Origin of the sequence: Aeromonas sp. sif2433 (assembly GCF_019218705.1) — a bacterium.
Lineage (GTDB): Bacteria > Pseudomonadota > Gammaproteobacteria > Enterobacterales > Aeromonadaceae > Aeromonas > Aeromonas encheleia.
Genome location: NZ_JAHUXD010000001.1, coordinates 1 through 57,671 on the forward strand (window position 1 = coordinate 1; position 57,671 = coordinate 57,671).

Consider the following 57,671-nt stretch of genomic DNA (forward strand, 5'->3'; position numbering starts at 1 on the left):
CACTATCTGAGGAATTATCTGGGCTGGCGACGGATGCTGGAGCGTTATGGGCGGGAAGTGGATGTTCCACGTTGCTTGCATGAGGCGCTTGGGCGCCCCATGCAACACGTAATTGGGACATAGCCTTACCAATAGGGCCAGACGCCTTGGCTACACTCATAGCTGCACAGATTCTTTCCTCCCCGCAAAACTGTTGACCCCGTCCGTGCGAGCCGTGAAAGAGCACATCGTCTCTGGAGCCTGAAGATGGCACCCAGTCATTGCGAAACGGAGGGCCAAACATGGCAACGTCAAAAACGGATCAGTATCTGGTGAACAACAAAAGGTATGCACTGGGCGAGGCCGTGCACCAGCCTCTCTATCCGGGTAAACAGCCGATCCAGCCGGCCAGGCGAGTGGTGGTCGTGACCTGCATGGATGCGCGGATCGACGTGGAGGACCTGCTCGGATTGCAGACAGGGGACGCCCACATCATCCGCAACGCCGGCGGGGTGGTCAGTGATGACACCCTTCGCTGCCTGATCATCTCGCATCACCTGCTCAACACCGACGAAATCATCCTGATCCATCACACTCGCTGCGGCATGCTCGCCTTCACCGACGACCTGTTCAAAGCCGGTCTGGAAGGGGATCCAAGGGCGGAGGCACTACTCGGCCAAGCCACCGGCCGCGCGTTCACGAGCTGCAAGACGTCTTCTGCCACGCCATCGGCATTCCACGCGTTTCGTGGGCAAATAGAGCCGCTTGATTCTCCTCGCGATGAGCGAAACATGGAGCGCCTCACCTGGGACGTGCGGCGCGGCATGTCGGCCGTTCTGAACCACCCCTGGATACCGACGAACGGCGCGGATGCGGTCAGCGTGCGCGGCTTCATCTACGATGTCGATACCGGGATGCTCGAAGAGGTGGCCTACCCCGGGCCAATGGGCTCGTTCGACTGAATTGGGCTAAGCAGATACGACAGCTACATAAACAAGACACCGGCCTCAGGCCGGTGTCTTGTTCTCGATGAAGTCACTATCGGTCAGCACCATGTGTGCCTACTAGGTCGATCTGGAAGTCGGCTGCATCATTGCTGTTGACGTTACCCTCCACCTAAGTGTGCGCGATACCCTTGGCGTCAGTCACGAAATGGTACTTCAACTGGCCCTGGCCGCTGAATTATCGGTAACGGCTCAGGCATTGCGCGGCAATACAGTCAGCACCCGCACGATGAATGCATGCAGCTCATTCATGTAGTTGCGCAGGAAGTCAGCTGTCGAATCGTCCGTGACCTGTCCGCCCTCGGTGATCAGACCGGGTTTAAATTGAATGTAGGCTTCCAGCGTATTCATCAGTGGCGAATTGCAAAAGCACAGCACTCCACGCAAGCTCTGTTGCGCGACCGCGGTGCCAATGGCGCCGGGCGACGTACCTATTACTGCCGAAGGCATACGTGTGAACGAGTTTTGGCCCCACGGCCGGCTGGCCCAGTCGATCGCATTTTTCAGGCCACCAGGGATGGATCGGTTGAACTCCGGCGTCACGAACAACACCGCATCGACTTCGCTAATGGACTGCTTGAATTTTCGTGCCACCGGGGGGAAGTCCGCATCATAGTCTTGACTGTACAGGGGCAAGTCCCGAATGGGGATCTCAATCAACTCCAACTCGGGCGGTGCCAAACGCACCAGCGCCTCGGCCAGCAATCGATTGATTGATGTACTGGAGAGACTACCGACGAAATAACCAACCTTGTATTTAACCATGAAGATCTCCTTTGTAGAGTTAACCCATCCGAATCCAAGCCATCATGCTTAGCCTATAGCCGAGTCTTGATGCTGTTGAACAGACCGGAGATGCTCTAGGATAGTCGATAAACCAAGGAAGGCGCGGACAAGTCCCTGACGTGAGATCATCGCCACATCACCTTGAGTCGCTACCCTGTAATTTGTTGAATTAAAATAACTAAACCTCCCAGTCTCCTCACAGAGGATGCGTGTTCACAGCCTCCCTAGTCATCGCGAAATGGAGGATTATTTTCAGCAGCCCCTACCCACCCCCATCAGTAATAAAAAGACGCTCACCCACAAGGCGCGCACTCAATGCGGCCCTCTTAAGGGGTGTTTTTAGGGCTAAATTGAAATGGCGGGAGAGGTTGAATCATACCACTCGGATATCTGCCAAATACGGTACAGATATCTGACGCAGGATGAGCCAGCTGCAGGAGGTGTTTAAGATGAACGATGCGATTGAAACCTTGATTGAGCTAGCTGAACAGGGCGATGTGACTGCTGCTATCTGTTTGGCACATGCGTATGACACTGGCCTGGGATTGGATGGGCCGCAAGACAGGCAGAAGGCCTGTTTCTGGTTTCAGAAAGGGGCCGAACTGGGCAATGCAGACTGCCAATTAAACGTCGGCATGATGTGTGAGAAGGGGGAGACGGTGCCACAGGACTACCGACAGGCGGCTGTCTGGTATCGCAAGGCCGCCGAGCAGGGGGGCAAAGAGGCACAACGCCACCTTGGATACCTCTATAAAAATGGCTTTGGAGTAGAACAGGACTACAGGCAGGCTTATGCGTGGTTTTCTCTCGCAGCAACCAAGGGTGATCACGCAGCCATAGTATCGCGTGACAAGATGGTTAAGAAACTAGCCCCTGCCGCACTGGTAGAGGCGCAAAAACTGGCGTTTGGCTATTTCGAACTGTATCGGAAAAGCTGACCAGACTGCAGAAGTGATATCATAATTGCTATGCGCAATAACGAGATTTGCTCTTTTGAAAAGCATTGGAGCCTTCATCAAAAAAACTCAATTGGCGGGGGATGCTGCCCCAAAATTATCCCGTAGGAAATCCATAAATAGTCTGACGCGCGCTGGCGTAAATTTTCGGGAAAGTCTGACGGCATTCAGGCTATAGGAGGGAAGCGTAAACTGGAGATTGTAAATAATTCTGTGTAACTGCCCACTCCATTACAGGTGACCGTTCAGGCGATCACCGAATTCGATAATAAAGCGATTTAGGGCAAGCTTCCAATTCTGGATCGGCATGGTCCATTTCTTGGAGGCCTGCTGTATCGCGAGGAACGTCATTTTTAGCGCCGAGTCATCGGTCGGGAAGAGCTTCCTTTGCTTGGTCGCTTTACGCAGCACGCTGCTCAGTGACTCGATCGCATTGGTGGTGTAAATCACCTTCCGGATGGCGGGGGGATAATCGAACAGCGTGATCAGATTGGCCCAGTTACCCTGCCAGGAGCGCGCTATCTGCGGGTACTGGCTATCCCAGCGCTCGCCGAAGGCCGCCAGCGCCTGCTGATCTTCACGTTCCGTCGCAGACTGGTAGATTCCGCCGTCACCGCCTTGTAGTCCTTCCAGGAGACATAGCGCAGCGAGTTGCGGACCATGTGGACGATACACAGTTGCACCTTGGTCTGGGGATACTTCACGGCAATGGCATCAGGGAAGCCCTTGAGGCCATCCACACACGCAATCAGGATGTCTTCCAGACCACGGTTCTTCAGCTCAGTCAGGACCGACAGCCAGAACTTTGCCCCTTCGGTCTCGGCCAGCCACAGGCCTAACAGCTCCTTGTGACCCTCCATATTGATACCCAGCGCCAGATCGAGCGACTTGTTGATCACCCGCTGGTTCTCGCGGATTTTCAGCACAAGACAGTCCAGATAGACGATGGGATAGAGCGGCTCCAGCGGCCGGTTTTGCCATTCGTGGACCTGCTCGATGACACGTTCGGTCACCTTCGATGCCAGCCCCGCCGAGATGTCTGCGTCATACATCTCTTTGAATGCGTCAACGATATCCCGCGTGCTCAAGCCCTTTGCGTAGAGGGCGAGGATCTGGTCGTCCATCTGGGTCAGGCGGGACTGGCCCTTGCGGACAAACTGAGGCTCGAAGGAGCTGTTGCGATCACGAGGAGCCTGGATGATGACTTCTCCGTGCTGCCCTTTTAGGCGCTTGGTGGAATAGCCATTGCGATTGTTGCCGGTCCCGCGGCCTTGTGGGGCGTGTTTCTCGTAGCCCAGATGCTCGTCCATTTCGGCATTGAGCGCGGTTTCGACGGTGAGCTTGATCAGCTGTTGGGTGAGGGTGCCGAGATCTTTTTCAGACTTGATGTCTTTGGCCAGCTCAGCAGCCAGTGCTTTGAGTTTGTCTTGGTCCATTTGCTTGCCCACTAAGGTATCCTTTTGAAAAAGTTACTTATTCGTGGGCGGTTACACAATTGGATTTACAGGCTCTAACTAGCAGGAAACGATAGAGGACTTCTGCACCTCAGTACACGGCAGAGCCAACGTCACTTCAAATTTCACATGGCTAGTCTCTTGTCGTGCATCTGATTCTGTTGCTTTCCCACCCAGAGTCAGGAACGAGGCAACCGTAACCTTTCCACCAACTTCACCTGAGCTGGTTCCCGTTACTGTCAGGGCTACATCGAAAGCTACGGGAGTTTCCCTTGGATGACCATAACCGCCATTTGGTCGAGGATTAACGACAGCACCGTACTCTGCTGCTTCTTCCTGCGCATCCTTCACCCCTTTGACAACCTGCATGATTGTGGCCTTGACGAACTCGTCTAACTGCATTACTTACCTCCTTTACTGTTTGGGTATACAGTACACCAGATCAATAACAATCCCAATAATGATGAATTTACCAGCGATGATTCATTAGGTAACATCTTGGTTATTTTGGAAATTTTTTGGGGAAATGGATTAGGATGAAACGCAATTGGGATACCGTAAGAGATGTACTGACAAAATTAGAAGGCTTACCCAGTACAGACCATTACTTGTCGCTTGGGGATTTCGAGCTTGCTGATGTAAGTGCCGCTTATGAAATTTCTTACCACATGGAGTTGCTAATTGAAGCGGGGCTAGTTGAAGGAAAAATGAGCCGAGTTCTTGGCGGTGGCCCCATAAATTTCATGGCAACTCGACTTACATGGACTGGTCACGAATTTCTAGATGCAATCTGTAGCGATACTGTCTGGAACAAGACCAAAGAAACTTTTGCAACCAAGGGGCTCGACATGACCTTTGACCTGATTAAGACAGTTGCAGGTAGTGTGGCGACCTCGCTCCTGTTCTGAGTGTGCGAGCGGCAGAAATTAGCACAATCCTCTTAGGCCCGGCGTGTGCGATACCAAACCATAACACCAGTGGGAGATAGTCGTTTGTCTACTTCGAAGAGCTGGGAACGATGAATAACCTCCCGCCAACTGCTACACCCGTATAGCTTGGGGGATAACCCTGGGCGTCTTTGGCCGATACTGCAGATGGCTTCGTTTAACTGTGTCCAACCGCCCTTGCCTATTAAACGCTCCTCACATTTCAGTTGTTGGATGATGGTGGTGTTTTCCCAATTGTTGACAGGTTCACCAGGCAGGATTCCTGAGATTAAAAAATGCTCCCCCTGAGGGGAGTTCATAAATTCGAACAGTTCGCTCTTGGCTTGTTCGGCGGTAGTCAGGAGGGAATGTAACGCCTCTATGTTGTCCTTGATGGTGTTGGCTGCCGTCACCAGATAGCTGATTGCGTCTTGGCAACTAGCCTCCGAGTTCAATGCAAAACGTGACAGAAAATGATGAACCAGCTCATTTCGCAATTCGACCAATTGTTTGAGCTTTTCGTTCATCCATTCCCCGTTTTCCAGGCCAAAACTGAAACGGAAGTAAGCTCGGCCGTTCAGAGCGTCATCATCAATTTCTTGTTCATCCTCCAACGTCGTTCTTTGGCTCCACTGGCCAACCAAATGCCCCAGCGTCTTTCCGCCTAGAAGCTGGCGGTCGCGTTCTATGTTACCAGCCAACTCATCGGAAAATCCGCTTACCTTCAGAGTGGGCAGGGTTGCTTTAAGCATCAATTCAAACTGCTGCAACTGGAGGAGACATCGCCCGTACTCTAACGCAATTTGCTCTTTTAGCTTATTCAAATCAGGTAGTACCTTATCAGGCCTCTGGTGTTCCACTGGAGCTCTTCCTTGTGCTCATCAGCATCTAGCTAAATAGTGACTTTTTCTTGGGTTGAAGTGCCTACGAGATGACCTCCAAGGTAGTACGTTCATAGTGCCGCTTCGATAGCTGTTTGTAGCTTCTCGACTGCTACCCCACCACCGTACCGATCATAGCTGATAGCACTATTGGTATGACCCAAAATTGCTGCTGCGTACTGTAACGGCACCCCATGATCCTTCAACGCTGTTGCCACGGTATGCCGCAGGCTGTGGGAGTCTTTGTCTACAGGACGATGACGACTGAACCACTGCCCCCAAAGATGGCTGTAACCGTCTTGTCGAAGAGGTAACTCAGGGAACAGCCGTCCCCCAGCCCTTTCCTGCACGAAGTCGATAAAGCCACCAGCGATCAACGAGGAATGGATCGGCACAAATCGAGCACTGTTAGCCGTCTTGAGCTTCTGGTCTGGGCGGTTGTCCCTGATGTTCAGGCACCATGAATCCCCCAGCGCCTTAATGAAGTAGCCGATGTAGTTCTTCTGGTTGCTGAGCTCTTTTGGTGCCCAGGACAACGCCTTTTCTTTCAGGTAACGCTCACTGAGCTCTGAGAGCACAGGGGATGCAATGGCAGAAGGCGCCACTGGGACTGATTCAGGGGCAGGATTGGCTGCAGATTGTGTCTGTTGCGGTAGCTGCTGAGGCTCCGGCGAGGAGCTTGATTGAAGTTCTGGCTGGGCAGCCACAGGCTTTACCCGAGAGCGCGCGCAGGCAAGCAACTGGGCCACCTTGCTTCGTGCGACCAGCTTGTCCCGAGCACGGAGAGATTTATTGATGTCCTTGCGGCGCCCACAGGGGAGCATGGTGACCTTGCGGTAGTACCAGATACCTTGCGGAGAGAGCCAGAGATTCACTATGAAGACTCCTGATCCATCCACACAAAGTGGATTACCAAGATGTCTGAAGGGGGCTATTAGTCGTAACTTATTGTGTCGCTTAACCCATAAGTTGACATGACACACCATTATTAATCAGCAACTTACATCCATGACTTTACCTATAAGCAGACATAAAATTTACCCATAAGCTGACATAACGTGGCGTCGACCTCTGTTTCTTACTTTTTTGCGTTGTCATTTTACTACGCCAGCGGACATGATCCCTGTCCCTCCCCGACCGTGAGCACTGTGCTCCCTCAGCAGGAAAAACGGTTGGCGGCGCGCCGCGCCACCAACCGTCTGTCATCTCCCGACGCCATTGCTGATTGCCCTTGTCAGACGTCGAGCTTGCGCTGGGTCAACCATTCCACCATGGCGGGGTCGCGGTGAGAGAAGAAGGCACTGGTTGCGGTATCCAGCGCGGCTATCTGCACCATCTCATCCTGACTGAGCTCGAAGTCGAGGATATCGAGGTTCTCCTTCATCCTCTCCTTGCGCACCGATTTGGCCAGCGACGCTATGCCTCGCTGGAAGATCCAGCGCAACACGACTTGCCCCACGCTCTTTCCCCGCTTCGCGCCGATGGCGGTCAGCACCGGGTGCTGGAACAGACCATTTCTGCCCTCTGCGAAGGGAGCCCACGCCTGTGGCTGTATGTGTCGACTCTGCATCCAGGGCGCGGCATGCAACTGCTGATTGAAGGGGTTCACCTCTATCTGGTTGACGGCAGGCACCAGCTTGTTGAACGCCATGAGATCCGCCAGCCGGTCCGGCTGGAAATTGCTGACACCAATTGCCCGGATCTTGCCGGCTTGCAGCAACTCTTCCATCGCCCGCCATGCACCGTGGACATCCCCGTAGGGCTGATGGATGAGATAGAGATCCACATAATCGAGCTGCAGGCGATTCAAGGAGCGCTCGAACTGCGCCTTGGCTCCCTCGTAACTGGCGTCTTGCAACCAGAGCTTGGTGGTGACAAAGAGCTCGCGGCGCACGATGCCGCTCTGCCTGATCCCGTTCCCGACCTGGGTCTCATTCTGATAGGAGGCGGCGGTATCGATCAGCCGATAGCCGCTGTCGATGGCCTCGATGACGGCACGCTCGCACTCTGCCGCGTCTGTCATCTGAAAGACCCCAAAGCCCAGCAGGGGCATCTCTATACCGTTATTGAGTCTGACTGTGTGCATGACTATATCCTTCCAATAATGTGTGCCCAGCATAACGCAAGGGGATTGACTAGATTAGACCCGGGATCTTGCTAGGGTTTATTAGCAATATTCATGAATCGCGTCATCACCCTTGCTGTCTCCCGTGGTTATTGCAGACCTTTCTCTTTCAGGAACTCGCTCACCAGATCGGCGATCTGCACATTGTTCAGATCGGAGAAGGGGAAGTGGGTGTTGCCCTTGATGCCGATCTCGGGCAGATGGACGACGGTGACATCCCCTCCATGCTGGTTCACCAGATCCCGCCATTCACGGGCCATCGCCAACCGGACTCGCCAGCTGTCCTGGGCGGGCATGGCGGTCGGTTGGCTTGGGATGTTGTCGCCATACAGGATCAGCACCGGGATCCTGGTCAGGCTCATGAACTGCGCCATCGCCACCGGCTCCCCCTTCAGGGTATCGAACGCGCTCGGCATGGGGGCTGGCAACGCCTGCTCAGGGAAGACGAAGCCACTGCCTGGTTCGAACGCGACTATGGCCTTCACCTTGTTGCTTTTTATGGCAGTATGCCAGCCAGGTCCGCCCCCCTGAGAGTGGGTGAACAGGATGGCCGGACCACTCTTGTCCACCACAGCCGCCATGGCATCGGCAATGACATTGACATCAAAGGGCCCGGTGTTGGGCGTCATCTGGCGGAAATACTGGTTCAGCACCGCTTGATCCTGAGAAAACTGGACGTCTTTGAAATAATCCGGCCAGACGCCAAGACGGAACTGATTGAACCACAACTGCTCATCCGGATTGGGGGCCACCGCCCCCTCCACCATGCTGCGACCCGCGCTGCCTCTGCGGGGTTGATCGACCAGATAGGTCGCAAACCCCCGCCGCAGAAACAGGCTCTGGAAACCTTCCCGGCCATCCGGCGTGGTCTGCCAGGTACGGGAAGACTGGCCGGCACCGTGGAGCATGACGATCGGGTACTTGTGCGGGTTGGGCGGAATTTGATAGAAGACGCTGGCGTGATCCCCATGGTACGTCTGACCAGCAGGCTCCAGTGGCTGCTTGGGGTCAAACTTGCCGGGGGCGGTGACGACGGCGCCGCCCGCGGCAAAGCTGCCTTGCTCCTGAATGACCAGGGGATCGGCATGAGCGGGCGCCACTAGCACCCCTGCCAGCATGCAAAAAAGCAATGATTTACTGAGTCTCTTCATGGTTGTGTTCCCTTGTTTGGCATCAAGCATCAATCCTGTTCACGTAATGAACGTCACCTGTCGCCATCACGACGATGACCTGTCTGCCTCGCCCAAAGATGAGATCAAGTCCCTATGGCCTCCAGCCACCGGGCTACTGTCTCGGTCGTTCGCCTCTCCTGATCGCACTCCATGATCAGTGGTGCATCTCGCCGGGCACCTGATGCCAGTCTGGCGAGTACCGCCTCGCTATCCCCGATGCCATAGCCACCGTGGGTGATGAAAGGAACCAGCCGCTTACCCGCCAGATCATGGGTGCTCAAGAAGCGCTTGATCACGCTAAGGGGCGGTATCAAGGTGCACTGATTGGGGATCGGGCTGACTATTATTCCCCTGCATGCTCAATTCCGGTCCCCGGCGACGGAGGCGCGATAATCACGCTCGCTCACCTGCGCAAGCCAGGTCACGACCTGGCCATCCTGCCGTTCGGCCAGCGCCAGGTGGGTCATGGGAGTATCTGGTGCCGCACCATGCCAGTGCTTCACGCCAGCCGGGATCCAGACCAGATCCCCTGGCCGGATCCCCTGGACAGGACCTTCTGCCATCTGCACCCGCCCTACCCCGCTGACCACGTAGAGGGTCTGGCCCAAAGGATGGGTATGCCAGGCGGTGCGCGCCCCCGGCGTGAAGCTGACCAGACCACCAGAGATAGCGGCGGGCGCCGTGCCCTGGTAGCGCTGATCCACATAGACATCCCCGACGAAGAACTCGCTGGCACCCTGGGTTGCAGGCACCAGCCCCGGGGAAAATACCTGTATCGTCTGATCCTTTGCCTCAGCCTGGGCAAGCGTGGTTGCGGATATTGGGTTCATTGTCGACTCCTGTGCGTTAAAAATGTGTCAATCGCGCCACCAGGCGCTGCCCTCATGGGGGGTCAGCACGTTCAGGGGCTCCCCCATCACCGGGGTGGTCAATGGGATCTGCTGCTCGGCGGCCAGACGGACAATCTGCTCGAGCGGGTCATCCCACGAATGCATGGCCAGATCGAAGGTGCCGTTGTGCACTGGATAGAGCCACTGCCCGCGCAAATCGTGAAACGCCTGCGCCGTCTGCGCCGGCAACATGTGCACGTACTCCCAGCGCTTGTCGTAGGCCCCGGTCTCGAGGAAGGTCACGTCGAACGGGCCGAAACGCTTGCCGATCTCCTTGAAACCATCGAAGTAACCGCTGTCACCGCTGAAGAAGAGAGTGGCTCCCTCCCCGCGAATGACCCAGGAGGCCCACAGGGTCTGATTGCCATCGCCAAGGCCACGGCCGGAGAAGTGCTGGGCTGGGGTGGCGATGAACTCAATGCCGCCGACCCGGGCCTTCTGCCACCAATCCAGCTCCCTGACCTTGTGCCGGGGGACACCCCAGGCAACCAGGCGCGCCCCCACGCCGAGCGGCGTGATGAAGTGGCTGACCTTCTCTTGCAGCGCAAGGATGGCGTCATGGTCGAGATGGTCGTAGTGATCATGGGAGAGGATCACCGCCTCTATGGGGGGCAGCGCATCCAGGGTGATGGGCGGTGCGTGCCAGCGCTTGGGGCCAAACCATTGCACCGGCGAGGCGCGCTCGCTGAACACGGGATCCGTCAGCCAGAACTTGCCCTGCAATTTGAACAGCAGACTGGAGTGGCCGAGGCGCCACACACTGTTATCCGAGGCGGCCATCAGCCCCTCACGGCTCATGGCCTGCACCGGGATGGCGCGATCCGGCACTGTGCCATCAGGCTTGGCGAACAGAAAATCCCACCAGAGCCGTACCCCTTCCCAGGTGCTGCGCTGCGGCAGTGTCACGGTATTGCTGAACTGACCCGCCTGATACTGGGAAGAGTCAGGGTGCGCGGGCAGACCCGGTTTCAATACATAGGAAAAGATGCCTGCCATCACTGCTCCTGTTAGCAACCAGAGAGAACGCCGGCACCTTGGGACGGCGCGAGAGAGCACAGAGGGGTTCTGCATTCATGAGACTCCTGTTGTGGATCCGACCTTAGCGACCCACGTTGTGCTGCAGGTGTGACGGATAGCGATCCCCCTCCACCTTGATCCCGGCCAGGGCACGCTGAATGTCTCCCAGATCGGTGGCGCTCAGAACCACCCGAGCTGCGCCCAGGTTCTCCTCGAGCCGATGCAGCTTGGTGGTGCCGGGAATGGGGGCAATCCAGGGCTTTTGTGCCAGTAGCCAGGCGAGCGCAATCTGGGCAGACGTCACTCCCTTGCTGGCAGCAAGGTCGCCCAAGACCTCGACCAGATGCTGGTTCGCCTGGCGCGCCGCCTCGGCAAAACGTGGGACTATGTTGCGAAAATCCGTGTCATCGAATCGGGTATCGGGCTTGATGGCCCCGGTCAGGAAGCCCTTGCCGAGGGGGCTGAAAGGGACGAAGCCGATGCCCAGTTCCTCCAGCAACGGCAGGATGGCCAGCTCCGGCTCGCGCCACCAGAGGGAGTATTCGCTCTGCAGCGCCGCTACCGACTGCACGGCGTGGGCGCGACGAATGGAGTCGACACCGGCCTCGGACAGACCGAAGTGGCGCACCTTGCCCTCCTGGATAAGGTCTCGCACTGTGCCAGCCACCTCTTCCATGGGGACATCGGGATCGACGCGGTGCTGGTAGAAGAGATCGATCACATCGGTGTTGAGGCGGCGCAGCGATGCCTCCGCCACGGCGCGGATGGTGGCCGGGCGGCTGTCCAGCCCCTCCGAGACCTTGCCGTGCTTGAAACCAAACTTGGTGGCGATCACCACCTTGTCCCGGAACGGGGCGAGAGCCTCCCCCAGCAACAGTTCGTTATCGCCAGGGCCATAGGCCTCGGCGGTATCGAAGAAGGTCACCCCCAGTTCATGGGCGCGGCGGATCAGGGCGATGGCCTGCCCCTTGTCCGTGGCCGGGCCATAGCCAAAGCTCAGCCCCATGCAGCCCAGACCGATGGCCGACACTGCCAGCCCGCTGTTACCCAAAGTACGTGTTTGCATGATGGATCCCTTTTCTTGAAAGGCGCTCTCCTTGGAGAGCGCCATGGTGTGATGGCTGGCGACTCGCGGCTCAGTCCTGACGCAGGACCTGGAGGCACCGCCACTCACATGGCATTGCGAAGGATGGTGGCCAGCACGTCCTGGGTGTAGGTTTCAGCCAGGCCAAACCAGCGGGCGTTGCCCTTGAGGTTCTCCAGGATGGCAGGCAGGTCCGCCTCCGTGATGCCGAGCTGGGAGAGGCGGGTCGGCGTGCCTATCTTGTCGAACCATTTTTCAAGGGCGGCAATGCCTTCTTCGGCGGTATTCAAGCCAAACAGCTGCTGAGCAAAGCGTTCGAATTGAGCCGGATTCTGACCATGGAACCACTTCATCCAAGCGGGCATCACCACCGACAGGCCGGCGCCATGGGGCACATTGAACAGGGCGGAGAGCGCGTGTTCGATCATGTGGTTGGGGTAGCCAAAACCCGAAGTCCCCGCATAGGTCAGACCGTTCAATGCCAGGGTCGCCGCCCAGGCGAACTCGGCGCGGGCGTTGTAATCGGCGGGATCCGCCAGCAACTGCTCGGTGGTCTCCAGCACGGTGGCGATGACGGACTCCACCAGGCGGGACTGAATTTTCGGCTGCACCTTGGCGGTGAAGTAGCCCTCGATGGAGTGGGCTATGATGTCCGCCGCCGAGTAGACCAGATAGTCGCGGGAGACCGTCTGCATCAGCGCCGGATTGACGATGGAGACTTTCGGGAAGGTGTGCACCGAGTTGATGGCGAACTTCTCTTTGGTGTCATCGTTGGTCACCACGGCGCCGCTGTTCATCTCGCTGCCGGTGGCAGCCAGGGTCAGGATGGCAAACACCGGCAGCGCCGCCTCGATCTGCCCCTTGCCGACAAACAGATCCCAGACATCCCCCTGATAGAGGGCCCCTGCGGCAATGGCCTTGGCGCTGTCGAGCACGGAGCCGCCGCCGACGCTGAGAATGGCGTCGACCTCCTGTTCCCGCGCCAAGGCGATGGCGTCACGCACCTTGGAGATGAGCGGGTTGCTGACGATGCCGCCGCACGCCACGAACGGGATCCCCTGCTCGTTCAGACTGGCGCTCACGCTGGCGAAGAGGCCATCGCCCTTGATGCGATCGCTGCCATAGGCCAGCAGCACCTTCTTGATGCCGTGCTGGGCCAGGATCTCGCCGATTAGCCGCTCCTTGCCGGTGCCGAACTCGATCCGGGTCGGGTTGTAAAAGCTGAAATTGTCCATCTTGCTCGTCTCTCTGTCTGGGTTCATGCCGGGAGGCTTGTCGATGAGCTGAACTATAGATGGGCAATAAACATCGAACTAGACGGCAAATGGATGAATCAGTTACAACTAAATGATGTAAATCGACGAGAAAGACCATGATCAGCGAATTGAGATCCATCACCACCTTCGTGCGCACGGTGGAACTGGGCAGCCTCAGCAAGGCCGCCGAGGCCCAGCAGATCTCCCCTCAGGCCGCCAGCAAGGCACTGAGGCAACTGGAGACCTATCTCGGGGTGAGGCTGTTCCATCGCACCACCCGCAGCATGTCGTTGACCGAAGAGGGCCAGCGTTTTCTGGAGGCAGCCCAACCCGCCCTGCTTGGCCTGCAACAGGCGTTGTCAGCCGCGAGGCAGACCCAGGAAGCATTCGCTGGCCCACTGCGGATCGTGGGGCCACGCTCGGTCGCGCAGATGATCATCGGCCCAGTGCTGGACGAGTACTGCCGGCTCTACCCCGAGGTCCAGCCGGATGTGCAGCTCGATGACCGTATCGGCAACTGGGTAGAGGAGCGAGTCGATGTGGGCCTTAGGATCGGGCTCTCGCCGCAGGACGGGCTGATCGCACGCCGCCTGTTTCCCTTGCAGCTCATCATCTGCGCCTCCCCCGCCTATCTGCGCAAACATGGGGTGCCGCACACGCTGCACGATCTGGGCGTGCACCGCTGCAGCGTGTTTCGTCATGCCGGCACCGGCCACCTTATTCCCTGGCATGTGAAGATTGGGGAGAGCATGCAGGATCATCTCGTTCGTCCGGCAATATCGACCAATGATGAGACGGTAGAGCTGGGCGCCGTGCTGGCGGGAGAAGTGATAGGCCAAATTGCCGGGCCGACGGCGGCGGCGCACATCCGGGCCGGTCGCCTGGTTCCCCTGCTGCTCGACCACATGACAGACATGTACAGCCTGTTTCTCTACTACGGCAGCCGCGCGGCCCAGCCCGCCCGGGTACGCCGCTTCATCGATCTGGCGGTCGAGCGTCTCACCGACAGCCCGGAGTTCGTGCTCGGTGCCGAGGAGCTGCGCCTTGCCCATGCTCGGGGAGTCGGGGATGCAATGCCCGGATAAGGAGCGATAAGCAGGTGATCGAGCTGTCACAGAGACAGGAGTACCAGGCGACGGCTAACTGACGAAGAGCCCTCCACGAAAGATAGGCGGGCTCACGGTGACGCAAGGGTGCCCCAGGATGTTTCCAGCATCAGCCAAAGGAGTCTGGTTGACTAACCCGGGCTTTACTTCGACGCCAATGACAACCTCGTAGTCGGCCAAGAGACGCCTTTTGAGCCTTCGAGATCCTTGACGCATGCGCCGGGTGGCAGGCGGTTGGCGGGTTGGCGGGTTGGCGGGTTGGCGGGTTGGCGGGTTGGCGGGTTGGCGGGTTGGCCAGTATTGTGGTCACTGGTGGCGACAACTCATCGCACATCACAGGCCAAGGCAGACGGTGAACGCCCAGAAACTGAGCGGTCACCGTCACCTCGTTGTCGACCAGCATCCGACGTCGTCAAGGGGATGTGAGTGCCTCGTCCATCTTGCTCTCCACCTGAGGCAGGGGGCTCGCAACGGGATCAAAGATGGCATCCAGATGGCCACGCAATTCTTCAATAGCGCCTGCAACATCCGGCTGCTTCATCACATCGAAGCACGAGAAGGAGGGCAACACCTCTACGCCACAGAACCTGTAGTTGGCCGTGTTGCTGACGAAGACGTCATCCACCGTTTTGCCCTCGAACAACATCTGCCCAGCATCGCCAAATGCCGCCCTCGGTGCATTCCAGGTCAGCGACAGCATGTACTGCTTGCCATGCATCTTGCCGCCAGAGCCATATTGCTTGCGCGGATCCTCGCGCGTCCTGCCATCACCCGACAGAAAACGCTGCTGGAACATGCCCGCGGTAAATACCTCATCGACATACTTCTTGTAGATCCACGGCATGCCGAACCAGAAAACCGGCGATTGCAGGATGATGATGTCTGCCCACAGATGCTTGTCGACCTCGCCCTGAACGTCGTAGCCCTGCTCTATGTATGTCTCCTTCACCGCATAGCCGCGCGCTGCCATCTCTTGCTTGATGATGCCTGCCAGGGTGCTGTTCAGTTTGCCGCCGGAGATGCCTTCAAAAAACTGATGTGCGTTGATGATCAATACGTTTTTCATCGTCTTCTTTTCCTCAATAATCAATGGTCTGATGAACCTTCTCACTTGCCTGTTGGTTTCGGCGTCGTGGGGTCCATCACGCTGACCAGGGCGTCACGACACCTGAGGGAAAGAGGCCCGAGGGCATGGCAATCTTGCGGATTGGTTTTCATGGGTGCCTCCTTCACGGTGAAGGCAACTATAGGCGCCGCATTAGCGCAGAAAAATAGCTTAATCCTGCACACTATATGAAGCTATGCTTCAAGATATGAAACTCAATCAACTCGACGGCCTGATGGCCTTTTGGAAAGTCGCGGAGCATCGCGGCTTCACTGCCGCGTCTGCCGAACTGGAGGTATCGCCTTCCGCGCTGAGCCAGGCGATCAGGCAGCTGGAAGCGCGTCTCGGCGTACGCCTGCTCAATCGCACGACACGCAGCGTGAGCCTGACGGAGGCTGGGGAGGACTATCTTGCCCGCATCGGCCCGGCACTCGGTCAGGTCATTGTGGCGGGTGAAGAGCTGAACGTCCTGCAAGGTGGGCCCACCGGCACATTACGCATCAATGCCGCACGCATTTCGACCTCAATGGTGTTGCAACCGCTGTTGGCAGGTTTCCTTCGTGAGCATCCGAACGTGAAACTTGAACTGACCAATGACGAAGGCTTCGTCGACATCGTCGAGCGGGGTTTCGATGCGGGCATTCGCATGGGAGAAGATCTGCACAAGGACATGGTCGCCCTTCCCCTTGGCGGCCCCATCACAGTCGCCATCGTCGCCTCTCCTGATTATCTCGCGCGCTTCCCCGCGCCCAGCCATCCGGACGACCTCATGCAGCACAACTGCATCCGCTTCCGCTTCGCCGGAACAGGCGCGATCCACAAATGGGAGTTCAAGGTGAATGAGGAAATCGTCGAGTACGAGGTCAAGGGCAACCTGACCATTACGGACACCCTGTTCAGTACGGAGGCGGCACTGGAAGGCGTCGGGATCGCCTACACCTTTGAGCAGCTGGCCCTGCCACACATCAAGGCAAAGCGCCTGACGCGAGTCCTTGCACCGTTCTCGCCGACCTTTCCAGGCTTCTCTCTGTACTACCCCAGCCGGCATGATCAACCGTCCAAGTTGAAGGCATTCATCGAGTACGCGCGGCGGGCTGTCATCTGAGCAAGCCTGCTTTCAGCTGTTGCTGAAGGTGCTCAACAGCGCTCGTTCGCCCTTGTTGCTCCTGCATAGTCGCTTGGGCCGGGATACACATGTCACCGAACCGGCAGATACCAGAGAGGATCGGCCGCTTGCTCACAACAATCCGGACGTTCACATCATAGGGGGCGGAGGCTGGAACCATGGCAGAGATGACGGCTGGGTTTTACGCGAGCACGCGCACAGACAAATAACTGGGCGAGCTTGTTTTGGACTGCCAGCCTATCCCGCGTGCCGAGCGATATATTGATGTCCGTCGGCAACGACAGCAGGTGTGCCGACCTTCCGAAGGAAGCAAATGTCTTAGGGACTGATGTATCGGGAACTGAGCCAGAAACGCATTGCAGATGCGATCAGTCATCCACACAAAGTGGATTACCAAGAGGTCTGAAGGGGAATTGGAAGGTAACTTATTGATTTTCAGAAACAGGTGGTGGCCCCACCAGCCACATCCCGGCACTCGAGTCCCCCACCTTGGCTGCTACCTTCCGGTCCTGACCAGGTCGACGGGTTATCAATGCGAGAGGACCAATGGGACCACCGGCGACGAGAATAGCAAAGTCCCGTTTCATTGCAATGGCTTTCTGCCCGGGGACGGTGCGTTTGCCTGCTTTTTCGGCAATTAGCCAATAAATCAGCTAAATAGCATAAATTTTGCCCCTATCACCAACATCAGCATGGCGAATGCCTGCTTGAGTCGCTGAGGGGGAAGACGGTGTGCCAGCCGGGCGCCGATGCGGGCAAACAGGGTGCTGGTGAGGATGATGCCGAGCAAGGCCGGCAGATAGATGAAGCCCAGGCTCCACTCGGGCAAGCCGGCATGGCCCCAGCCGGCGTAGAGATAGCTGAGGCTGCCCGCCAGCGCGATGGGGATGCTGCAGGCGGCGGAGGCCGCGACGGCGTTGCGCATCGGCACGCTGTTCCAGCTGAGGTAAGGCACGGTCAGGGAACCCCCGCCGATGCCAAACAGCGCCGACATCCAGCCGATGACGGTGCCGGCGATGCCGGTGCCGACCGGACCAGGCAGATGGCGTTCCGCCTTGGGTCTGAGGTTGAGCCCCATCTGCACGGCCATGGTCCAGGCGAAGCAGCCGATGATGACGTTGAGGGTGCTGGCGCTGAGCAGGTTGGCCGTCATGCCACCGAGCCAGGCGCCGACCAGCATGCCGACCGCCAGCCGGCGGATGATCAGCCAGTCGACGGCGCCCGCCTGTTTATGCACCCGCAGCGAGCTGAAGCCGGTGAAGATCATGGTGGGCAGCGAGGTGCCGAGCGCGAGATGGGTGATGATATCGGGGGAGACCCCCTGGGCATGGTAGGTGAAGACCAGCACCGGCACTATGATGAGCCCCCCCCCGATCCCGAACAGCCCCGCCAATATGCCCGCGAAGGCCCCCAACAGCAGATAACCCATAAACAGCATAGAATGTCCTTCCCAAGCGGCGTCACCGTCCGTTTCTGCCAGTCGACACCTGAAAAAAAAGATGGCCAGGAGGCCATCTCTTTATTGTGCCGATTAATGCAGGGGAATGGTACCGTCCATCACCTTGTAGAAGGCCAGCACGGCGCAACCGAGCAGGGCCGCCGTCATCCCCTGCTCCAGCCGGTTGAGGCTGCGCAGCCCATGATGCTGGCGCGCCTTCCAGTAGATGAAGATGCCCGGGCTGTAGAGCAGCGCCACCAGCAGCAGGTATTCCACCCCGGCAGCATAGACCAGCCAGCAGCCGTAGACGGTGGCCACCAGCGCCAGCAGCAGGTCACGCTTGCGCTGGTGCGGCTGGCCCTGATAGGTCTCCCCGCTCAGCGCCAGCTTGAGCCCATAGGCGCCGGAGAAGACATAAGGCACCAGGGCCGCCGAGGTGGCGATGTTGACCAGCGCCAGGTAGGTGCTGCTCTGGAAATAGATGATGATGAGGAAGATCTGCACCAGACAGGTGGAGCACCAGAGCGACACCTTGGGCGAGCCGTTCTTGTTCTCCTTGGCAAACCAGGCCGGGAAGACCCCGGTCTTGCCGGCGATGTAGGGCACTTCCGCCGCCAGCACTGTCCAGCTCAGCAGGGCGCCGATCACCGAGATCACCAGACCGATGTTGATGAGCCAGGCGCCCCAGGGGCCGACCACGGCCTCCAGGATCATGGCGGTGGACGGATTCTTGAGGGCCGCCAGTTGTGGCTGGCTCATCACGCCAAGGGAGAACAGGGTCACCATCACATAGAGCGCCAGGGCGCCGAGCAGCGCCAGCACGGTGGCACGGCCCACGTCCTTGCGATGACGGGCGCGGGCGGAGACCACCACGGCCCCCTCGATGCCGATGAAGACCCAGAGCGTCACCTTCATGGTGGACTTGACCTGATCCATCACGGATCCCAGCTCCATGTTGCCCTGTCCCCAGATGTCCAGGGTGAAGGTCTCCATGTTGAAGGCGAGCAGAACGGCGACGCAGAATACGATGAGCGGCACCATCTTGGCGATGGTGGTGACTATGTTCACCAGAGCCGCGACCTGGATCCCGCGCAGCACCAGGGCATGCACCGACCAGATGAGCAGGGAGGCGAGCGTGATGGCCACCGGCGTGTTGCCGTCACCAAAGATGACGTTGTCGGGGGTATCGAAGAAGTAGCTCAGCGCGCTGAACACCACTATGGCGTAGGAGACGTTGGCCAGCAGTTGGCAGAGCCAGTAACCCCAGGCGGCGTTGAAGCCGACGAAGTCGCCGAAGCCCGCCTTGGCATAACTGAAGATACCGCCGTCGAGATCCGGGCGGCGCATGGAGAGATTCTGGTAGACCAGCGCGAGGCAGATCATGCCAAGACCGGTGATGGCCCAACCCAGGGCGACGGCCCCGGCGCTGGCATGAGCGGCGATATTTTGTGGCAGACTGAAGACCCCGGCGCCGACCATGGAGCCGATCACCAGCGAGATGAGGGCGCCAAGCCCTAGTTTCTTGTCCATCTCAATCCTGTTTGATTAGGCGGCTGCAGAGCGTCCGTATTCATACTGCGCGCGACATGGGAGGGGCGAAGAGTCCGAGCCCCGTGAAAAAGGCGGCAACTATATTGCATGACTATTCCGACCGCAATCCCTCGCGGTGCCAATCATGCGCCACCTTGACCGCGCGCAATTCTACAGCACTGACCCCTGAGGCCTGTGAGCTGGTTCAAATTCAGAAAGACCCATTGATATTTCTCATTTTTCCATGACCTCGCCCCGCCTTTTCCAGATCAGCGCTGCATGGACATGCAGGCGCCCGAGGGCCCGCCAGGCAAGGCCGGCGGCGCAGACGGCTAATAAAAACGCCCCTGTGCCGAAGGCAAGGGGCGAGGTCCTGGTCGGCGACCCGCGTCAGAGCCGCAGGCCACCGTCGAGATCGATTATCCGCCCGGACAGATAGTCATTGGCGAGAATGAATTGCACCGTCTGGGCCAGTTGCGCCGCCTGCCCCAGAGTGCCGACCGGGATGGCCTGCTGCATCCGGGCCATCGCCTCCGGTTTCATCGCCGCCGTCATGTCGGTGGCAAAGACGCCGGGGGCTATGCCCATCACCCGGATCCCGTGGCGGGACAGCTCCCGCGCCCAGGTCACCACCAGCGAGGCCACCCCCGCCTTGCTGGCGGCATAGTTGCTCTGGCCTATGTTGCCGGCGCGGGCGATGGAGGAGATGTTGATCATGACCCCCCCCTGCCCGCCCTTGGCCATCAGCGCCGCCCCCTCGCGGCCACAGAGGAAGGTGCCGGTCAGGTTGACGTCGATGACCGCCTGCCACTGGGCCAGGCTCATCTTCTCCACCAGCTCCCCCTCCTTCACCTTGATCAGCATGCCGTCCCGCAGGATCCCGGCGCAATTGATAAGGCCGTGCAAGACGCCAAATTGCTCCTTGATGGCGGCGAAGGTCGCCTCCACCTCGGGCTCGCTCGCCACGTTGCAGACGAACAGGGCGCAGCGGCCATCCCGGCTGCGCAGCTCGGCCTCGGTGACCTCCAGATCGGCGCGATTGACGTCGATGAGGGCCAGCACAGCCCCCTGAGCGGCCAGGCTGAGGGCGATGGCTCGGCCCAGTCCTCGTCCCGCCCCCGTGATGGCGATGACCTTCTGCTTGATATCCATGGAGACTCCTTGCCAGCTGACTGGCCATAAATGGTTGGGTGAACGAGCCGAGGGCGGTGTCGCCTCGAGTCAACCGCTTTGGGACTGATCAGCGATTTATCCAGATAGAGTGCGACGATGCCGGAGCAGTCCTTGACCCTGGCGCTTATTTGTCACTGGGTGCCTTATCGAGATATAGCTCCAGGATGCTGGAAAAATCCTTGGCCCCCTGACCCTGACTTGCGTGCAGGTTGAAACGGCTGTGGGGGGCCAGAGCCTCTGGCGCTTATTTGTCACTGGGTGCCTTATCGAGATACAGCTCCAGGATGCTGGAAAAATCCTTGGCCCCCTGACCCTGACTTGCGTGCAGGTTGAACAGGTTACGGGCCAGCGCCCCCAGGGGCACGGCGCTGTGGGCATGCTCGGCCAGCGCCATCGCCAGCCCCAGATCTTTTACCATCAACCGGGTCATAAAGCCCCCTTGGTAGCCTCGTGCCGCAGGCACGTTCTCCATCACCCCGGGCCAGGGGTTGTAACGCTCCAGGCTCCAGTTGTTACCCGAGCTCTTGCCCATGATGGTGGAGAGCACGGCCGGATCCAGCCCCTCCTTCACCCCGAGCGCCAGCGCCTCGGCGGTGCCCGCCATGTGGATGGCGAGCAGCATGTTGTTGCACATCTTGGCGATCTGGCCCGCCCCCAGCGCCCCGGCATGGAACAGGTTCTGCCCCATCTGGGCCAAAATCGGCCTGGCCGCCTCGAAGTCGGCCTGCTCGCCGCCGACGATAAAGGTCAGGGTCCCCGCCGCCGCCCCGGCGACGCCGCCCGAGACGGGGGCATCGATGAAACGAATGCCGCGCACCCTGGCCGCCTCCCCCACCCGCCGGGCCGAGGCCACGTCTATGGTGGAGCTGTCGATCACCAGGGCCCCCGCCGGCAGCGCCCCCAGCAGATCCTGGCCTCCCCCCTCTGCCAGCCAGAGCGAGCACACATGCTCGCCGGCCGGCAACATGCTGATGACCACCTCACAGCCACCCACCGCCTCGCGGGCATCGCCGGCGGCGATGCAACCGGCGGCGATCGCCTTCTCCAGGTTCTCCGCCACCAGATCAAACACCTGGACGGCGTGGCCGGCCCTGGCCAGGTTGGCGGCCATGGGGCCCCCCATATTGCCGAGCCCGATAAATCCGATCCTTGTCATCCTTTGCTCCTTGCTCCGTTCGTTATCTGGCCGGGCCTTTCCGGCGCTCTTGTCTTGTCGACTCGCTGTTAAGGGATCAGGGGATTCTTCCCTTCGGGCCAGCGATAGAAATCGTCAAGCCAGTCGCTGCCCGGTTGGGCCGCCTGCCAGCGGGGGGACCTGTCCTTGTCGATGAGCAGCGCTCGCACCCCTTCCACGAAGTCCCCCTTCAGCACGCAGTTGACCGAGAGCGCCAGCTCATCGGCGAACACCTCGGTCAGGGACTGGCGGCGGGCCTGCCAGTACTGGCGCCAGAGGATGGCACGGCTGATGGGGCTGCCGCCGCGGCAGGTCTCCCGCGCCGCCACCAGGCTCGCCTCGCCCAGCTCGGCATCGAACAGCCGCTCCAGCACCCCTTGCAGGGTGCGGCCGGCCATCAGCCCATCGATCCTGGCCTGCCGGGGCAGGATCACCGGCGCCGGCAAGGACGAACTGGCACACAGGCTGCCCAGCAGCCTATCGATCTGATCCCGTCGGCCGTCCGGATCCGCAGACCAGGGCAAGGCGGCAAGACGCGGCAGCAGCTCGGCGCGCGCACCGCTGGCGATGGCGTGATCCGCCAGTCCCAGGCCGATGGCATCCGCGCCGTTGAAGCGCGCCCCGGTGAGGCCGAGCCAGAGCCCGAGTCGCCCCGGCATCCGGCTTAAAAACCAGCTGGCCCCCACATCCGGATAGAGGCCTATGGTCACCTCCGGCATGGCAAACAGGCTCTTCTCGGTCACCACCCTGAACCCGGCGCCGGCAAACAGCCCTATGCCGCCCCCCATGCAGATGCCATCCGCCACGCAGATGAGTGGCTTGGCATAGCGGTGAATGTGGTGATCGAGCCTGTATTCCTGCTCGAAGAAGTCGCGGGCATAGCCAAACAGCGCCTGCTCGCTCTCCTCCTGCCGGCGGTAATAAAAAGAACGAATATCGCCCCCGGCGCAGAACGCCTTCTCCCCGGCCCCCTGCAGCAGCACGCAGACCACGGTCGGATCCTGCTCCCACCGATCGAGCTCCCGTTGCAGGGCCTGGATCATCGGCAGGCTCAGGGCGTTGAGGGAGGCGGGGCTGTCGAGGGTCAGCACGCCGATCCGATGGCCATCCCGGCTGGGATGGAGGCTTGCCTTTACCGGCTCAGTCATCGGTGGCGCCTCCCCGGTTCGCGGGATAACGATGGGGAAAACAACCTGAAACAGGGGGATTTATTACTCATGAACGGCTCCATCCGGCTTTGATGAGGGGTCTATGCCTATCCCGTAGTGCCAGCGTGGCGCTCGCTTCTCCAGGAAGGCGGCCACCCCCTCACCTTGATTGGCATCGCTGAACAGCGAGAGGAACAGGCTGCGCTCCAGCGGCAGGGCCGCGTCGCGCGGGCCGCTGCGGCCCTGATTGATCAGCTGCTTGCAGGCACGCAGGGCGCTCGGGCTCTGGCGCTCGACCATCTGCGCCATCTGCTGGGCCGCTCCCCAGGCATGGCCCTCGGTCACGACCTCCTCCACCAGCCCCATCTCGTAGGCCAGGGTGGCGCTCACCTTCTCGCCACAGAGGATCATGCGTTTGGCCCAGCCCGGCCCCACCAGCTCGGTGAGACGCTGGGTGCCGCCGGCACAGGGCAAGAGCCCCACCGAGGCCTCCGGCAGCCCCAGCTTGGCCTGCTGCTCGGCGATGCGAATGTCACAGGCCAGTGCCACCTCCAGCCCGCCGCCCATGGCATAGCCATTGATGGCGGCGATGCTGACGCCGTGGAAGCGCGCCAACGCCTCGAAGGCGCGACCAAAGGCCTCGGCCACCGCACGGGCGTGCACCGGGTTGCCGTCGGCAAACATGTTGAGATCGGCCCCGGCGCAGAAGAACTTGTCCCCCGCCCCACGGATCACCAGCGCCACCACATCGGGGCGGCTGTCGAGCTCCACCATCATCTGCAGGAAGGCCTGCAGGCTGGCGAGGGTCCAGGTGTTGGCGGGCGGATGATCCAGGGTGATGTAGGCCACGTGACCGTGATATTCGAGTCTGATCCTTGTCATTGCATTGTCCTTGTGAATAATCCTGCCCGCCATGATGACAGGGTTGAATGGAGCCGAACTCTGGCTGGCTCACAAAGATAACGTTGGCAGCCGTTACTCCAGCGACTGACCGGGATCCGCCAGCAGGCGGCGGACGATGATCGGCCGCATCACTTCCTGCCTAGCGCCTTCCAGAGATGGCGCAGGAGTTCGTTACTCCAGCGACAGACCGGGATCCGCCAGCAGGCGGCGGACGCTGATCGGCCGCATCACTTCTTGCCTGGCGTCTTCCAGATATGGCGCAGGAGTCCGTTACTCCAGCGACAGACCGGGATCCGCCAGCAGGCGGCGGGCGATGATCAGCCGCATCACTTCGTTGGTGCCTTCCAGAATGCGGTGTACCCGGGTGTCACGCAGGTAGCGCTCGAGCGGGTACTCGCGGATATAACCATAGCCGCCAAAGAGTTGCAGGGCCTCGTCACAGACGCGATAACCCACATCGGTGGCGAAGCGCTTGGCCATGGCGCACCAAGCGCTCTTGTCCGGGCTGCCGCTGTCCAGCTTGTCGGCGGCCTGGCGCACCAGCAGCCTGGCGGCGGCCAGCTCGGTGGCCATGTCGGCGAGACGAAACTGCACGCTCTGAAATTCCGCGATGGGGCGGCCAAACTGCTGGCGCTGCTGCACATGGGCCAGCGCATCGTCCAGCGCCTGCTGGGCTGTGCCCACCGAGCAGCTGGCGATGTTGATGCGGCCACCGTCGAGGGCCTGCATGGCGAACCTGAACCCTTCCCCCTCCTGCCCGAGGCGATAACGGGCGGGGATGCGCACCCCGTTGAAGGCCACCTCCCGGGTCGGCTGGCTGTTCCAGCCCATCTTCTCCTCCGCCTTGCCGTAGTGGATCCCCGCCGTGTCGGCGGGCACCATAAAGGCGGAGATCCCCTTGGCCCCCTCACCGCCGGTGCGGGCCATCACCACCAGCACCTCGGTGCTGCCCGCCCCCGAGATGAAGACTTTGTTGCCGTCGATGAGGTAGTCATCGCCGTCCCGCACCGCGCGGGTCTTGAGGGCCGCAGCGTCCGATCCCGCCCCCGGCTCGGTGAGGCAGTAAGAGCCCAGCAACTCGCCGCTGGCGAGCCTCGGCACCCACTCCTCGGCCACGTCGCTGGGCAACCAGCTGCCCAGCATCCAGCTCACCATGTTGTGGATGGTGAGGTAGGCGGTGGTGGAGGTGCAGCCCATGGCCAGGCGCTCGAAGATGAGGCTGGCATCCAGCCTTGGCAGCGCGAGCCCGCCGTACTGCTCCGGGGTATAGAGGCCGCAAAAGCCGAGCGCGGCCGCCTGCTTGATGGTGGCAATGGGAAACTCGTGCTCCCTGTCCCAACGGGCGGCATGGGGTTTGAGCGCCTCATTGGCAAAGGCGGTGGCGGCCTCCATGTAGGCCTGCTGATCCTCGGTCAGGGTAAAATCCATCTCGTTCGCTTCCTCGTTGTCCTTGGTTTATCTGTCGCTCGGTGCCGGCCTATGATCTGGTTCCGAGCCTGCCGGCCTCTTTCCTCGATCGGCGTCAGCTCAGTACCACTGATCGCCGCTCAGCGCAGGCTGATGGTCATATTGGGGCCGTGCGGAATGTCCTCGTCGAACCAGCGCTCGGTCACCGTCTTGGTCTCGGTGTAGAAGCGCACCGCCTGCTTGCCGTAGGCGTGCAAGTCCCCGTAGAAGGAGCCGCGCCAGCCGGTGAAGGAGAAGAACGGCAACGGCACCGGAATGGGCACGTTGATCCCCACCTGGCCCACCGCCACCTCGTGGCGGAACTTGCGGGCCGCGGCGCCGCAGCCGGTGAAGATGGAGGTGCCGTTGCCATAGGGGTTGTTGTTGATGAGGGCGAGCGCCTCGTCCAGATCCGCAACCTCCAGGCAGGCGAGCACGGGGCCGAAGATTTCCTCTTTATAGATGCGCATCTCGGGGGTCACGCCGCGAAACAGAGTCGGCCCCACCCAGTTGCCCACCGGATAACCAGCCACGTCGCAGAAGCGGCCGTCGAGCAGGCACTCGGCACCCTCGCTGATCCCCACCTCGATCAGGTTCTCCACCCGCACCTTGGCCTCCGGGCTGATGAGGGGGCCATAGGCCGCCTGCGGATCGTGCCAGATCCCGGGCCTGACTTTGGCAAATTCGGCGGCCAGCTCCGGGATCCACTCCCGGGCACCGCCCACGAACACCGCCACGCTGATGGCCATGCAGCGCTGGCCGGCGGCGCCGACCCCGGCCCCCACCAGGTTGCTCAGCACCTGCCCCTTGTTGGCATCGGGCATGATCACCATGTGATTCTTGGCGCCGACGAAGCATTGGGCGCGCTTGAGGTGATCGGTGGCGGTGCGATAGACGTGGGCCCCGACCCGGGCAGAGCCGACGAAGCTGACCGCCTTCACATCCGGATGGGTGATCAGCGCATCCACCTGCTCGGCGCCGCCGTGCACCACCGAGAGGATGCCCTTGGGGGCCCCCGCCTCGGTGAACAGCTCGGCCAGCCGCATGGGGGTGAGCGGATCCTGCTCCGAGGGCTTGAGCACGAAGCCGTTGCCACAGGCGACCGCCAGCGGAAACATCCACAGCGGTATCATGGCGGGGAAGTTGAACGGGGTGATGCCGACGCAGACCCCGAGCGACTGAACCCAGGAGTGACCGTCGACCCGGCGCGCCACGTTGCCCATGGTCTCCCCCATGGTCTGGCTGGCGATGGCACAGGCCTGCTCCACCACCTCGATGCCACGCCAGACATCGCCCTTGGCATCCGCCAGGTTCTTGCCGGTCTCCTGGGCCAGCAACTCGGCCAGCTCGTCGTGATGGGTCTTGAGCAGATGCTGATAGTTGAACATGACCCTGGCCCGCTCAGGCGCCGGCACCTCCCGCCACAGCAGGTAGGCGTCGTGGGCGCAACGCACCGCCAGCTCGACCTCGGCCGGGGTGGCCATGGGCAGGCGCGCCAGCAGGCTCTGATCCGCCGGGTTGGTCACCTCGATCCACACCTGACTCTCGGAGGCATGGGCCTGACCGCCTATATAGAGCGGCAGGTCGCCGTACTGGGTGTGATGGTGACTCATGCTGCCCCCCTCTTGCCGCTAGGCCAAGATCTGCACTTGCTGATCATGCTGTTCACTCCTTGCGTTCGACCATTCGAGGGGATGCACCGCTTGCCACCGCCGCTCAACGAATTTACCTTAGACTAACAATCAATTTACGTTTACGCTAACGTAAACTTAACCCATAAATGGACTGACCAGTTTGTTGCCATTGGCGGCACTGCCGGTGAGTACCAGCCGCTTGATATAAAGGAGAGCAAGGATGCATGCCCTGATGGATGAGACCCTCCGCGCCCTGACCGAACAGGTCGAGGCCTTCTGCCAGAAGGTGATAGCGCCCCGCGCCAGCGAGATTGACCGCAGCAACGCCTTCCCGCGCGACCTCTGGCCCCTGATGGGCGAGCTCGGGCTGCACGGCATCACGGTGGCGGAGGAGTATGACGGGGTCGGCCTCGGCTACCTCGCCCACGTGCTGGTGATGGAGCAGGTGAGCCGTGCCAGCGCCTCGGTCGGCCTCTCCTACGGCGCCCACTCCAACCTCTGCATCAACCAGATCCACCGTCACGGCACCCCCGATCAGAAGGCGCGTTACTTGCCTGATCTCGTCAGCGGAAAGCACGTGGGGGCGCTGGCCATGAGCGAGCCGGGAGCCGGCTCCGACGTGGTCAGCATGCGCCTGACGGCAGAGGCCAACGGTGATCACTTCGTGCTCAACGGCACCAAGATGTGGATCACCAACGGCCCGGACGCCGACACCTTCGTCATCTATGCCAAGACCGATGCCAAGGCCGGCGCCAAAGGAATATCGGCCTTCATCGTCGAGGCGGGCACGCCTGGCTTTACCACGGCCCAGAAGCTCGACAAGCTCGGCATGCGCGGCTCCAGCACCTGCGAGCTGGTGTTCGAGGAGTGCAGGATCCCGAAACAGAACCTGCTCGGCGCCCTGCACGGCGGGGCCCGGGTGCTGATGAGCGGGCTGGACTACGAGCGCATCGTGCTGGCGGCGGGGCCCCTCGGCATCATGCAGGCCTGCCTGGACGTGGTGCTGCCCTATGTGCGCGAGCGCAAGCAGTTTGGCCAGGCCATCGGCGAATTCCAGCTGGTACAGGGCAAGCTGGCGGACATGTACACCCGCCTCGCCAGCAGCCGCGCCCTGGTCTATTCGGTGGCGAGCGATTGCGATCTGGGCCACACCAGCCGCAAGGATTGCGCCGCCGCCATCCTGCTGGCCGCCGAGAACGCCACCCAGATGGCGCTGGACGCCATCCAGCTGCTGGGCGGCAACGGCTACATCAACGAATACCCCACCGGCCGGCTGCTGCGGGACGCCAAGCTGTACGAGATTGGCGCCGGCACCTCGGAGATCCGCCGCTGGCTGATCGGCCGCGAGTTGATGGGAGAGAACACATGAGTCACCGTATCCATTCCTGGCTCGTTAGCCATAACCTCGAGCTCGCCGCCAATATCAGCACCTCGGAGATCCGTCATTTGCTGATCGGCCGCAAATTGATGGAGGAAGGCGCATGAGTCAAATTCACTCCCTCCTCGACACGGCGAGCGCCGAGTTTGCCGCCAACCGGGAGGCCATGCAGGCCCTGGTGGCCGATCTCAACGCCCGCTTCGACGAGATTGCCCTGGGGGGCGGCGCGGCCAATCAGGCCCGCCATCAGGCCCGCGGCAAGTTGCTGCCCCGCGAGCGCATCGATCGGCTGCTCGATCCCGGCTCCCCCTTCCTCGAGCTCTCGGCCCTGGCCGCCTGGCAGGTGTATGAAGAGCCGGTGCCCGCCGCCGGCATCATCACGGGATTGGGCCAGATCGCGGGCCGGCTCTGCTTGCTGGTGGTGAACGATGCCACCGTCAAGGGCGGCACCTACTACCCGCTCACCGTGAAGAAACACCTGCGCGCCCAGGCCATCGCCGAGCGGCTGCGCCTCCCCTGCCTCTATCTGGTGGATTCGGGCGGTGCCTTCCTGCCCATGCAGGACGAGGTGTTTCCCGATCGGGATCACTTCGGCCGCATCTTCTACAACCAGGCCCGCATGTCGGCCCAAAACATCCCCCAGCTCGCCGTGGTGATGGGGCTCTGCACCGCCGGCGGCGCCTATGTGCCCGCCATGGCCGACGAATCTATCATGGTCAGGGAGCAGGCCACCATCTTCCTGGCGGGGCCGCCGCTGGTCAGAGCCGCCACCGGCGAGGAGATCAGCGCCGAGGCCCTGGGGGGTGCCCTGGTGCACTGCGCCCACTCCGGGGTGGCCGATCACCTGGCCGAGGACGATGCCCATGCCCTGACCATCGCCCGTACGTTGGTTCGCAACTTAGGGCTGAGCAATCTGGGCGTGCCACCACCGCCATCTGCCCCGACCTACGATGAACCCCTTTACCCCATCGAGGAGCTCTACGGCCTGGTGGGCACCAGCCTCAAGCGCCCCTATGACGCCCGGGAGCTCATCGCCCGCCTGGTGGATGGCTCCGAGTTTGACGAATTCAAGGCGCTGTTCGGCACCACGCTCATCACTGGTTTTGCCCGCATCTGCGGCATGCCGGTGGGGATCCTCGCCAACAACGGCGTGCTGCACAGCGACAGCGCCCAGAAGGGCGCCCACTTCATCCAGCTCTGCAACAGGCGTGCTATTCCCCTGCTGTTCCTGCAGAACATCACCGGCTTCATGGTGGGCAGTGCGGCGGAGAGAGAGGGCATCGCCAAGCACGGCGCCAAGCTGGTCACCGCCGTGGCCTGCAGCCGGGTGCCCAAGCTGACCCTGATCGTCGGCGGCAGCTTCGGCGCCGGCAACTACGGCATGTGCGGCCGCGCCTATGAGCCCGACTTCCTGTTCAGCTGGCCCAACAGCCGTATCTCTGTGATGGGGGGCGAGCAGGCGGCCGGGGTGCTGGTGCAGGTGCGCCGCGACAAGCTGGCGGCCGAGGGCAAAAGCTTGAGCGAGCAGGAGGCCGAGGCCATACGCGCGCCGGTGATCGCCCAGTATGAACAACAGGGCCACCCCTACTACGCCAGCGCAAGGTTGTGGGATGACGGCGTCATCGATCCCGCCCAGAGCCGCACCGTGCTGGCCCTGGCGCTGGCGGCCTGTCAGGGCGCCGAACTTGGCCCAGAACAATACGGCATCTTCCGGATGTAAGGAGTTCAGCATGTCCGACCCCCTCTTTGACAATCTGCCCCAGGCCGGTTTTCGGCTGGAACGTCACGGCCCGCTGGCGGAGCTCATCCTGGCGCGCCCCGCCCGCCATAACGCCTTCGATGCGGCGCTGATGCTGGGGCTGCTCGACTGCCTCGACGAGCTGGTCCACCACCATGACAACCCCCTCGCCGAGCGGCCACGAGCCCTGCTGCTGCGGGCGGAGGGCAAACACTTCTGCGCCGGCGCCGATCTCGACTGGATGCGCAGCCTGGCTCACGCCGATTTCGAGCACAACCGCGAGGATGCGAGGGTGCTGGCGCGGCTGATGCAGACCCTGGACACCCTGCCCTTCCCCACCCTCGCCCTGGTGCAGGGGGCCGCCTATGGCGGGGCCCTTGGCCTCGTCTGTGCCTGCGACATAGTGCTGGCCAGCGACGATGCCCGCTTCTGCCTCTCCGAGGTGAGCCTGGGGCTGGTGCCGGCGGTGATCAGCCCCTATGTGGTGCGCGCCATGGGCATGCGCCAGGCGCGCCGCTACATGCTGAGCGCCGAACCGTTCGATGCCATCACCGCCTGTCGCCTCCATGTGGCACACCAGCTGGCCAAACCGGCGCAGCTGCTGGCGGAGGGCCGCGCCCTCGCGCTGCGGCTGTGCCGCAACGGCCCGGAGGCGATGAAGGAGACCAAGCGGCTGCTGGCCGCCATCGATGAGCAGGGGGTTGCCCCTCATGAAGAGAAAACCGTCGAGACCATCGCCCGAGTGCGGGTCGGACTCGAGGCTCAGGAGGGGATGCAGGCCTTCTTCGACAAGCGCCCCCCCGGCTGGCGCCCCCGTTTCAAGGATGAAGCATGACAAACAGAAAGCCCATTCGACGCCTTCTTATCGCCAATCGCGGCGAGATCGCGGTGCGCATCATCAAGACAGCGCGCCGCCTCGGCATTCATACCATCGCCCTCTACTCAGATGCCGACCAGGGTGCCATGCATGTGCGCGAGGCCGACGAGGCCTGGCACCTGGGGCCTGCGCCTGCGCGGGAGAGCTATCTCGATGCCGCCAAGGTGCTGCGCATCGCCCGCGAGGCGGGCGCCGATGCCGTTCACCCCGGCTATGGCTTCCTGTCGGAAAACAGCGACTTCGCCAGCGCCTGTGAGGCCCAGGGAGTGCGATTTATCGGCCCGAGCGGCGCCGCCATCCTCGCCATGGGGGACAAATCCGGTGCCAAGGCGCTGATGCTGGCGGCCGGGGTGCCCGTGCTGCCCGGCTATCACGGCCAGGATCAGCGCCCTGCGCTGTTGCGTGATCAGGCGAGCCAGACCGGCTTCCCGCTGCTGATCAAGGCCGCCAGCGGCGGCGGCGGCAAGGGGATGCGCCGGGTCGAGCAAATAGACGAGTTCGACGAGGCGCTGGCGGCGGTGAAGCGCGAGGCCCTGGCCGCCTTCGGCGATGACAACGTGCTGCTGGAGCGCTACCTGCCCAAAGCCCGCCACGTGGAGGTGCAGATCTTCGCCGACAGCCTAGGCAACGCCATCTATCTGGGGGACAGGGACTGCTCGCTGCAGCGCCGCCACCAGAAGGTGATCGAGGAGGCCCCGGCCCCCGACATCCTTCCCCAGTTGCGCAAGGCCATGGGTGAGGCGGCGGTCGCCGCCGCCAGGGCCATCGACTATGTCGGGGCCGGCACCATCGAATTTCTGCTGTGCGAGGGGGAGTTCTTCTTCATGGAGATGAACACCCGCCTGCAGGTGGAGCACCCGGTCACCGAGTGCGTCACCGGCCAGGATCTGGTGGCCTGGCAGCTGGCGGTCGCCGAGGGCCAGCCCCTGCCGTTGACCCAGGATGAGGTGAAGCTGTGCGGCCACGCGGTGGAGGCGCGCCTCTACGCCGAGGACGTAGGAGCCGGATTCCTGCCCGCCAGCGGCCCCATCCACTGGCTGCACTGGCCGGAGGGGGTAAGGATCGACACCGGGGTCGCCGCCGGGGATGCCGTCAGCCCCTATTACGATCCCATGATCGCCAAGCTCGTCGCCCACGGCCAGAGCCGCGCCGAGGCCTTTGCCCGCCTGGCCGAGGCCCTGGGTACCCTGGCGCTCGGCCCGCTGGTGCACAACGGTCCGCTGTTGCAGCGCCTGTGCCAGGAGCCCGACGTGCTGGCCATGCGCCATCACACCCAGTGGCCCATCCCCACCGAGCCGCAGGCCATTCCCGCGCTCGCCTGGCCGCTGGCCGCCCTCTGGCTCGCCAGCCGCGTGGCCGGTATGGCGCCCTGGCAGCGGGCGAGCGGTTTTCGACTCGGCCATCGCCAGCATTGGACGGCGGCGGTGCGCATCGGCGAGGAACGTCGGGTGCTGAGCCTGACCGGCGCCGAGGGTGTGCTCGACTGGCAAGGGAGCCGGCTCCCCTATGAGCTGGGCCCGGATCATATCCGCCTGCAACAGGCAGGGCGCTGGCAGCGCTACCCCGTGCAGCGCGGTGCGGCCGGGGCCTTTCTGCTGCGCCTCGGCGAGCAGAGCATTTGCTTCGAGGCCGATGATCAGCAGCATCAGGCGCAACATGATCACCACAAGGGCAGCGGCGCCGTCGCCCCCATGCACGGCATCGTCGTGGCGCTGCTGGTCGAGGCCGGCCAGTCCGTCCAGAAGAACCAGCCCCTGCTGGTGCTGGAGGCGATGAAGATGGAACACACGTTGCGGGCAGAACATGACGGGGTGATCGCCGCCCTACTCTGCCAGCAAGGGGATCAGGTGAGCCAGGGCACTGTGCTGGTGCATTTTGCCGACGCCGATACGGGCGCTGGCGAAAACAAACAAGAGAGCGCGTCATGAGCAGAGAACATGGGATACCGATCGATCGGGTGAGCCTGGTGGAGATGGGCCCGCGGGACGGGTTGCAAAACGAGGCCCGCATCCTGCCGCTCGAACAGCGGCTGGAGCTGATCGCCCGCCTCGCCGACAGCGGCCTGCAGCGGATCGAGGTGGGCGCCTTCGTCTCCCCCCGAAAGGTGCCGCAGATGGCGGACTCCGCCGCACTGTTTGAGGCCCTGCCGCGCAAGGGGCCGACTCGCTACGGCGCCCTGGTGCCCAACCTGCAGGGGCTGCAGGCCGCCATTGCCGCCCGGGCCGACGAGATCGGCCTCTTCACCGCCTGCTCGGATGGCTTCACCCGCGCCAACATCGGCATCGGCGTGGAGGAGTCCCTGATCCGCTTCGCCCCCCTGGTGGCAGAGGCGCGCCGCCTCGGCATCAAGGTACGGGGCTACCTCTCCACCGTCATAGCCTGCCCGTTCGACGGCCCGACCCGCCCGAAGCGGGTCGCCGCCCTGGCCGAGCGGCTGCTGGATCTCGGCTGTCACGAGATCTCCCTGGGTGACACCATAGGCGTCGGCACCCCGGGCACGGTGGCGCCCATGCTGGATGCGGTGCTGCACGAGGTACCGGCGGGGCGGCTCGCGGTGCATTTCCACGACACCTACGGCCAGGGCCTGGCCAACCTGCTGCCGGCGCTGGAGCGCGGCATCCGCACCATCGACTGCTCGGTGGCCGGGCTCGGCGGCTGCCCCTATGCGCCGGGGGCCTCCGGCAACCTGGCCTCGGAGGAGGTGGTCTATCTGCTGCACGGCCTCGGCATGAGCACCGGGGTGGATCTGGACAAGCTGGCCGCCACCGGCCAATGGGTGAGCGAGCGTCTCGGCCACGGCAACGGCTCCCGGGTCGGTCGGGCGCTCCATGCCAGGGCCCTGCAGCTGGCGGCACAGCATGAAATCGCGCAGGGAGAGTGCCATGGTCCTTAATCGCGTCTCCGACAGGGAGATCCGTCGCGGCATCCCGATGTTGGTCCAGGGATTTGAGATGCCCAAGGCGCACGCCATGAAAGCTGGTCATTTCTCCGGCAAGGCGAGCACTTGCGGCATCCCGGTATTGGTTCGGGAGTTTGACACCCACGGGAGCGCACCATGAAAGCCAGCCCCTTCTCCGGCAAGGAGGTCACCTACAGCATCTCGGAGCTGGCGCAGGAGTTTGACATAACCCCGCGCACCATCCGCTACTACGAGGATGAGGGGCTGATCACCCCGTCCCGGGAGGGACAGACCCGCATCTACAGCCACAAGGACAAGATCCGCCTGAAGTTGACCCTGCGTGGCAAACGGCTCGGCTTCAGCCTGGCGGAGATCCGCGAGCTGTTCGATATGTATGACACCGATCGCTCGAGCCGGATGCAGCTGCACTCCATGATCCAGCTCATCGAGGCGCGGCGTCACTCCCTGCGCCAGCAACTGGAAGACATCCAGATGGTGATGGCCGAGCTGGACGCCGCCGAGCAGCGCTGCGTCAATTCACTCGACGGCTTGAAAACCAGCGCAGATTAACCGGAGCTGAGCCCTCGCGCCCCGGTGCGGCACTGAAAACGCTGGGGCTGTGCGGTGCCACCGGCCGATGGCGCCGGCAGGCTCATCCCCAGCCGGGTGGCCGAGCGGCCTGGGACTATGTCAGGACCCGGCGGCCCTCTCTATCTCTCCAACCCGACTCCGCTTCACCAGAGACGCAGCCATCTCGCGCTATGGCAGGGCGCCCCCCGATGGCGGGCCGACGGCGCGACCAGAACGCGACACACTCCACGCGCTGGACAGAGTACGGCGTAGCGCATCCGGCAACCCATGCTTCCCCGGCGATTAATTGCTACCATGTGCGCATCAAACGGAGACCACCATGCTCAAGCCGCTGCCCGCTCGTCTGTTGCGCTATACCCTCTATCTCTGCGCCGCCTTGCTTATCTCCCTCTTCATCCTGCTATGGCAAGCCCCCAACCTCACCCAGCGCCACCTGCCCGGCTGGCTGGCCAAACACTATGGTCTGCGGCTGACCCTGGGGGAGATCGACGTCAATCTGCGCCATCCCTCCCTCAGCATCGGCCCCTCCGCCCTGCTCGACGAGCAGCAGCAACCCCTGCTGACGTTCGAGCGGCTCCAGTTAATCCCTCTGCCGCGCGAGAGCTGGCAGCAAAAATCCATCATCCTGGCCGATGCCATCCTGACCAAACCGACCCTGGATCTGGTCCGCCTCGCCGATGACAAGGGCCAGCGCGAGCCGCGCTTCAATCTGACCGAGGCGCTGGCCGGGGTGCTGGCCGCCGATCCGGCTCAGGCCCCCGCCGCCGCCGAGCCTGTGCTGGTGCGCATCAACCGGCTGGCCCTGGAACAGGGCCAGATCCAGTATCGGGATAGCCGCAAGCAGAGCAGCCCGGGCTGGGTGCCAGCGCTCAATCTGCAGGCCGTGGCGCTGGAGCTGCCCGACTTCTCCACGGCCCAGGCATCTGCCAATCGCTACCGGCTGAGTGCGACCCTCAATCAGAAGAGCCCGCTCAAGGCCGAGGGGGAGTTCGATCTCCTGACCGGGGCCGGCAAGGGGCGACTCAGCCTCGGCAAGCTGCCGCTCTCACCCTTCGCGCCACTCTGGGCCCCCTATCTCAAGGTCAATCTGGCCAAGGGGGACGCCAGCGCCGAGCTGGACTACCGGCTGAGCCAGAGCAAGCAGGGGCTGGATTGGCGACTGTCGAAGGGCAAGCTGGTCTTGAACAACTGGCAGCTCAAGCGGCCCAAGGGGGCCGAATTCGCCCGCTTCAACCAGCTGGCCCTGACCGGGGTCCGGCTCGATGGCCGCAAGCAGTCCCTCGATGTCGACGCCATCGCGCTCAAGGCTCCGGCCGTGACGGCCGTGCTCGATGACAGGCAGCGGCTGGATCTGGTCGAGCTGCTCGTCCCGCCACCCGCCGCCAAGGCGACGGCCAAGCCACAGCAGCCGGGCAAGCCCTGGCGCTGGCAGCTCAAACAGACCCGCATCAGCCAGGGCGAGCTCAAGCTGACCGAATCGAGCAGCGGCAAGCCGCTGGCGCGCTCGCTCTCCGGGCTGACCCTCAATCTGGGCACCTTGGGCAGCGCCACCGACCAACCCACGACGCTGACCCTCGCCAGCACCCTCAACGGCCAGAGCCAGCTGAACTTCGACGGCGCCCTCAGCCTCGCCCCCTTCGCGCTTGACGGCGAGATCAAGCAGCAGGGGTTGCCGCTGAGCTGGGCCCAGCCCTATCTGCAGGATCTGCTGAGGGTCAAGGTGCAGGATGGCCTGCTCAGCAGCCGCACCAAGCTGGCCATCGCGACCGATGCGCAGGGGGCATTGCGCCAACTGGAGGTCACCGGCGGCTTTGACATCGACAAGCTGCAGGTGCTGGACAGGGCCGACAACCAGCGACTTCTGCAGATAGAGCGCCTGCAACTGAGCGGCCTGCGCTATGACGGCATCAGCCAGCAGATCAGGATCGCCGATATCCTGCTGCGCCAGCCCTTCGCCCGCATCGAGATCAACGAGGAGGGGATCACCAACGTGCAACAGCTGCTGTTGCCACAGCCGGCCAGTGCCAAGCCGGCCGGCGGACCGGCCCCCCGCATCACCATCGATCAGGTGCGCACCGAGCAGGGCAACCTGCGCTTCGCCGATCGCAGCCTGAGCCCGGAGTTCGTGGTGGACATCGCCTCGCTCGCCGGCCAGAGCCGCCACATCAGCAACATTCCCGGCCAGCGATCCGATCTCGCCTTCAACGGCAAGGTGGACAGATACGCCCCCGTCACCATTCGCGGCGGCACCAACCTGCTGATCGACGATCCCGTGCTCGACATCGCCGTGGCCTTCAACAACCTGGAGCTCACCACCTTCACCCCCTACTCCAGCACCTATGCGGGCTACGCCATCGACAAGGGCCAGCTCTCCATGAAGCTCAACTACAAGTTGCAGGGCAACCGGCTGGAAGGGGACAACGACATCACCATCAAGAAGCTGCAGCTGGGGGAGAAGGTCAAGAGCGAGCAGGCCAAGGATCTGCCGCTCGGGCTCGCCATCGCCCTGCTCAGCGACGCCAGCGGCGTCATCAAGATGAACCTCAAGGTGAACGGCAACCTGGATCAGCCGGATTTCAGCCTGGGCAACATCTTCTGGGACGTGCTCGGCAACACCCTTGGCAAGGCCATCACCTCCCCCTTCTCCCTGCTGGCCTCCCTGACCGGCGGCACCAAAGATCTCGATGAGCTGCCCTTCCTGCTGGGGGATCCTAGCCTCACCCCGAGCCAGCAGACCAAGCTCGGCACCCTGGCCCAGGCGTTGAAGGAGCGCCCCAAGCTCAGCATGAACATCCGCGGCAAGGTCAACTTCAACGAGGAGCGCCCCATACTGCAACGCCAGAAACTGGAGCGCGTGCTGGCCAAGCTCACCGGCGCCCCGGTCGATCTCGGCGTGCTGGAGCAGGATCCCGCCCTGCAAACCGCGCTGGGAGAGGCCTATGAGGCGCGCTTCAAGGAGGGTCTCGGCAGCCTGGCCGGTCGGCTGGCACTGGATGAGGCGAGCCCGGCCCTGCGTGCCCAGGCCGTGATCCTGCTGCGGGACCAGCAGCTGATCACCGCCAAGTCCTTGCGCAACCTCGCCATGCGCCGCGCCCAGAACACCAAGGAGTTCCTGGTGGATACCCAGGGCATAGCACCGGAGCGGCTGTTCGTGCTCGACAGCCAGGTAAAGGAGGCGGACAAGGACGCCAAGGTGGTGCTGACGCTGGATGACTGAGCCGGCGGGGGGAGCCCGGGCTCCCCTCTTCTCCCATCACCTGCCCCGCCATCCCCGCCCGCCTCCATTTCGCTTATATCGCCTTGCTCGGCTATATCGCCTCGCTCGGCGCCCCAGCCACCAGCCACCAGCCACCAGCCACCAGCCATGATGGCGGCCGTCGTTGGCGCTCTCCTGCATAGCGCTGGTATTAGCGATGAATGCTGCCGCGTCCCGTTTCAAATAGTGTTAAACATCGCTTGTCTGATGGCATATGAGACTAATTTTCAATCGAAAGGAGGTTAAATATCGACTTACCGGAGGCGATAAGACGGCCAGACGCCATCTCAGGTGCCGTCATTCAGTTTCACCACCTGGTAATTCACACAAAAAATCAACCTCGCCACCCCTATTCATTTACCTGTTTTCTACCTGGATGGCACGAATCATGGCCAGGGTAAACTTTCGTGTCGTTTTTTTACTATTTCTGCATTTCTCCCCTTGCCCGGGGTCCAGAGCCTGCCTAAAATCGCGCGTCTTTTATCAACCCCTACCTCTATTGCTGGAGAACACCACGTGAGCGAAAAATTGGCCAACCCTGCCCCTCTGGGTCTGATGGGTTTCGGTATGACCACCATTCTGCTGAACATCCATAACGCAGGTTTCTTCCCCATCAGCGCCATGATCCTGGCCATGGGCCTGTGCTATGGCGGCCTGGCCCAGATCATCGCCGGTATCATGGAGTACAAGCGTGGCAACACCTTCGGTGTCACCGCCTTCATCTCCTACGGCACCTTCTGGTGGAGCCTGGTGTTCCTGCTGATGATGCCGGGCATGGGTCTGGCCGAAGCCACCCCGCACGCCTTCATGGGCTGGTATCTGCTGATGTGGGGCATGTTCACCCTGTTCATGCTGGTCGGCACCATCAACTACCCGCGCGTGAAGCAGTTCGTGTTCGCCTCCCTGACCGTGCTGTTCTTCCTGCTGGCCGCCCGTGACTTCACCGGCAGCGCCCTGATCGGCACCATCGCCGGTTTCGAAGGCATCATCTGCGGCGCCAGCGCCATCTACCTGGCCATGGCCACCGTGATCAACGAGCAGTATGGCCGCACCGTGCTGCCCATCGGCGATCACAAGAAAGCCGCCACCGTGCAGCTCAAGGCCGCCGCATAATCCGCGATCATCTGGCGCCCGCGCCGATGCAAAAAAGGCACCCCTTGGGGTGCCTTTTGTTTATCCGGCTGCTTGACTCGCTGCGGGCCCCTACTCCCTCGCCAGCAGGCGGGTGGCAGGGAAGCGGGCCGCCGGCTGCTGGCCGAAGAACAGCACGAACTGCTCATAGACGGCAGGATAGGCCCCCCGTAGCCCCAGCGGATCGGTGAAGAAGCTCTCGCAGCACACCGCGAAGAACTCGGCAGGATGCTCGGCGGCATAGGGATCGATGGCGGTCGGCTCGTGGCGGGCCAGCTGGGCACTCAGCTCATCGAACGCACGCTGCATGGCCTGGGTCCACCGGCGCGGATCCATGCCGCTCGGCAGCGGCGGCGCCCCATCGGCATTCCCCCCCAGCATGTCGAGCTTGTGGCTCAGTTCGTGGATCACCAGGTTGAAACCGTCCCAGTCCCCGTCCTGCTGCAGCTCGCTCCAGGCCAGCACCAGCGGCCCCTGGGGCCAGGATTCCCCGGCGTTCTCCTCTTCCCATTCGCTGACCAGGCCGAACTCATCCTGCACCTCCTGGCGGCGGGTGACGGGCTCGGGGATGATGATCACCTCGTGAAAGCCGCGATACCAGTCCAGCCCAAGGTGCAGGATAGGCAGCGCCGCCTGCAGGGCCAGCACCGCCTGCTGGCGGGACGTGAGCTCGACCCCGATCTGGGTCAGCGTCTTGCGGGCCAGAAACTGCTGGGCCAGCTTCGTCAGCCTCGCCTCGTCATCCTCGGAGAAACCCTGCAGTATGGGCACGGCCGCCAGGGCCTGCCGCCACTCCAGCGCCCCGGGGGGATTCTCCTGCCGGGGGGATGAAGGATAAAACCACTTCCATAATCGGGACCAGAACACACAGACTCCTCTTGCCACGTCAGAACAACTTCACGAACCGCTTCGGGCGCTCAAGATAGCCCTGCGCCAGGTAGAAGCGATGGGCCCCCTCCCGCTTCAGACTGCTGGAGAGCTCCAGCTGGCCACAGCCTTGCATCTGTGCCCGCGCCTCTGCCGCCGCCAGCAACAGGGCGCCTACCCCCTTCCCTCTTGCACTCTCATCGATAACCAGCGCCGAGATCAGGCCCCAGGCGGGTGCAAGGTGCAAGGGTTGCAGGAGATGCCACACCAGGACCCCCAGCACCTCGGCATCGAGGCAGGCCAGCAGCACCTCGCGGGCCGGATCCGGCTGCCGCAGGCGATCCACGATCTCGAGTGCCCCGGCCGGGTAGCCCAGCTGCTCGAACAGGCGGGCCATGGCGACGCCATCCCCCTGCTCGGCGAGGCGGACCATGCCGCGATTGTCTTCCATTTTCATTCCTGGCCTCACATTTGCTTTCTATCAACCGGCGACCCGCAAAGTGATCGGCACGGGGCATTTCCGAATCTTGTCCAGCCCATTCTGTCATTTGTTATTGCCAATTCACAAATTAACAAACCGACAACATATTTCACTAGGAAGCCCCTGCACAAATCGATATGTTAAAAGCCGCAGACTTACCAGTCGAAAGTACTGCACTAACCTGAGTGACCCTCTTGGTCACCACAGATTTCAATATTTTAGGGAGCGAGGCACAGACCTCGCCAAGACAGCGCAACAAAGGAGTTGTTGTACATGAATGAGATCGTCAATGCCATCAATGGGGTGATCTGGAGCCCCGCGCTCATCTATCTGTGTCTGGGGGTAGGCCTCTACTTCTCCCTGCGCAGCCGCTTCCTGCAACTGCGCCATATCAAGGAGATGGTGCGGTTGATGTTCGATGGCAAGAGCACCGATGCCGGTGTCTCTTCCTTCCAGGCACTGGCCATGACCCTGGCCGGCCGGGTCGGTACCGGTAACATCGCCGGGGTCGCCACCGCCATCACCTTCGGCGGCCCGGGCGCCCTGTTCTGGATGTGGATGGTCGCCTTCCTCGGCGCCAGCTCCGCCTTCGTGGAGTCCACCCTGGGTCAGGTCTACAAGGAGAAGATCAACGGTGAGTACCGCGGCGGCCCGGCCTTCTACATCGAGAAAGGGCTCGGCATGAAGTGGTACGCCTGGACCTTCGCCATCTCGACCATCTTCGCCTGCGGCGTCTTGCTGCCGGGGGTGCAGGCCAACTCCATCGGGGCCAGCCTGCAGACCGCCTTCGCGATAGATCCTAACGTCACCGCCGCCGGTCTGGCGCTGCTGCTCGGCTTCATCATCTTCGGCGGCGTCAAGCGGATCGCCAGCTTCGCCAGCACAGTGGTGCCCTTCATGGCGCTCGGCTACATCATAGTGGCCTGCGTCATCATCGCCCTCAACATCGGTCAATTGCCCGGTGTGCTGCTGCTGATCTGGAAGAGCGCCTTCGGCATGGAGGCCGGTTTCGGTGCCATCCTGGGCCTGGCCATCATGTGGGGGGTCAAGCGCGGGGTCTATTCCAATGAAGCCGGTCAGGGGACCGGGCCGCACGCCTCCTCCGCCGCCGCGGTGAGCCACCCGGCCAAGCAGGGTCTGGTGCAGGCGTTCTCCGTCTACATCGACACCCTGTTCGTCTGCTCCGCCACCGGCTTCATGCTGCTCATTACCGGGCTCTACAACGTGCAGGGTCCGGACGGCGCCGCCATCTACACCGGCATCGCCGGTATCGCCGCAGGCCCTGGCTATGTGCAGACCGCCATGGAGAGCATGATGCCCGGCTTTGGCAGCATGTTCGTGGCCGTCGCGCTGTTCTTCTTCGCGTTCACCACCATAGTCGCCTACTACTACATCGCCGAGACCAACATCGCCTACATCAACCGCAAGGTGAACCGTCCCTGGCTGACCTTCGTGCTCAAGCTGACGCTGATGGCCTCCACCGTCTATGGCACCGTCAAGACCGCGGATCTGGCCTGGGGTCTTGGTGACATCGGGGTCGGCCTGATGGCCTGGCTCAACATAGGCGCCATCCTGCTGCTGCAGAAGACCGCCTTCGTCTGCCTCAAGGACTATGAGGCCCAGAAGGCCAAGGGGCTGGATCCCGTGTTCCATCCGGAGAAACTCGGCATCAAGAACGCCGACTACTGGATGGGTCACCGCTCCGAGGACAACCTGAAGCAGGAGCAGGACGGCCATCCGTTCGAGCCGGATCGCAAGATCTCCTGAATCATCACCCCATGACTAGACGCAAAAAATGGCAGCCCTGGCTGCCATTTTCTATTGAAGAGCGCGGTCAGAGCGCGTTGCGCCGCGGCCCGAACGGCAGCCGCCAGCGCAACAGGCTGTTGAGGGTGGCGCGCCACTGGTTGGGCCGCCCCAGGATCTGTCGCTGCAGACGGGTCTCTTCCTTGAGCATCGCCTCATCGCTGCGGGCCCAGGCCTGGGTGTAGAGCCGCTTGATCCCCGCCAGCGCATCCGGCGACTTGGTGATCAGGGTCTTGGCGAACTCCCGCGCCTCGGCCAGCGGATCCGCGCAGACCCGACTCACCAGCCCCAGGCTCCTGGCCTCGCTGGCATCGCACTCACGCCCGCTCATGGCGAGCTCCATGGCGGTGTCGACCCCCATCAGGTTGCGCAGGGTGACGCTGCCACTCATGTCGGGGATGATGCCCCACTTGATCTCCATCACCGAGAAGCGGCAATCCGGTGTGCTGAAGCGAAAATCCGCCCCGAGCGCGATCTGCAAGCCGCCCCCGAAACAGACCCCCTGGGTCACCGCGATCACCGGCACCGGCAACTGGTGCCAGCCATAGGCGACCCGCTGGGCCAGATTGGTCGCCTCGTCCGCTTCCCGTTTGAGGATGTCGAGCGCCGCCACCGGCTGCTTGAGCATGGATTTCACATCCAGCCCGGCGCAGAAGGCGCGCCCCTCCCCGTGCAGGATCACCGCCCGCAGCCCCCGGTGCCGCTGCAGCTGGCCGAGCACCTCATCGATGGCGCCGAACATGGCCCTGTCCAGCGCATTGAGCTTGTCCCCCCGCGCCAGCATCACCTCGGCGATGCCGTCCCGGATCTCCCATTTGACCCTTGGTTTATCCATGTCCCCTGTCCTCTCCTGAGCCGATACTGGTCATACCACCAAGTTACCAGACTGTTACCGACGGGTACAGGGAGGCGAGGGCCTCCGTGCGACTAAAGTCGGCTGGCCCCGCTCCGGCGCCTTTGTCAGACTGGCCTCACGCCCCCGGCCGAGAACCGCCATGACCATTCTGTTCAACTTCAGTCGCCCGCCGTTTGACTGCCTCGGGGAAGCGGAGCGCCAGCGCCTCGGGCAGAGCCTCAGCGTCTGCTATTTTCGGGCGGGCCAGAGGGTGCTGAGCCCGGGGGACGCCCCTCCCGGCCTCTATCTCATCATCAAGGGGGCGGTGGAGGAGTCGAGCCCCCACCAGTCGTTCGGCGATTACGGGGTCGACGATCTGTTCGATGTCCGTGCCCAGTTCGATGGCCGCTGCCGCCATGGCTTCAGCGCCCTGGAGGACTGCCTCTGCCAGCTGATCCCCCGCGAGGTGTTCGCGGAACTCTGCGCCGGCAACCCGGAGCTCGCGCACTACTTCACCGCGACCCTGGCCGAGCGTCAGCACCAGCAGGCGCGGCGGGAGCAGCTTGGCCAGCAGAATCTGGCGGAGTTCATCCTGACCCGGATTGAACCCAACCACCTGCAGCCGCCGCTCCTCGTCGAGAGCCGACTCAGCCTGCTGGCCGCGACCGAAGCCATGGCCAGCCAGGGCAGCGATTGCCTGCTCTATCCCGCCGCCGACGGCAGCCTGAGCCTGGTCACCCGCAAGACCCTGCTCCACGCCCTGACCCTGAGAGGGCTGCCGCTGACGGCGCCGCTCGCGGTGCTGAGCCCGGCCCCGCTGATCGGCCTGCCCCTTGGCAGCTACCTGTTCGACGCCCTGCTGCTGATGACCCGTCACCGCATCAAGCGGCTGGTGGTCTGGGATCGGCAGGAGGTGGCGGGCGTCTTGCACCTGACCCAGGTGCTCGGCCTCTTCTCCGCCCACTCCCACGTGCTGACCCTGCGCATCGCCCGCGCCGATAGCCTGCCCGCGCTGGAAGCCGTCGCCCGGGAGCAGCAACAGCTGACCCGCTCCCTGTTCGGTCAGGGGATCCACACCGCCTTCCTGATGAGGCTCATCGCCACCCTCAACGAGCAGCTGATCGCCAAGGCCTTCACCCTGGCGATCCCGGCCGAGGTGCAGGATAAGGTGTGTCTGCTGATGCTGGGATCGGAGGGGCGTAGCGAGCAAATCCTCAAGACCGATCAGGACAACGCCCTGATCCTGCCCAATGATCTGCATTGGCCCGATCGGCAGGCCGATCTGGCCGCCTTCAGCGCCCTGCTCGCGCGGCTCGGTTATCCCCCCTGCCCGGGTCGGGTGATGGTTAGCAACCCGGCCTGGGTGAAGGAGGCCGCGCACTGGCAGCAGGAGATCGAACGCGCCTGCCTGGGGGCCAGCGAAGCCGATCTGCTCTGGCTCGCCACCCTGGCCGATGCCCAGCCCATCGCCGGCGATCGCAGCCTGCTGCCCCCCATCGCCCGCAGGCTAAGGGAGCAGCTCGCCGATCGGCCCGATCTGCTGGCGGAGATGGCCCGCGCCGCGGTCGCCTTTCACACCCCCCTCACCCTGTTTGGCCGGCTGGCCCAGGAGCCCGAGGGGCTGGATCTCAAGCGGGGTGGCCTGTTTGCGCTGGTACACGGCATCCGCCTGCTGGCGCTGGAGGCCAAGATCCTGGAGACCTCCACCCTGGGCCGCATCGAGGCCCTGGTGGCCTGCGATCGGCTCAGCAGCGATTACGGTGCCAATCTGGCGGAGGCGTTCCGGCTGTTCGTTCGGCTGCGGCTGCGCAGCCAGCTCAAGGGGGGCGACCACAGGGTGCGGGTGGATGCGCTCAGCCACAGCGAGCGGGATCTGCTGCGCCATGCCCTGCATCAGGTGAAGAAGTTCCAGCAGTGGCTCGCCTTGCACTTTCGTCTGAGGCAATAGCATGTGGAGTCGCTGCCGACGCCGTTGGATTGGCCGGGCTTTTCGTCACGGGGAGTTCGCCCCGCTCTTTGCGCCCGCCCCACGCGATGAGTGGGTGGCCCTCGATCTCGAGACCACCAGCCTGGATCCCGCACAGGCGGAAATCGTCGCCATCGGCGCGGTGCGCATCCAGGGCAACCGGCTGCTCACCGGGGAGGCACTCTCCCTGCGGGTGCAGGCGCCCGCCAGCCTGAGCGCACAATCCGTGGTGATCCACGGCCTGCGCCATCAGGATTTGCAGCAGGGCATGCCGCTGGAGGCCGCGCTGCGCCAGCTGTTGGCCTTCATAGGCCCGCGCGAGCTGGTGGGCTATCACATCCCCTACGATCTGCGCATCCTCAACCTGGCCTGCCAAAAGCAGTGGGGGCTGCGCCTGCCCCAGCGCGGCATAGAGGTGAGCCGGCTCTATCACGACCACCTCTATCGACGCTACCCCGATGCCGCCATCGATCTGCACCTCGGCGCCATCTGCAGTCACCTGGGGCTGCCTCCCCTGCCCGCCCACGACGCCCTCGCCGACGCGGTCACCGCCGCCCTCATCTTCCTGCGCCTGCGTCTGGGCGGCCCCCTGGCTTATCCCAAAGTCTAATTGCTCATCAATAACATTTAATTCACATTTCCATTACATGAGCGGACCTCCTGCTCGGTAGGGACATCCTTCATTCACAGTCGACATTCATGTCATGGAGAAATGCAATGGAACAGCAACGCTATCTGAGGATCCAGCAAGATCCCGTCTTCCAGGAGTTGGTCAGCAAACGCCAACGCTTCGCCTGGACCCTCTCCATCCTGATGCTGGGGCTCTACCTGGCGTTTATCCTGCTCATCGCCTTCGCCCCCGGCTGGCTCGGCACGCCGCTGAGCGAGGGATCTTCCATCACCCGTGGCATTCCCGTCGGCGTGGGCCTCATCCTCGCCTCCTTCGTGCTGACCGGCATCTATGTGGTGCGTGCCAACGGCGAGTTTGACGAGCTGAACCAGAAGATCCTCAAGGGAGTGCAATCATGAAAGGCAAGTCTCTGCTGCTGTTGACCGGCCTGGTCTCCACCCCCCTGCTGGCGGCCGATGCGCTGACCGGCGAGGTGCAACGCCAGCCCCTCAATGTACCGGCCATCGTCATGTTCGTGGTCTTCGTGGCCGCCACCCTGTTCATCACCTACTGGGCCTCCAAGCGCAACCGCTCGGCCTCCGACTACTATGCCGCAGGGGGCCGCATCACCGGCTTCCAGAATGGCCTGGCCATCGCCGGTGACTACATGTCCGCCGCCTCCTTCCTCGGCATCTCCGCCCTGGTCTACACCTCGGGCTACGATGGCCTCATCTACTCCATCGGCTTCCTGGTGGGCTGGCCCATCATACTGTTCCTGATCGCGGAGCGGCTGCGCAACCTCGGCAAGTACACCTTCGCCGACGTCGCCTCCTACCGCCTCAAGCAGACCTCGGTGCGCAGCCTCTCCGCCAGCGGCTCCCTGGTGGTGGTCGCCCTCTACCTGATCGCCCAGATGGTCGGTGCCGGCAAGCTGATCGAGCTGCTGTTCGGCCTGCAATACCACGTCGCCGTGGTGCTGGTCGGCATCCTGATGGTGCTCTACGTGCTGTTTGGCGGCATGCTGGCCACCACCTGGGTGCAGATCATCAAGGCGGTGATGCTGCTCTCCGGTGCCTCCTTCATGGCCATCATGGTAATGAAGTCCGTCAACTTCGACATCGGTGCCCTGTTCAGCGAGGCCGTCAAGGTGCACGCGAACGGCGCCGCCATCATGAGCCCGGGTGGCCTGGTGGCCGATCCCATCTCCGCCATCTCCCTCGGGCTGGCACTGATGTTCGGCACCGCCGGCCTGCCCCACATCCTGATGCGTTTCTTCACCGTGAGTGACGCCAAGGAAGCGCGCAAGAGCGTGTTCTACGCCACCGGCTTCATCGGCTACTTCTACATCCTGACCTTCATCATCGGCTTCGGCGCCATCCTGCTGGTCAGCACCAATCCGACCTTCAAGGATGCCACCGGCGCCCTGCTGGGCGGCACCAACATGGCGGCTGTCCATCTGGCCGATGCAGTAGGGGGCAGCCTGTTCCTTGGCTTCATCAGCGCCGTGGCCTTCGCCACCATCTTGGCGGTGGTCGCCGGCCTCACCCTGGCGGGCGCCTCCGCGGTCTCCCACGACCTCTATGCCTGCGTGATCAAGCAGGGCAAGGCCAACGAAACCGACGAGCTACGCGTCTCCAAGTACACCACTGTGGTGCTGGGGGTGGTCGCCATCGGTCTGGGGATCCTGTTCGAGAAGCAGAACATCGCCTTCATGGTGGGCCTGGCCTTCTCCATCGCGGCAAGCTGCAACTTCCCGGTGCTGTTCCTCTCCATGTTCTGGTCCCGCCTGACCACCCGCGGCGCCGTCTACGGTGGCTGGCTGGGTCTCATCAGCGCCGTGACCCTGATGATCCTGGGCCCGACCGTGTGGGTGAAGGTGCTGGGCCATGCGCAGGCGATTTTCCCCTACGAGTACCCTGCACTCTTCTCCATGGCACTGGCCTTCGCCGGGATCTGGTTCTTCTCGGTCACCGACAAGTCCCAGAATGCCAGCGACGAACACGCGAAATTCATCCCGCAGTTCGTCCGCTCCCAGACCGGGCTCGGCGCCTCCGGTGCCTCCGCCCACTAAATTGCACTCGTCACTCCGAAGCCGGCCCTGTGCCGGCTTTTTTCATGGGATCTCACTCACTTGTCATGGTGCCAGATCACAGTTCTCACTAAAACTTTCGGGGGATCTGTGCCATAATGCGCGCCATTTGACAGACCAACTGGGACATCTCCTTTGTTAAGCAGCAATAACATCACCATGCAGTTCGGCGCCAAGCCGTTGTTTGAGAACATCAGCGTCAAGTTTGGCGGCGGCAACCGCTACGGCCTCATCGGCGCCAACGGCTGTGGCAAGTCCACCTTTATGAAGATCCTCGGCGGCGACCTTGAGCCCACTGGCGGTAATGTGAGCCTGGACGTCAACGAGCGCATCGGTAAGTTGCGCCAGGATCAGTTCGCCTACGAAGAGATGCGCGTGCTGGACGTGGTCATGATGGGCCATAACGAGCTGTGGGCCGCCATCGCCGAGCGCGATGCCATCTACGCCAATCTGGAAGCCACCGACGACGACTACATGAAGGCCGCCGAGCTGGAAGGTCTGGTTGCCGAATACGACGGTTACACCGCCGAGGCCCGTGCGGGCGAGCTGCTGCTGGGTGCCGGCATTCCCATCGAGCTGCACAACGGCCCCATGAGCGAAGTGGCGCCGGGCTGGAAACTGCGGGTGCTGCTGGCGCAGGCGCTGTTCTCCAACCCCGACATCCTGTTGCTGGACGAACCGACCAACAACCTGGACATCAACACCATTCGCTGGCTGGAGCAGGTGCTCAACGATCGTGAAAGTACCATGATCATCATCTCTCACGATCGTCACTTCCTGAACTCGGTCTGCACCCACATGGCGGATCTGGACTACGGCGAGCTGCGGGTCTACCCGGGCAACTACGACGAGTACATGACCGCGGCCACCCAGGCCCGCGAGCGTCTGCTCTCCGACAACGCCAAGAAGAAGGCCCAGATTGCCGACCTGCAATCCTTCGTCTCCCGTTTCAGCGCCAACGCCTCCAAGTCCAGCCAGGCCACCTCCCGCCTCAAGCAGATCGACAAGATCAAGATTGAAGAGGTGAAGGTCTCCAGCCGTCAGAACCCCTTCATCCGCTTCGAGCAGGAGAAGAAGCTGTACCGCAACATCCTGGAAGTGGAAGGGGTGTCCAAAGGCTATGGTGAGGCGCCCCTGTTCAAGGGCCTCAGCATGATGCTGGAAGTGGGCGAGAAGGTCGCCATCCTGGGTACCAACGGTATCGGTAAATCCACCCTGATCAAGACGCTCATGGGCGAATTGGCGCCGGACAGCGGCACCATCAAGTGGTCCGAGAACGCCCAGATTGGCTACTATGCCCAGGATCACGCCGAAGACTTCAACACCGATCTGAACGTGTTCGACTGGATGGCGCAGTGGAAACAGGCCAACGAAGACGAGCAGGCGGTACGCTCAGTGCTGGGTCGTCTGCTGTTCACCCAGGACGACATCAAGAAGCCGGTCAAGGTGCTGTCCGGTGGCGAACAGGGCCGCATGCTGTTCGGCAAGCTGATGATGCAGCGCCCCAACATCCTGATCATGGATGAGCCGACCAACCACCTGGACATGGAATCTATCGAATCCTTGAACCTGGCGCTGGAGATGTATCAGGGCACCCTGATCTTCGTCTCCCACGACCGTGAGTTCGTCTCCTCCCTGGCGACCCGCATCATGGAGCTGACCGAGAACGGCATCCGCGACTTCGGCGGCACCTACGAGGATTACCTGCGTACTCAGGGCGTGGCATAACCTCCCCCTACCCTCGCGGTTCCTATATGAAAACCGGCGCCACAGGCGCCGGTTTTTTTATGCTTGTCTCTGCCGACGCTGGCTTGCCCATGCCCTATGCCCAGGATGCCCAGCCGAGGCTGAGGATACTGAGGATACTGAGGATACTGAGGATACTGAGGATACTGAGGATACTGAGGATACTGAGGATACTGAGGATACTGAGGATACTGAGGATGACAGCATCGTCATGGTGCGCCCTACCCCGCAGATAAAAAAACGGCTCCATCAAGGAGCCGTTTTCAATGGGTGAGCGAGTCGATTATTCGACGGTCGCTTCCACGTCGGTGAAGTACTCGATCTTGGCCGCTTTGCGCAGCTCATCGATCAGCGACTTGTAGGAGGCCTGCGCCTTGCCCTGGCCAAGCTGGCCTTGCAGCAGGCTGACCATCTGGGACGGCTCCTTGGTCACGTTGACCTTGTCCAGCGCCACCACGACCCGATCGCCATTGGCTTCGGCCACCAGCTCGACGCTCGGCTTGCCGTCGACCGGATGGGGCATGCGGAACGCCTGGGCCAGCAGGGTCTGATCCATCTCCTGGGTGAAGCGGGCGACGCCGTTGTGGGTCTCCACCTTCAGTCCAAGGGCGGTCAGATCGGCCTGGATGTCCTCACCGGCGTGCAGCTTGTCAAGCAGGGCCTGTGCCTTGCCACGGGCCACTTCGCTGGCCTTGTCATGCTTGATGGCCGCGATCACCTGCTCCTTGATCTCCGCCAGCGGCTTGGCCGCCTTGGGCTTATGACCCATGATGTGCAGCACCAGCGCCTTGCCATCCGCCAGCTCGATCACATCCGAGTTGGTGTTGTCATCGCGCAGCTGTTCGGAGAACGCCACCGCCAGCACCTTGGGATCCTTGAGCGGTGCCGGGGCATCGGCCTGGCCGAAGTAATCCGAGGAGATGACCTTCAGACCCATGGTCTCGGCGGTCAGGTCCAGGGAGTCCGGGTTCTCGAAGCTGCTGTCGGCCATCTTCTGCTGCTCGGCGAAGAACAGCTCCTTGGCCTTGTCCGCTTGCAGGCGGCTGATGGTGTCACTCATCACATCCACGAACGGCTTGGTCTTGGCGGGCTCGACGGCCAGCAGCTTGATGACGTGGAAGCCAAACGGGCTCTTCACCACGGCGGAGAGATCGCCGGCCTTGTTCAGGGCAAAGGCGGCTTGTTCGAACGCCGGATCCATCACCCCTTTCTCGAACCAGTCCAGCTCGCCACCCTTCTTGGCGGAGAAGCTGTCACTGGAGTTGGCCTTGGCCAGCTCGGCGAAGTCTTCACCGCCCTTGGCCTTGGCCAGCAACTCGTCAGCCTTCTTCTCGGCGGCCTTCTCGTCCTTGCCAAACGGGATCAGGATATGCGCCACCTGGCGACGCTCGGCACGCTGGAACAGGTCCTGGTGCTGATCGTAGTAATCCTGGGCATCCTGCTCGGTGACCTTGATATCTTTACCCAGGTTGGCGGCATCCAGCAGCAGGTAGTCTACCTTGACCTGCTCGTCGTTCATGAAACGCGCGCTGTTGGCCTTGTAGAACTGATCCACCTCCGCATCGGAGACCTCGACCTCGCCCAGATAGGCAGAGGCAGCCAGGCGCACCAGGCGCAGATCGCGAGTCTGGTTGTAGAGCTTGTCGAGCTGTTCGGCTTCACCCTTGAGGGCGAATTCGGAGCCCAGCAGGGCGCCCATCAGTTGCTGGCGCACCATGTCCTGGCGCAGGGAGTCGCGGAACATCTCCGGCGTCATGCCGGCACGGCGGATCAGCTGCAGGTAGCGCTCGTTGCTGAATTTGCCCTCTTCGACAAACTCCGGCATGGCGACGATGGCCTGCTTGATCTGCTCGTCGCTGATGCGCAGGCCGAGTTCACGGGCCTTGTCATCGATCAGCGCCTGATCGATGAGCCGGTCCAGCACACCACGGCGGAACTGTTTCATGTAATCGGGGTTGGCGGCCATCTGGTTGAAGGCCTCGCCCATTTGGGACTCCATGCGGGCCCGCTCGTTGCGATAGGCATTCTCCAGTGCGGGGGCACTGATGTCATTGCCGTTGACGGTGGCGGGGGCGGTACGTGCCGGGCCGTTGAGGTAGCTACCTACACCGGCCAAGGCAAAGGAGAGAATGATCAGGCCCAAGATAACCTTGGCTACCTTGCCCTGCGCCCCTTCGCGTAGTTTATCCAACATCATGTTTGTACTTATGCTCCCGAACTCGATGGGCCTAAATAATGAAAAGGCGCACCGATTGCGATGCGCCTTGGTCAATCAGTATGAGGGAGAGCCCTCTAACTTGTCTGGTCTGCGACCAAGGACGGTGCCGATGAGAATCAGCGTCCGGCTTAGTTGACCGCGTCTTTCAGGGCCTTGCCCGCTTTGAAGGCAGGAACTTTACCGGCGGCGATTTCGATGGTCGCGCCAGTTTGCGGGTTACGGCCAGAACGAGCAGCACGCTCGCGTACAGCGAAGGTACCGAAACCAACCAGAGCAACCTGGTCACCCTCTTTCAGAGCTTCACCTACTGCTTCGATGAAGGCATCAAGCGCACGGCCAGCAGCGGCTTTGGAGATATCAGCACCGTCTGCAATCTTGTCAATCAGTTGAGATTTATTCACTCTTATATTCCCCTTTTATCGAACATCGCTGCGGCGCTGATTTCCCTGGCCACAACAAGTGGAGGTTTTATAGCAAGCCTCCTGATCAGTTGCAAGTGACAATCTGGCGCAAACCCGCGCCACATCACGCATTGCGACTCATCATGAGTACCCGATCGGTGGTCAAGGCTACTTCCGTTATCCGGCGCATGCAAGCCTTAACCACCTCCCGAATGCGCCAAATTTGCGGCGCATCAACATTTACACGACAGAAACGCGTTCGAAACCCTGTGGATTGTCCTGCAGCGCCAGTGCCAGCACCTCATCAATCCAGCGAACCGGATAAATTTCAAGGTCTTGTTTGACGTTGGCCGGGATCTCTTCCAGGTCGCGCTCGTTCTCTTTCGGGATCAGCACCCGCTTGATGCCGCCACGGTGGGCCGCCAGCAGCTTCTCTTTGAGGCCGCCGATGGGCAGCACCTCACCGCGCAGGGTGATCTCCCCGGTCATGGCCACATCGGCACGGACCGGGTTGCCGGTCAGGCTGGAGACCAGGGCGGTACACATGGCGATACCGGCGCTGGGGCCATCCTTCGGGGTCGCCCCTTCCGGCACGTGCACGTGAATGTCACGCTTCTCGTAGAAGTCGGCGTTGATACGCAGCATCTCGGCGCGGGCCCGCACCACCGTCATGGCGGCCTGGATGGACTCCTGCATCACATCACCGAGCGAGCCGGTGTAGGTGAGCTTGCCCTTGCCCGGCATGTTGGTGGTCTCGATGGTGAGCAGATCGCCGCCCACCTCGGTCCACGCCAAGCCGCACACCTGGCCGATCTGGTTCTGGCTGGTGGCCTTGCCGTAATCGAAACGCTGGACCCCGAGGAACTCCTTGAGGTTCTCCTGATTGACCAGAACATGCTTGATGCTCTTGTCCAGCAGGATGCGTTTGACCGCCTTGCGACACATCTTGGAGATCTCGCGCTCCAGGCTACGCACCCCCGCCTCGCGGGTGTAGTAGCGGATCACCCCGATCAGGGCGGAGTCTTCGATGGTGATCTCGGACTCTTTCAAGCCGTTGCGCTGGATCTGCTTGGCGACCAGGTGCTGCTTGGCGATGTTGAGCTTCTCGTCCTCGGTGTACCCGGACAGACGGATCACTTCCATCCGGTCCAGCAAGGGACCCGGGATGTTCATGGAGTTGGAGGTGGCCACGAACATCACGTCCGACAGGTCATAGTCCACTTCCAGATAGTGATCGTTGAAGCTGTTGTTCTGCTCCGGATCCAGCACTTCCAGCAAGGCCGAGGCCGGATCGCCACGCATGTCCGAGCTCATCTTGTCGATCTCGTCGAGCAGGAACAGCGGGTTCTTCACGCCGATCTTCGCCATCTTCTGGATGAGCTTGCCGGGCATGGAGCCGATATAGGTGCGACGGTGACCACGGATCTCCGCCTCGTCACGCACGCCGCCGAGCGCCATGCGCACATATTTGCGACCGGTCGCCTTGGCGATGGACTGACCCAGCGAGGTCTTGCCCACCCCGGGTGGCCCTACCAGACACAAGATCGGCCCCTTGAGCTTGTTGACCCTTGCCTGCACCGCCAGGTATTCGAGGATGCGATCCTTGACCTTCTCCAGGCCATAGTGATCCGAATCCAGCACCTCTTGTGCCTTGGCGAGATCTTTCTTGACCTTGGAGCGGGCCTTCCAGGGCACCTGCACCATCCAGTCCACGTAGCTGCGCACCACTGTGGCCTCGGCCGACATGGGGGACATCATCTTCAGCTTGGCGAGCTCGGCCAGGGCCTTCTCACGGGCATCGTCCGGCATTCCGGCCTCTTCAATCTTGCGATTGAGGGCCTCGAATTCGTCCGGACTGTCTTCCAGCTCACCCAGCTCTTTCTGGATGGCCTTCATCTGCTCGTTGAGATAGTACTCGCGCTGGCTCTTCTCCATCTGCTTCTTGACCCGGGAGCGGATGCGTTTCTCGACCTGCAAGAGGTCAATCTCCGACTCCATCATGGCCATCAGAAACTCGATGCGCTCGGACACAGAGGAGATTTCCAGCACCTTCTGCTTGTCTTCGAGCTTGAGCGGCATGTGCGCGGCCATGGTGTCAGCCAGGCGCGCCGCATCGTCGATCGCCGAGATCGAGGTGAGTACCTCGGGCGGGATCTTCTTGTTGAGCTTGATGTAGCCTTCAAACTGGCCGATAGCGGATCGCACCAGCACATCCTGATCCTTCTCCTCGATGGCGGCAGACGCTATGTACTGCGCCTCACCGACGAAGAAGTCCTTGTCATCGATCATCCGCTCAAGACGGGCACGCTGGCCCCCTTCCACCAGCACCTTGACGGTGCCGTCCGGCAGCTTGAGCATCTGTAAGATATTGGCCACTGTCCCGACGGAGAAGATCTCCTCCACCGTAGGTTCGTCTGTCGACGCATCCTTCTGGGCCACCAGCAGGACTTTTTTGTCCTGCTCCATGGCCGCTTCCAGACAGCGAATGGATTTTTCCCGCCCCACAAAGAGTGGAATGACCATGTGGGGGTAAACCACCACGTCACGAAGAGGCAGGACGGGAATCTCGATGCGTTCTGAACGCTCTAGGTTCATATATGTCCTCTCGGCTTGTTATACCGTTGGCAAAGCGCTTGGCTGAGTATATGGGGGCGCTAAGATGAGATTCAATCGCCTTGGCCGTAAAAAGCATGAAAGGGGCAAAATGCCCCTTTATGTGATTAAAAATCAGCCAGTTACTCTGAGGCGGCGGCCTGAGTCTCGGGATTGTCGTAGATCATCAGAGGCGCGGAGTCCCCTTTGATCACCGTCTCGTCGATCACCACCTTGCTGACCCCTTCCAGGGAGGGCAAGTCATACATGGTGTCGAGCAACACGGCTTCGACGATGGATCTCAGACCACGGGCACCGGTTTTACGCTCCATCGCCTTGCGCGCAATGGCGTTCAGGGCGTCGTCACGAAACTCCAGTTCCACCTCTTCCAGGGCGAACAGCGCGGCGTACTGCTTGGTCAACGCGTTTTTCGGCTCTTTCAGGATCTGGATGAGGGCAGCCTCGTCCAGCTCGGTGAGGGTCGCGACCACCGGCAGACGACCTATGAACTCGGGGATCAAACCGTACTTGATCAGATCCTCCGGCTCCACCTTGGCAAAGTTCTCGCTTAAGGTCGCCTTGGCGTTCTTGGATTTGACGTCAGCGCCAAAACCGATGCCGGTGCCCTTGACGGAACGCTGCTCGATCACCTTGTCCAGGCCGGCAAAGGCGCCACCGCAGATGAAGAGGATCTTGGAGGTATCAACCTGCAAGAACTCCTGCTGCGGATGCTTGCGACCACCTTGCGGCGGGACGGAAGCTATGGTGCCTTCGATCAGCTTGAGCAACGCCTGCTGCACCCCTTCCCCGGACACGTCGCGGGTGATGGAGGGGTTGTCCGACTTGCGGGAGATCTTGTCGATCTCGTCGATGTAGACGATGCCACGCTGGGCCTTCTCTACGTCGTAGTCGCACTTTTGCAGCAGCTTCTGGATGATGTTCTCCACGTCTTCGCCCACATAACCGGCTTCGGTCAGGGTGGTGGCGTCGGCCATGGTGAAGGGTACATCCAGCAGGCGGGCGAGCGTCTCGGCCAGCAGGGTCTTGCCGCTACCGGTCGGGCCAATCAGCAGGATGTTGGACTTGCCAAGCTCCACACCGCCGGCTTCGCTGCCGCTGCGCAGACGCTTGTAGTGGTTGTAAACGGCCACGGCCAACACCTTCTTGGCGTACTCCTGGCCGATCACATAGTCATCCAGGTGCGCACGAATTTCATGAGGGGTCGGCAGCTCGCTACCATCACGCTTGGGAGAGATCTCGCGGATCTCTTCGCGGATGATGTCGTTGCACAGCTCGACACACTCATCACATACGTAGACGGAAGGGCCAGCGATCAGCTTACGCACTTCATGCTGACTTTTGCCGCAGAAAGAGCAATAAAGCAGCTTGTCGCCCTCACCCTTGCGTTTCTCTGTCATTCAGCAACCTCGTTCTATCAATAGAGGATGGATCGTCCTGTTGAGTTTACAACAGGACGGGATACCCTGCTCAGCCGCGCTGGCTCAGGATGCCGTCGACCAGACCATAGGCCACGGCCTGCTCGGCCGACATGAAGTTGTCACGATCGGTGTCACGCTCGACGGTGGCCATGTCCTGGCCGGTGTGGAAGGCCAGACGCTCGTTCAGGGTATTCTTGATCTTCAGGATCTCCTGGGCATGGATCTGGATGTCAGATGCCTGGCCCTGGAAGCCGCCCAGCGGTTGGTGGATCATCACGCGCGCATTGGGCAGGCAGAAGCGCTTGCCCTTGGCGCCACCGGCCAGCAGGAAGGCGCCCATGGAGCAGGCCTGCCCCATACAGACGGTGCTGACGTCCGGCTTGATGAACTGCATGGTGTCATAGATGGACATACCCGCAGTGACGGCACCACCCGGCGAGTTGATGTAGATGCTGATGTCCTGATCCGGGTTCTCGGACTCCAGGAACAGCAGCTGAGCCACCACCAGGTTCGCCATGTGATCCTCAACCTGACCCGTCAGGAAGATGACCCGCTCTTTCAGCAGGCGGGAATAGATGTCGTAAGAACGCTCCCCTTTCGCCGTCTGCTCGACCACCATAGGGATGAGCGCATTGCGTGGGGATTCAGTCACATCGTTATAGTTCTTGTACATAAGGCATTGTCCCTAAAATAAAATGGCCCGAGTGGAGATCACACGAGCCATTATACTTAACAGTTTTGACCTCAAGTCAAATGTTCTTAGGCAGCGGCACCGGACTTGTTGATCACTTCGTCGAAGGCCACTTCTTTCTCGGTCACTTGCGCCTTGGACAGGATCAGGTCGATGGCTTGATCTTCAACCGCCAGATTGCGGACGCCATTCAGCATCTGCTCGTTCTTCTGGTAGTACTCGATCACTTCCTTCGGATCTTCGTAGGCGGTGGCCATGGACTCGATGATGCTGGTCACACGGGCATCGTCAGCCTTGATCTCGTTGGTGCGGATGACATCACCCAGCAGCAGACCAACGCGGACACGACGCTCGGCCTGGGCCTGGAACAGCTCGGCCGGCAGCTCGGGAGCGTTGCCGCCCTGGAAGCCACCGAAACGCTGCAGCGCCTGCTGACGCAGGGTATCGATTTCCTGGGCAACGGCAGCCTTCGGCAGATCGATCTGGTTGGCTTCAACCAGGCCGTTCAGCACTTGCTCTTTCACGCTGTTTTTCAGGGCCTGGGCCAGTTCGCGCTCCATGTTCTTGCGCACTTCGGCCTTCAGCTCTTCAACGTTACCGCTCTCGATGCCAAAACGCTTGACGAACTCTTCGGTCAGCTCGGGCAGCACCTGCTCTTCAACCTTGTTCAGCTTGGAGGCAAACTTGGCCGCCTTGCCTTTGAGGTTTTCGGCGTGGTAGTCAGCCGGGAAAGTCACCTCGATGGTG

50 protein-coding genes, 1 other RNA gene and 2 pseudogenes (1 of these 53 running past the window's edge) are annotated in these 57,671 nt (G+C 61.8%); 22 read left to right on the top strand and 31 right to left on the bottom strand.

Features of this window, described 5'->3' with window-relative positions:
- Together KW825_RS00005 and KW825_RS00010 are read left to right on the top strand one after the other, a co-directional pair.
- Positions 1–123: pseudogene (locus KW825_RS00005) on the top strand (IS1595 family transposase); the annotation flags it as partial.
- A gap of 158 nt (positions 124–281) precedes the next feature.
- Positions 282–941, top strand: a complete 660-nt coding sequence (locus KW825_RS00010) for a carbonic anhydrase (protein ID WP_218327782.1) — start codon at positions 282–284, stop codon at positions 939–941.
- A gap of 234 nt (positions 942–1,175) precedes the next feature.
- On the opposite strand, the gene KW825_RS00015 is transcribed toward KW825_RS00010, so the two are convergent.
- Positions 1,176–1,748, bottom strand: a complete 573-nt coding sequence (locus KW825_RS00015) for an NADPH-dependent FMN reductase (protein WP_042653708.1) — start codon at positions 1,746–1,748, stop codon at positions 1,176–1,178.
- Positions 1,749–2,218: 470 nt separating this feature from the next.
- Here KW825_RS00015 and KW825_RS00020 point away from each other — a divergent pair, with 470 nt between their 5' ends.
- On the top strand, positions 2,219–2,707 hold the full coding sequence (locus KW825_RS00020; protein WP_170176004.1) for a tetratricopeptide repeat protein: 489 nt from the start codon (positions 2,219–2,221) through the stop codon (positions 2,705–2,707).
- Between the two features lie 249 nt (positions 2,708–2,956).
- On the opposite strand, the pseudogene KW825_RS00025 reads toward KW825_RS00020, so the two are convergent.
- Together KW825_RS00025 and KW825_RS00030 are read right to left on the bottom strand one after the other, a co-directional pair.
- Positions 2,957–4,161, bottom strand: a pseudogene (locus KW825_RS00025) (IS256 family transposase).
- Positions 4,162–4,239: 78 nt separating this feature from the next.
- Complete coding sequence (locus tag KW825_RS00030; protein WP_218327783.1) at positions 4,240–4,581, bottom strand: hypothetical protein; 342 nt, start codon at positions 4,579–4,581, stop codon at positions 4,240–4,242.
- Positions 4,582–4,715: 134 nt separating this feature from the next.
- On the opposite strand from KW825_RS00030, the gene KW825_RS00035 reads away from it, so the two are divergent.
- The gene (locus KW825_RS00035; protein WP_218327784.1) at positions 4,716–5,087 is read left to right on the top strand and encodes a DUF2513 domain-containing protein; all 372 of its coding nucleotides are present in this window, start codon (positions 4,716–4,718) and stop codon (positions 5,085–5,087) included.
- 32 nt (positions 5,088–5,119) lie between these two features.
- Here the strand turns inward: KW825_RS00035 and KW825_RS00040 are convergent, their stop codons facing one another.
- From KW825_RS00040 to KW825_RS00080, 9 genes are all read right to left on the bottom strand, one after another.
- Entirely contained in the window at positions 5,120–5,965 is an 846-nt protein-coding gene (locus tag KW825_RS00040) for an OST-HTH/LOTUS domain-containing protein (protein WP_218327785.1), read from the bottom strand.
- 92 nt (positions 5,966–6,057) lie between these two features.
- Positions 6,058–6,861: a tyrosine-type recombinase/integrase gene (locus tag KW825_RS00045; RefSeq protein ID WP_218327786.1), complete on the bottom strand. Its 804-nt coding sequence runs from the start codon at positions 6,859–6,861 to the stop codon at positions 6,058–6,060.
- 359 nt (positions 6,862–7,220) lie between these two features.
- Positions 7,221–8,072 carry an aldo/keto reductase gene (locus KW825_RS00050; RefSeq protein WP_042653707.1) on the bottom strand — a complete coding sequence of 284 codons (852 nt, stop codon included), beginning with the start codon at positions 8,070–8,072 and terminating at the stop codon, positions 7,221–7,223.
- A 128-nt stretch (positions 8,073–8,200) separates the two neighbouring features.
- Complete coding sequence (locus KW825_RS00055) at positions 8,201–9,262, bottom strand: alpha/beta fold hydrolase (RefSeq protein ID WP_256353701.1); 1,062 nt, start codon at positions 9,260–9,262, stop codon at positions 8,201–8,203.
- A gap of 104 nt (positions 9,263–9,366) precedes the next feature.
- Positions 9,367–9,597 carry a flavodoxin gene (locus KW825_RS00060; RefSeq protein WP_218327790.1) on the bottom strand — a complete coding sequence of 77 codons (231 nt, stop codon included), beginning with the start codon at positions 9,595–9,597 and terminating at the stop codon, positions 9,367–9,369.
- A gap of 45 nt (positions 9,598–9,642) precedes the next feature.
- Positions 9,643–10,113, bottom strand: coding sequence for a cupin domain-containing protein (locus KW825_RS00065; protein WP_042653705.1), 471 nt, complete (start codon positions 10,111–10,113; stop codon positions 9,643–9,645).
- A gap of 27 nt (positions 10,114–10,140) precedes the next feature.
- Entirely contained in the window at positions 10,141–11,169 is a 1,029-nt protein-coding gene (locus KW825_RS00070; RefSeq protein WP_256353702.1) for an MBL fold metallo-hydrolase, read from the bottom strand.
- A gap of 103 nt (positions 11,170–11,272) precedes the next feature.
- Positions 11,273–12,256, bottom strand: coding sequence for an aldo/keto reductase (locus KW825_RS00075; protein WP_218327791.1), 984 nt, complete (start codon positions 12,254–12,256; stop codon positions 11,273–11,275).
- A gap of 104 nt (positions 12,257–12,360) precedes the next feature.
- A complete protein-coding gene (locus tag KW825_RS00080) occupies positions 12,361–13,509 on the bottom strand; it encodes an iron-containing alcohol dehydrogenase (RefSeq protein ID WP_218327793.1) in 1,149 nt (382 codons plus the stop codon).
- A 137-nt stretch (positions 13,510–13,646) separates the two neighbouring features.
- Here KW825_RS00080 and KW825_RS00085 point away from each other — a divergent pair, with 137 nt between their 5' ends.
- Positions 13,647–14,615, top strand: coding sequence for a LysR family transcriptional regulator (locus KW825_RS00085; RefSeq protein WP_218327794.1), 969 nt, complete (start codon positions 13,647–13,649; stop codon positions 14,613–14,615).
- A 433-nt stretch (positions 14,616–15,048) separates the two neighbouring features.
- Here KW825_RS00085 and KW825_RS00090 read toward each other — a convergent pair whose 3' ends face one another.
- Complete coding sequence (locus KW825_RS00090) at positions 15,049–15,702, bottom strand: NAD(P)H-dependent oxidoreductase (protein ID WP_182785576.1); 654 nt, start codon at positions 15,700–15,702, stop codon at positions 15,049–15,051.
- Between the two features lie 247 nt (positions 15,703–15,949).
- On the opposite strand from KW825_RS00090, the gene KW825_RS00095 reads away from it, so the two are divergent.
- The gene (locus KW825_RS00095) at positions 15,950–16,846 is read left to right on the top strand and encodes a LysR family transcriptional regulator (protein WP_218292179.1); all 897 of its coding nucleotides are present in this window, start codon (positions 15,950–15,952) and stop codon (positions 16,844–16,846) included.
- Between the two features lie 473 nt (positions 16,847–17,319).
- On the opposite strand, the gene ffs is transcribed toward KW825_RS00095, so the two are convergent.
- The 9 genes from ffs to KW825_RS00140 form a co-directional block, all read right to left on the bottom strand.
- Positions 17,320–17,416, bottom strand: an RNA gene (ffs, locus tag KW825_RS00100) — signal recognition particle sRNA small type.
- 100 nt (positions 17,417–17,516) lie between these two features.
- Positions 17,517–18,305: a sulfite exporter TauE/SafE family protein gene (locus KW825_RS00105; protein WP_042653696.1), complete on the bottom strand. Its 789-nt coding sequence runs from the start codon at positions 18,303–18,305 to the stop codon at positions 17,517–17,519.
- Positions 18,306–18,398: 93 nt separating this feature from the next.
- On the bottom strand, positions 18,399–19,835 hold the full coding sequence (gene arcD, locus KW825_RS00110) for an arginine-ornithine antiporter (protein ID WP_042653695.1): 1,437 nt from the start codon (positions 19,833–19,835) through the stop codon (positions 18,399–18,401).
- A gap of 390 nt (positions 19,836–20,225) precedes the next feature.
- Positions 20,226–20,987 (bottom strand): SDR family oxidoreductase, encoded by a 762-nt coding sequence (locus KW825_RS00115; RefSeq protein WP_163155093.1) that lies wholly within the window; start codon positions 20,985–20,987, stop codon positions 20,226–20,228.
- A gap of 265 nt (positions 20,988–21,252) precedes the next feature.
- Positions 21,253–22,164, bottom strand: a complete 912-nt coding sequence (gene mmsB, locus KW825_RS00120) for a 3-hydroxyisobutyrate dehydrogenase (protein WP_218327796.1) — start codon at positions 22,162–22,164, stop codon at positions 21,253–21,255.
- 68 nt (positions 22,165–22,232) lie between these two features.
- Positions 22,233–23,330: an enoyl-CoA hydratase/isomerase family protein gene (locus KW825_RS00125; protein WP_218327797.1), complete on the bottom strand. Its 1,098-nt coding sequence runs from the start codon at positions 23,328–23,330 to the stop codon at positions 22,233–22,235.
- A 63-nt stretch (positions 23,331–23,393) separates the two neighbouring features.
- A complete protein-coding gene (locus KW825_RS00130; RefSeq protein WP_218327798.1) occupies positions 23,394–24,212 on the bottom strand; it encodes an enoyl-CoA hydratase in 819 nt (272 codons plus the stop codon).
- Between the two features lie 291 nt (positions 24,213–24,503).
- Positions 24,504–25,661: an acyl-CoA dehydrogenase family protein gene (locus KW825_RS00135; protein ID WP_218327800.1), complete on the bottom strand. Its 1,158-nt coding sequence runs from the start codon at positions 25,659–25,661 to the stop codon at positions 24,504–24,506.
- Positions 25,662–25,780: 119 nt separating this feature from the next.
- The gene (locus KW825_RS00140; protein ID WP_218327801.1) at positions 25,781–27,292 is read right to left on the bottom strand and encodes a CoA-acylating methylmalonate-semialdehyde dehydrogenase; all 1,512 of its coding nucleotides are present in this window, start codon (positions 27,290–27,292) and stop codon (positions 25,781–25,783) included.
- 241 nt (positions 27,293–27,533) lie between these two features.
- On the opposite strand from KW825_RS00140, the gene KW825_RS00145 reads away from it, so the two are divergent.
- The 9 genes from KW825_RS00145 (at position 27,534) to KW825_RS00185 (ending at position 39,165) form a co-directional block, all read left to right on the top strand.
- Complete coding sequence (locus KW825_RS00145) at positions 27,534–28,682, top strand: isovaleryl-CoA dehydrogenase (protein WP_218292186.1); 1,149 nt, start codon at positions 27,534–27,536, stop codon at positions 28,680–28,682.
- Positions 28,683–28,794: 112 nt separating this feature from the next.
- Positions 28,795–30,411, top strand: coding sequence for a carboxyl transferase domain-containing protein (locus KW825_RS00150; protein WP_218327802.1), 1,617 nt, complete (start codon positions 28,795–28,797; stop codon positions 30,409–30,411).
- Between the two features lie 10 nt (positions 30,412–30,421).
- Entirely contained in the window at positions 30,422–31,264 is an 843-nt protein-coding gene (locus tag KW825_RS00155; RefSeq protein WP_218327803.1) for an enoyl-CoA hydratase-related protein, read from the top strand.
- Positions 31,261–33,234 (top strand): biotin carboxylase N-terminal domain-containing protein, encoded by a 1,974-nt coding sequence (locus KW825_RS00160; RefSeq protein WP_218327805.1) that lies wholly within the window; start codon positions 31,261–31,263, stop codon positions 33,232–33,234. Before KW825_RS00155 ends, KW825_RS00160 begins: the two co-directional genes overlap by 4 nt.
- Positions 33,231–34,199, top strand: a complete 969-nt coding sequence (locus KW825_RS00165; protein WP_218327806.1) for a hydroxymethylglutaryl-CoA lyase — start codon at positions 33,231–33,233, stop codon at positions 34,197–34,199. The genes KW825_RS00160 and KW825_RS00165 overlap by 4 nt, the downstream gene beginning before the upstream one ends.
- Positions 34,189–34,365, top strand: a complete 177-nt coding sequence (locus KW825_RS00170) for a hypothetical protein (RefSeq protein ID WP_218327807.1) — start codon at positions 34,189–34,191, stop codon at positions 34,363–34,365. Before KW825_RS00165 ends, KW825_RS00170 begins: the two co-directional genes overlap by 11 nt.
- Complete coding sequence (locus KW825_RS00175) at positions 34,362–34,775, top strand: MerR family DNA-binding transcriptional regulator (protein ID WP_042653683.1); 414 nt, start codon at positions 34,362–34,364, stop codon at positions 34,773–34,775. The genes KW825_RS00170 and KW825_RS00175 overlap by 4 nt, the downstream gene beginning before the upstream one ends.
- Positions 34,776–35,115: 340 nt before the next feature.
- Complete coding sequence (locus KW825_RS00180) at positions 35,116–38,013, top strand: DUF748 domain-containing protein (RefSeq protein WP_218327808.1); 2,898 nt, start codon at positions 35,116–35,118, stop codon at positions 38,011–38,013.
- Between the two features lie 555 nt (positions 38,014–38,568).
- Positions 38,569–39,165 carry a GPR1/FUN34/YaaH family transporter gene (locus tag KW825_RS00185; RefSeq protein WP_042653681.1) on the top strand — a complete coding sequence of 199 codons (597 nt, stop codon included), beginning with the start codon at positions 38,569–38,571 and terminating at the stop codon, positions 39,163–39,165.
- Positions 39,166–39,255: 90 nt separating this feature from the next.
- Here the strand turns inward: KW825_RS00185 and KW825_RS00190 are convergent, their stop codons facing one another.
- Entirely contained in the window at positions 39,256–40,050 is a 795-nt protein-coding gene (locus KW825_RS00190; protein ID WP_218327809.1) for a M90 family metallopeptidase, read from the bottom strand.
- A gap of 19 nt (positions 40,051–40,069) precedes the next feature.
- Positions 40,070–40,483, bottom strand: coding sequence for a GNAT family N-acetyltransferase (locus KW825_RS00195; RefSeq protein ID WP_218328147.1), 414 nt, complete (start codon positions 40,481–40,483; stop codon positions 40,070–40,072).
- Between the two features lie 321 nt (positions 40,484–40,804).
- On the opposite strand from KW825_RS00195, the gene KW825_RS00200 reads away from it, so the two are divergent.
- On the top strand, positions 40,805–42,298 hold the full coding sequence (locus tag KW825_RS00200) for a sodium:alanine symporter family protein (RefSeq protein WP_218327810.1): 1,494 nt from the start codon (positions 40,805–40,807) through the stop codon (positions 42,296–42,298).
- A gap of 67 nt (positions 42,299–42,365) precedes the next feature.
- Here KW825_RS00200 and KW825_RS00205 read toward each other — a convergent pair whose 3' ends face one another.
- Positions 42,366–43,172: a crotonase/enoyl-CoA hydratase family protein gene (locus tag KW825_RS00205; protein WP_218327812.1), complete on the bottom strand. Its 807-nt coding sequence runs from the start codon at positions 43,170–43,172 to the stop codon at positions 42,366–42,368.
- A 160-nt stretch (positions 43,173–43,332) separates the two neighbouring features.
- Here KW825_RS00205 and KW825_RS00210 point away from each other — a divergent pair, with 160 nt between their 5' ends.
- The 6 genes from KW825_RS00210 to KW825_RS00235 all read left to right on the top strand — a co-directional run bounded on the left by KW825_RS00210 (position 43,333) and on the right by KW825_RS00235 (position 49,819).
- Complete coding sequence (locus tag KW825_RS00210; protein ID WP_218327814.1) at positions 43,333–45,120, top strand: putative nucleotidyltransferase substrate binding domain-containing protein; 1,788 nt, start codon at positions 43,333–43,335, stop codon at positions 45,118–45,120.
- A gap of 1 nt (position 45,121) precedes the next feature.
- The gene (locus tag KW825_RS00215) at positions 45,122–45,748 is read left to right on the top strand and encodes a 3'-5' exonuclease (RefSeq protein WP_218327817.1); all 627 of its coding nucleotides are present in this window, start codon (positions 45,122–45,124) and stop codon (positions 45,746–45,748) included.
- A gap of 107 nt (positions 45,749–45,855) precedes the next feature.
- Complete coding sequence (locus KW825_RS00220; protein WP_042653674.1) at positions 45,856–46,167, top strand: DUF485 domain-containing protein; 312 nt, start codon at positions 45,856–45,858, stop codon at positions 46,165–46,167.
- Complete coding sequence (locus KW825_RS00225) at positions 46,164–47,819, top strand: cation acetate symporter (protein WP_218327823.1); 1,656 nt, start codon at positions 46,164–46,166, stop codon at positions 47,817–47,819. The genes KW825_RS00220 and KW825_RS00225 overlap by 4 nt, the downstream gene beginning before the upstream one ends.
- A gap of 153 nt (positions 47,820–47,972) precedes the next feature.
- The gene (locus tag KW825_RS00230) at positions 47,973–49,565 is read left to right on the top strand and encodes an ABC-F family ATPase (protein WP_042653672.1); all 1,593 of its coding nucleotides are present in this window, start codon (positions 47,973–47,975) and stop codon (positions 49,563–49,565) included.
- A 26-nt stretch (positions 49,566–49,591) separates the two neighbouring features.
- Positions 49,592–49,819: a hypothetical protein gene (locus KW825_RS00235; RefSeq protein WP_218327825.1), complete on the top strand. Its 228-nt coding sequence runs from the start codon at positions 49,592–49,594 to the stop codon at positions 49,817–49,819.
- Positions 49,820–49,866: 47 nt separating this feature from the next.
- Here KW825_RS00235 and ppiD read toward each other — a convergent pair whose 3' ends face one another.
- From ppiD to tig, 6 genes are all read right to left on the bottom strand, one after another.
- Positions 49,867–51,780 (bottom strand): peptidylprolyl isomerase, encoded by a 1,914-nt coding sequence (ppiD, locus tag KW825_RS00240; RefSeq protein ID WP_218327826.1) that lies wholly within the window; start codon positions 51,778–51,780, stop codon positions 49,867–49,869.
- A gap of 149 nt (positions 51,781–51,929) precedes the next feature.
- Positions 51,930–52,202, bottom strand: a complete 273-nt coding sequence (hupB, locus tag KW825_RS00245) for a nucleoid-associated protein HU-beta (RefSeq protein ID WP_042020877.1) — start codon at positions 52,200–52,202, stop codon at positions 51,930–51,932.
- A 240-nt stretch (positions 52,203–52,442) separates the two neighbouring features.
- Positions 52,443–54,797, bottom strand: a complete 2,355-nt coding sequence (gene lon / locus KW825_RS00250; protein WP_218327828.1) for an endopeptidase La — start codon at positions 54,795–54,797, stop codon at positions 52,443–52,445.
- A 140-nt stretch (positions 54,798–54,937) separates the two neighbouring features.
- Positions 54,938–56,212 (bottom strand): ATP-dependent protease ATP-binding subunit ClpX, encoded by a 1,275-nt coding sequence (clpX, locus tag KW825_RS00255; protein WP_042653669.1) that lies wholly within the window; start codon positions 56,210–56,212, stop codon positions 54,938–54,940.
- A 70-nt stretch (positions 56,213–56,282) separates the two neighbouring features.
- Positions 56,283–56,906 (bottom strand): ATP-dependent Clp endopeptidase proteolytic subunit ClpP, encoded by a 624-nt coding sequence (gene clpP, locus KW825_RS00260; RefSeq protein ID WP_033129953.1) that lies wholly within the window; start codon positions 56,904–56,906, stop codon positions 56,283–56,285.
- Between the two features lie 86 nt (positions 56,907–56,992).
- Positions 56,993–57,671: the 3' portion of a trigger factor gene (gene tig / locus KW825_RS00265; protein ID WP_042653668.1), read on the bottom strand. Its footprint extends 632 nt past the window's final position; the window shows 679 of its 1,311 coding nt (coding positions 633–1,311); the start codon falls outside the window, past its right edge — the gene reads right to left on this strand; its stop codon occupies positions 56,993–56,995.

What these genes read in the sequence shown, in the direction of transcription:
- KW825_RS00180 (WP_218327808.1), top strand. Translation starts at nt 35,116, where the DNA reads ATGCTCAAGCCGCTGCCCGCTCGTCTGTTGCGCTATACCCTCTATCTC.
- KW825_RS00215 (WP_218327817.1), top strand. Translation starts at nt 45,122, where the DNA reads ATGTGGAGTCGCTGCCGACGCCGTTGGATTGGCCGGGCTTTTCGTCAC.
- clpP (WP_033129953.1), bottom strand. Translation starts at nt 56,906, where the DNA reads ATGTACAAGAACTATAACGATGTGACTGAATCCCCACGCAATGCGCTC.
- KW825_RS00055 (WP_256353701.1), bottom strand. Translation starts at nt 9,262, where the DNA reads ATGAAGAGACTCAGTAAATCATTGCTTTTTTGCATGCTGGCAGGGGTG.
- arcD (WP_042653695.1), bottom strand. Translation starts at nt 19,835, where the DNA reads ATGGACAAGAAACTAGGGCTTGGCGCCCTCATCTCGCTGGTGATCGGC.
- KW825_RS00205 (WP_218327812.1), bottom strand. Translation starts at nt 43,172, where the DNA reads ATGGATAAACCAAGGGTCAAATGGGAGATCCGGGACGGCATCGCCGAG.
- KW825_RS00095 (WP_218292179.1), top strand. Translation starts at nt 15,950, where the DNA reads ATGAAACTCAATCAACTCGACGGCCTGATGGCCTTTTGGAAAGTCGCG.
- KW825_RS00075 (WP_218327791.1), bottom strand. Translation starts at nt 12,256, where the DNA reads ATGCAAACACGTACTTTGGGTAACAGCGGGCTGGCAGTGTCGGCCATC.
- KW825_RS00125 (WP_218327797.1), bottom strand. Translation starts at nt 23,330, where the DNA reads ATGACTGAGCCGGTAAAGGCAAGCCTCCATCCCAGCCGGGATGGCCAT.
- KW825_RS00220 (WP_042653674.1), top strand. Translation starts at nt 45,856, where the DNA reads ATGGAACAGCAACGCTATCTGAGGATCCAGCAAGATCCCGTCTTCCAG.
- KW825_RS00140 (WP_218327801.1), bottom strand. Translation starts at nt 27,292, where the DNA reads ATGAGTCACCATCACACCCAGTACGGCGACCTGCCGCTCTATATAGGC.
- KW825_RS00115 (WP_163155093.1), bottom strand. Translation starts at nt 20,987, where the DNA reads ATGGATATCAAGCAGAAGGTCATCGCCATCACGGGGGCGGGACGAGGA.
- ppiD (WP_218327826.1), bottom strand. Translation starts at nt 51,780, where the DNA reads ATGATGTTGGATAAACTACGCGAAGGGGCGCAGGGCAAGGTAGCCAAG.
- KW825_RS00050 (WP_042653707.1), bottom strand. Translation starts at nt 8,072, where the DNA reads ATGCACACAGTCAGACTCAATAACGGTATAGAGATGCCCCTGCTGGGC.
- KW825_RS00145 (WP_218292186.1), top strand. Translation starts at nt 27,534, where the DNA reads ATGCATGCCCTGATGGATGAGACCCTCCGCGCCCTGACCGAACAGGTC.
- KW825_RS00150 (WP_218327802.1), top strand. Translation starts at nt 28,795, where the DNA reads ATGAGTCAAATTCACTCCCTCCTCGACACGGCGAGCGCCGAGTTTGCC.
- KW825_RS00235 (WP_218327825.1), top strand. Translation starts at nt 49,592, where the DNA reads ATGAAAACCGGCGCCACAGGCGCCGGTTTTTTTATGCTTGTCTCTGCC.
- KW825_RS00130 (WP_218327798.1), bottom strand. Translation starts at nt 24,212, where the DNA reads ATGACAAGGATCAGACTCGAATATCACGGTCACGTGGCCTACATCACC.
- KW825_RS00170 (WP_218327807.1), top strand. Translation starts at nt 34,189, where the DNA reads ATGGTCCTTAATCGCGTCTCCGACAGGGAGATCCGTCGCGGCATCCCG.
- KW825_RS00105 (WP_042653696.1), bottom strand. Translation starts at nt 18,305, where the DNA reads ATGCTGTTTATGGGTTATCTGCTGTTGGGGGCCTTCGCGGGCATATTG.
- KW825_RS00070 (WP_256353702.1), bottom strand. Translation starts at nt 11,169, where the DNA reads ATGGCAGGCATCTTTTCCTATGTATTGAAACCGGGTCTGCCCGCGCAC.
- KW825_RS00085 (WP_218327794.1), top strand. Translation starts at nt 13,647, where the DNA reads ATGATCAGCGAATTGAGATCCATCACCACCTTCGTGCGCACGGTGGAA.
- KW825_RS00210 (WP_218327814.1), top strand. Translation starts at nt 43,333, where the DNA reads ATGACCATTCTGTTCAACTTCAGTCGCCCGCCGTTTGACTGCCTCGGG.
- KW825_RS00035 (WP_218327784.1), top strand. Translation starts at nt 4,716, where the DNA reads ATGAAACGCAATTGGGATACCGTAAGAGATGTACTGACAAAATTAGAA.
- KW825_RS00155 (WP_218327803.1), top strand. Translation starts at nt 30,422, where the DNA reads ATGTCCGACCCCCTCTTTGACAATCTGCCCCAGGCCGGTTTTCGGCTG.
- lon (WP_218327828.1), bottom strand. Translation starts at nt 54,797, where the DNA reads ATGAACCTAGAGCGTTCAGAACGCATCGAGATTCCCGTCCTGCCTCTT.
- KW825_RS00165 (WP_218327806.1), top strand. Translation starts at nt 33,231, where the DNA reads ATGAGCAGAGAACATGGGATACCGATCGATCGGGTGAGCCTGGTGGAG.
- clpX (WP_042653669.1), bottom strand. Translation starts at nt 56,212, where the DNA reads ATGACAGAGAAACGCAAGGGTGAGGGCGACAAGCTGCTTTATTGCTCT.
- KW825_RS00015 (WP_042653708.1), bottom strand. Translation starts at nt 1,748, where the DNA reads ATGGTTAAATACAAGGTTGGTTATTTCGTCGGTAGTCTCTCCAGTACA.
- KW825_RS00160 (WP_218327805.1), top strand. Translation starts at nt 31,261, where the DNA reads ATGACAAACAGAAAGCCCATTCGACGCCTTCTTATCGCCAATCGCGGC.
- KW825_RS00030 (WP_218327783.1), bottom strand. Translation starts at nt 4,581, where the DNA reads ATGCAGTTAGACGAGTTCGTCAAGGCCACAATCATGCAGGTTGTCAAA.
- KW825_RS00200 (WP_218327810.1), top strand. Translation starts at nt 40,805, where the DNA reads ATGAATGAGATCGTCAATGCCATCAATGGGGTGATCTGGAGCCCCGCG.
- KW825_RS00010 (WP_218327782.1), top strand. Translation starts at nt 282, where the DNA reads ATGGCAACGTCAAAAACGGATCAGTATCTGGTGAACAACAAAAGGTAT.
- KW825_RS00195 (WP_218328147.1), bottom strand. Translation starts at nt 40,483, where the DNA reads ATGGTCCGCCTCGCCGAGCAGGGGGATGGCGTCGCCATGGCCCGCCTG.
- KW825_RS00090 (WP_182785576.1), bottom strand. Translation starts at nt 15,702, where the DNA reads ATGAAAAACGTATTGATCATCAACGCACATCAGTTTTTTGAAGGCATC.
- KW825_RS00065 (WP_042653705.1), bottom strand. Translation starts at nt 10,113, where the DNA reads ATGAACCCAATATCCGCAACCACGCTTGCCCAGGCTGAGGCAAAGGAT.
- KW825_RS00225 (WP_218327823.1), top strand. Translation starts at nt 46,164, where the DNA reads ATGAAAGGCAAGTCTCTGCTGCTGTTGACCGGCCTGGTCTCCACCCCC.
- KW825_RS00020 (WP_170176004.1), top strand. Translation starts at nt 2,219, where the DNA reads ATGAACGATGCGATTGAAACCTTGATTGAGCTAGCTGAACAGGGCGAT.
- KW825_RS00135 (WP_218327800.1), bottom strand. Translation starts at nt 25,661, where the DNA reads ATGGATTTTACCCTGACCGAGGATCAGCAGGCCTACATGGAGGCCGCC.
- KW825_RS00175 (WP_042653683.1), top strand. Translation starts at nt 34,362, where the DNA reads ATGAAAGCCAGCCCCTTCTCCGGCAAGGAGGTCACCTACAGCATCTCG.
- mmsB (WP_218327796.1), bottom strand. Translation starts at nt 22,164, where the DNA reads ATGACAAGGATCGGATTTATCGGGCTCGGCAATATGGGGGGCCCCATG.
- KW825_RS00080 (WP_218327793.1), bottom strand. Translation starts at nt 13,509, where the DNA reads ATGGACAATTTCAGCTTTTACAACCCGACCCGGATCGAGTTCGGCACC.